Source organism: Pseudomonas sp. NPDC087803, from assembly GCF_044742995.1.
In the GTDB taxonomy this organism is placed as follows: domain Bacteria; phylum Pseudomonadota; class Gammaproteobacteria; order Pseudomonadales; family Pseudomonadaceae; genus Aquipseudomonas.
On the sequence record NZ_JBIUVO010000040.1, the window covers coordinates 1 to 45,197 of the forward strand.

Annotated in this window: 42 protein-coding genes and 1 tRNA gene; 21 read left to right on the top strand and 22 right to left on the bottom strand. The window is 62.1% G+C overall.

The annotated features are described in order from the left end of the window. Both nadD and ACIOUG_RS18480 read right to left on the bottom strand, forming a co-directional pair. The coding region (gene nadD / locus ACIOUG_RS18475) for a nicotinate-nucleotide adenylyltransferase (protein WP_401067489.1) at positions 1 to 653 on the bottom strand (653 nt) is incomplete at its 3' end. Further along, on the bottom strand, positions 622 to 1,893 hold the full coding sequence (locus ACIOUG_RS18480; RefSeq protein ID WP_401067492.1) for a glutamate-5-semialdehyde dehydrogenase: 1,272 nt from the start codon (positions 1,891 to 1,893) through the stop codon (positions 622 to 624). The genes ACIOUG_RS18480 and nadD, both read right to left, overlap by 32 nt. A 177-nt stretch (positions 1,894 to 2,070) precedes the next feature. Here ACIOUG_RS18480 and ACIOUG_RS18485 point away from each other — a divergent pair, with 177 nt between their 5' ends. Together ACIOUG_RS18485 and ACIOUG_RS18490 are read left to right on the top strand one after the other, a co-directional pair. After that, positions 2,071 to 2,766, top strand: coding sequence for a DNA-3-methyladenine glycosylase (locus tag ACIOUG_RS18485; protein WP_401067494.1), 696 nt, complete (start codon positions 2,071 to 2,073; stop codon positions 2,764 to 2,766). Positions 2,767 to 2,838: 72 nt separating this feature from the next. Further along, complete coding sequence (locus ACIOUG_RS18490; RefSeq protein ID WP_401067496.1) at positions 2,839 to 4,155, top strand: bifunctional DedA family/phosphatase PAP2 family protein; 1,317 nt, start codon at positions 2,839 to 2,841, stop codon at positions 4,153 to 4,155. Between the two features lie 123 nt (positions 4,156 to 4,278). Here the strand turns inward: ACIOUG_RS18490 and ACIOUG_RS18495 are convergent, their stop codons facing one another. The 3 genes from ACIOUG_RS18495 to ACIOUG_RS18505 are packed head-to-tail and all read right to left on the bottom strand — an operon-like array spanning position 4,279 to position 5,958. After that, a complete protein-coding gene (locus tag ACIOUG_RS18495; protein WP_401067499.1) occupies positions 4,279 to 4,869 on the bottom strand; it encodes an LON peptidase substrate-binding domain-containing protein in 591 nt (196 codons plus the stop codon). A gap of 10 nt (positions 4,870 to 4,879) precedes the next feature. After that, positions 4,880 to 5,596: an LrgB family protein gene (locus tag ACIOUG_RS18500; RefSeq protein WP_007960614.1), complete on the bottom strand. Its 717-nt coding sequence runs from the start codon at positions 5,594 to 5,596 to the stop codon at positions 4,880 to 4,882. Next, a complete protein-coding gene (locus tag ACIOUG_RS18505) occupies positions 5,596 to 5,958 on the bottom strand; it encodes a CidA/LrgA family protein (RefSeq protein ID WP_401067501.1) in 363 nt (120 codons plus the stop codon). Before ACIOUG_RS18505 ends, ACIOUG_RS18500 begins: the two co-directional genes overlap by 1 nt. A gap of 180 nt (positions 5,959 to 6,138) precedes the next feature. Here ACIOUG_RS18505 and ACIOUG_RS18510 point away from each other — a divergent pair, with 180 nt between their 5' ends. From ACIOUG_RS18510 to ACIOUG_RS18520, 3 genes are all read left to right on the top strand, one after another. After that, positions 6,139 to 6,594, top strand: coding sequence for a MaoC family dehydratase (locus ACIOUG_RS18510; RefSeq protein ID WP_003228575.1), 456 nt, complete (start codon positions 6,139 to 6,141; stop codon positions 6,592 to 6,594). Positions 6,595 to 6,696: 102 nt separating this feature from the next. Continuing rightward, a complete protein-coding gene (locus ACIOUG_RS18515; RefSeq protein WP_401067504.1) occupies positions 6,697 to 8,424 on the top strand; it encodes a C13 family peptidase in 1,728 nt (575 codons plus the stop codon). A 27-nt stretch (positions 8,425 to 8,451) separates the two neighbouring features. Then, complete coding sequence (locus ACIOUG_RS18520; RefSeq protein WP_401067507.1) at positions 8,452 to 9,093, top strand: oxidoreductase; 642 nt, start codon at positions 8,452 to 8,454, stop codon at positions 9,091 to 9,093. A gap of 162 nt (positions 9,094 to 9,255) precedes the next feature. Here ACIOUG_RS18520 and ACIOUG_RS18525 read toward each other — a convergent pair whose 3' ends face one another. From ACIOUG_RS18525 to ACIOUG_RS18540, 4 genes are all read right to left on the bottom strand, one after another. Continuing rightward, the gene (locus tag ACIOUG_RS18525; RefSeq protein ID WP_115986843.1) at positions 9,256 to 9,540 is read right to left on the bottom strand and encodes a YceK/YidQ family lipoprotein; all 285 of its coding nucleotides are present in this window, start codon (positions 9,538 to 9,540) and stop codon (positions 9,256 to 9,258) included. Next, on the bottom strand, positions 9,533 to 10,180 hold the full coding sequence (gene ubiX / locus ACIOUG_RS18530) for a flavin prenyltransferase UbiX (RefSeq protein WP_401067511.1): 648 nt from the start codon (positions 10,178 to 10,180) through the stop codon (positions 9,533 to 9,535). The genes ACIOUG_RS18525 and ubiX overlap by 8 nt, the downstream gene beginning before the upstream one ends. Beyond that, positions 10,177 to 11,526, bottom strand: coding sequence for a UDP-N-acetylmuramate:L-alanyl-gamma-D-glutamyl-meso-diaminopimelate ligase (gene mpl / locus ACIOUG_RS18535; RefSeq protein ID WP_401067513.1), 1,350 nt, complete (start codon positions 11,524 to 11,526; stop codon positions 10,177 to 10,179). Before mpl ends, ubiX begins: the two co-directional genes overlap by 4 nt. A 157-nt stretch (positions 11,527 to 11,683) precedes the next feature. Beyond that, on the bottom strand, positions 11,684 to 13,591 hold the full coding sequence (locus ACIOUG_RS18540) for a sigma-54-dependent Fis family transcriptional regulator (RefSeq protein WP_401067516.1): 1,908 nt from the start codon (positions 13,589 to 13,591) through the stop codon (positions 11,684 to 11,686). 442 nt (positions 13,592 to 14,033) lie between these two features. Here ACIOUG_RS18540 and ACIOUG_RS18545 point away from each other — a divergent pair, with 442 nt between their 5' ends. The 11 genes from ACIOUG_RS18545 (at position 14,034) to ACIOUG_RS18595 (ending at position 24,534) form a co-directional block, all read left to right on the top strand. Continuing rightward, positions 14,034 to 15,554, top strand: a complete 1,521-nt coding sequence (locus tag ACIOUG_RS18545; protein WP_401067519.1) for an aldehyde dehydrogenase family protein — start codon at positions 14,034 to 14,036, stop codon at positions 15,552 to 15,554. Between the two features lie 289 nt (positions 15,555 to 15,843). Beyond that, entirely contained in the window at positions 15,844 to 17,214 is a 1,371-nt protein-coding gene (gene eat, locus ACIOUG_RS18550; protein WP_401067522.1) for an ethanolamine permease, read from the top strand. Positions 17,215 to 17,405: 191 nt separating this feature from the next. Further along, entirely contained in the window at positions 17,406 to 18,800 is a 1,395-nt protein-coding gene (locus ACIOUG_RS18555; protein WP_401067524.1) for an ethanolamine ammonia-lyase subunit EutB, read from the top strand. 5 nt (positions 18,801 to 18,805) lie between these two features. Continuing rightward, entirely contained in the window at positions 18,806 to 19,630 is an 825-nt protein-coding gene (gene eutC, locus ACIOUG_RS18560) for an ethanolamine ammonia-lyase subunit EutC (protein ID WP_401067527.1), read from the top strand. A gap of 115 nt (positions 19,631 to 19,745) precedes the next feature. Continuing rightward, positions 19,746 to 20,207, top strand: a complete 462-nt coding sequence (locus tag ACIOUG_RS18565; protein WP_003228592.1) for an N-acetyltransferase — start codon at positions 19,746 to 19,748, stop codon at positions 20,205 to 20,207. Positions 20,208 to 20,482: 275 nt separating this feature from the next. Next, positions 20,483 to 21,139 carry a DedA family protein gene (locus ACIOUG_RS18570; protein WP_401067530.1) on the top strand — a complete coding sequence of 219 codons (657 nt, stop codon included), beginning with the start codon at positions 20,483 to 20,485 and terminating at the stop codon, positions 21,137 to 21,139. Between the two features lie 4 nt (positions 21,140 to 21,143). Continuing rightward, the gene (locus tag ACIOUG_RS18575; RefSeq protein ID WP_401067533.1) at positions 21,144 to 21,956 is read left to right on the top strand and encodes a zinc-dependent peptidase; all 813 of its coding nucleotides are present in this window, start codon (positions 21,144 to 21,146) and stop codon (positions 21,954 to 21,956) included. 112 nt (positions 21,957 to 22,068) lie between these two features. Further along, positions 22,069 to 22,596, top strand: coding sequence for an inorganic diphosphatase (ppa, locus tag ACIOUG_RS18580; RefSeq protein ID WP_008052339.1), 528 nt, complete (start codon positions 22,069 to 22,071; stop codon positions 22,594 to 22,596). Between the two features lie 223 nt (positions 22,597 to 22,819). Further along, complete coding sequence (locus tag ACIOUG_RS18585; protein WP_401067537.1) at positions 22,820 to 23,566, top strand: helix-turn-helix transcriptional regulator; 747 nt, start codon at positions 22,820 to 22,822, stop codon at positions 23,564 to 23,566. 442 nt (positions 23,567 to 24,008) lie between these two features. Then, positions 24,009 to 24,248 (top strand): type II toxin-antitoxin system RelB/DinJ family antitoxin, encoded by a 240-nt coding sequence (locus tag ACIOUG_RS18590; protein ID WP_401067540.1) that lies wholly within the window; start codon positions 24,009 to 24,011, stop codon positions 24,246 to 24,248. Continuing rightward, positions 24,238 to 24,534: a type II toxin-antitoxin system RelE/ParE family toxin gene (locus tag ACIOUG_RS18595; RefSeq protein WP_262141702.1), complete on the top strand. Its 297-nt coding sequence runs from the start codon at positions 24,238 to 24,240 to the stop codon at positions 24,532 to 24,534. The genes ACIOUG_RS18590 and ACIOUG_RS18595 overlap by 11 nt, the downstream gene beginning before the upstream one ends. Positions 24,535 to 24,571: 37 nt before the next feature. Here the strand turns inward: ACIOUG_RS18595 and ACIOUG_RS18600 are convergent, their stop codons facing one another. The 5 genes from ACIOUG_RS18600 to ACIOUG_RS18620 are packed head-to-tail and all read right to left on the bottom strand — an operon-like array spanning position 24,572 to position 33,369. Continuing rightward, complete coding sequence (locus ACIOUG_RS18600) at positions 24,572 to 25,384, bottom strand: DUF2135 domain-containing protein (protein ID WP_367085869.1); 813 nt, start codon at positions 25,382 to 25,384, stop codon at positions 24,572 to 24,574. A 3-nt stretch (positions 25,385 to 25,387) separates the two neighbouring features. Next, entirely contained in the window at positions 25,388 to 27,007 is a 1,620-nt protein-coding gene (locus tag ACIOUG_RS18605) for a DUF2300 domain-containing protein (protein WP_401067543.1), read from the bottom strand. Position 27,008: 1 nt separating this feature from the next. After that, a complete protein-coding gene (locus ACIOUG_RS18610; RefSeq protein WP_401067545.1) occupies positions 27,009 to 31,583 on the bottom strand; it encodes an alpha-2-macroglobulin family protein in 4,575 nt (1,524 codons plus the stop codon). After that, positions 31,580 to 32,230, bottom strand: coding sequence for a DUF1175 domain-containing protein (locus tag ACIOUG_RS18615; RefSeq protein WP_003228618.1), 651 nt, complete (start codon positions 32,228 to 32,230; stop codon positions 31,580 to 31,582). The genes ACIOUG_RS18610 and ACIOUG_RS18615 overlap by 4 nt, the downstream gene beginning before the upstream one ends. Then, a complete protein-coding gene (locus tag ACIOUG_RS18620; protein WP_401067548.1) occupies positions 32,215 to 33,369 on the bottom strand; it encodes a DUF2138 family protein in 1,155 nt (384 codons plus the stop codon). The genes ACIOUG_RS18615 and ACIOUG_RS18620 overlap by 16 nt, the downstream gene beginning before the upstream one ends. Between ACIOUG_RS18620 and ACIOUG_RS18625 the strand changes: the two genes are divergently transcribed. Further along, positions 33,340 to 33,446: transfer RNA gene (locus tag ACIOUG_RS18625), tRNA-OTHER, on the top strand. The two genes, ACIOUG_RS18620 and ACIOUG_RS18625, sit on opposite strands and share 30 nt — an antisense overlap. 519 nt (positions 33,447 to 33,965) lie before the next feature. Here ACIOUG_RS18625 and ACIOUG_RS18630 read toward each other — a convergent pair. Beyond that, on the bottom strand, positions 33,966 to 34,757 hold the full coding sequence (locus ACIOUG_RS18630) for a YfaP family protein (protein WP_103521354.1): 792 nt from the start codon (positions 34,755 to 34,757) through the stop codon (positions 33,966 to 33,968). A gap of 491 nt (positions 34,758 to 35,248) precedes the next feature. On the opposite strand from ACIOUG_RS18630, the gene ACIOUG_RS18635 reads away from it, so the two are divergent. From ACIOUG_RS18635 to ACIOUG_RS18650, 4 genes are all read left to right on the top strand, one after another. Continuing rightward, positions 35,249 to 35,491, top strand: a complete 243-nt coding sequence (locus tag ACIOUG_RS18635; protein ID WP_003228627.1) for an exodeoxyribonuclease VII small subunit — start codon at positions 35,249 to 35,251, stop codon at positions 35,489 to 35,491. After that, positions 35,488 to 36,375 (top strand): (2E,6E)-farnesyl diphosphate synthase, encoded by an 888-nt coding sequence (gene ispA / locus ACIOUG_RS18640; RefSeq protein WP_401067551.1) that lies wholly within the window; start codon positions 35,488 to 35,490, stop codon positions 36,373 to 36,375. Before ACIOUG_RS18635 ends, ispA begins: the two co-directional genes overlap by 4 nt. 91 nt (positions 36,376 to 36,466) lie before the next feature. Beyond that, positions 36,467 to 38,206, top strand: coding sequence for a 1-deoxy-D-xylulose-5-phosphate synthase (gene dxs / locus ACIOUG_RS18645; RefSeq protein WP_401067554.1), 1,740 nt, complete (start codon positions 36,467 to 36,469; stop codon positions 38,204 to 38,206). Between the two features lie 139 nt (positions 38,207 to 38,345). Next, positions 38,346 to 40,229: a TonB-dependent receptor domain-containing protein gene (locus tag ACIOUG_RS18650; protein WP_401067557.1), complete on the top strand. Its 1,884-nt coding sequence runs from the start codon at positions 38,346 to 38,348 to the stop codon at positions 40,227 to 40,229. Between the two features lie 111 nt (positions 40,230 to 40,340). Here ACIOUG_RS18650 and ACIOUG_RS18655 read toward each other — a convergent pair whose 3' ends face one another. From ACIOUG_RS18655 to nusB, 7 genes are all read right to left on the bottom strand, one after another. Then, the gene (locus ACIOUG_RS18655; protein WP_401067559.1) at positions 40,341 to 41,141 is read right to left on the bottom strand and encodes a cobalamin-binding protein; all 801 of its coding nucleotides are present in this window, start codon (positions 41,139 to 41,141) and stop codon (positions 40,341 to 40,343) included. Beyond that, positions 41,141 to 41,560, bottom strand: a complete 420-nt coding sequence (locus ACIOUG_RS18660) for an MFS transporter (RefSeq protein WP_401067561.1) — start codon at positions 41,558 to 41,560, stop codon at positions 41,141 to 41,143. The genes ACIOUG_RS18655 and ACIOUG_RS18660 overlap by 1 nt, the downstream gene beginning before the upstream one ends. Next, the gene (gene ribA, locus ACIOUG_RS18665) at positions 41,557 to 42,174 is read right to left on the bottom strand and encodes a GTP cyclohydrolase II (protein ID WP_003228637.1); all 618 of its coding nucleotides are present in this window, start codon (positions 42,172 to 42,174) and stop codon (positions 41,557 to 41,559) included. The genes ACIOUG_RS18660 and ribA overlap by 4 nt, the downstream gene beginning before the upstream one ends. Before the next feature lie 253 nt (positions 42,175 to 42,427). Further along, a complete protein-coding gene (locus tag ACIOUG_RS18670) occupies positions 42,428 to 43,165 on the bottom strand; it encodes a substrate-binding periplasmic protein (protein ID WP_401067564.1) in 738 nt (245 codons plus the stop codon). Positions 43,166 to 43,199: 34 nt separating this feature from the next. Next, positions 43,200 to 43,703, bottom strand: a complete 504-nt coding sequence (locus ACIOUG_RS18675; RefSeq protein ID WP_003228639.1) for a phosphatidylglycerophosphatase A — start codon at positions 43,701 to 43,703, stop codon at positions 43,200 to 43,202. Next, complete coding sequence (gene thiL / locus ACIOUG_RS18680; RefSeq protein ID WP_401067568.1) at positions 43,700 to 44,665, bottom strand: thiamine-phosphate kinase; 966 nt, start codon at positions 44,663 to 44,665, stop codon at positions 43,700 to 43,702. The genes ACIOUG_RS18675 and thiL overlap by 4 nt, the downstream gene beginning before the upstream one ends. Before the next feature lie 17 nt (positions 44,666 to 44,682). Beyond that, a complete protein-coding gene (gene nusB, locus ACIOUG_RS18685) occupies positions 44,683 to 45,183 on the bottom strand; it encodes a transcription antitermination factor NusB (RefSeq protein WP_401067571.1) in 501 nt (166 codons plus the stop codon). Between the last annotated feature and the right edge of the window lie 14 nt (positions 45,184 to 45,197).

Sequence of the window (45,197 nt, forward strand, 5' to 3'; positions counted from 1 at the left end):
ACCGACTTACCTCTGGCCAGCATTTGTCGGATCTGGGTGGCGGAAACCGCGAGCGGTGTCTGCCAGACGAATGCAATCTGTCCGCTCGGCCCTTTCAGGGCCAGCGGGTCGCTCACCGAACGCGCTGCCAGCAGGTTGCGCAAGGCATCCGGCGGTTCGCTGTCGGCGTCCGGGCGCTGTAGCACCAGGATGTGGCAATGCTGGAGCAACTCTTCCCAGCGGTGCCAAGTGGGCAGGCCGCAAAATGCGTCCCAGCCCAAAAGCAGAAAAACCTGGGTCTCGGCGGCCATTTCGGCACGCATCAACTCCAGGGTATCGATGGTCCAGGACGGTTTGTCCCGCTGCAATTCGCGGGCGTCCACCACCAGCGGCGGCACTCCGGCCACCGCGCACTCAACCATTGCCAGCCGATCCTGCGCCGACACCTGCGGCGTATCGCGGTGCGGCGGCCGGGCGCTGGGCACCAGGCGCAGTTCGTCGAGCGCCAGCGCTTCGGCGACTTCCAGTGCACCGCGCAAATGGCCGATGTGCACCGGGTCGAACGTGCCGCCCAGTACGCCGATGCGCCGGGGTCGGAGTTCGCTGTCAGGCAGCGGCGCGGTCAGGTCGAGGTCGGTCAAGTCAGACCGTCGCCTGGCCGCGCAACTGGCCATCACCGACCACGATGTACTTCTCGCAGGTCAGTCCTTCGAGGCCCACCGGGCCGCGGGCGTGCAGCTTATCAGTAGAAATGCCGATCTCGGCACCCAATCCGTATTCGAATCCATCGGCGAAGCAGGTCGGGGTGTTGATCATCACCGACGCCGAGTCGACCTCGGCCACGAAACGCCGGGTGTCGGCGAGGTTTTCGCTGACGATCGAGTCGGTGTGGTGCGAGCCGTAATGGTTGATGTGTTCAATGGCCTGATCCAGTCCCTCGACCACGCGGATCGACAGGATCGGCGCCAGATACTCGGTGCTCCAGTCGTCTTCGCTGGCCGGCACCGCGTCGATGATCGCCCGGGTGCGCTCGCAGCCACGCAGCTCGACGCCTTTTTCGCGGAACTGGGCCCCCATCGACGGCAGGAAATCCTTGGCAACACTTTGATCGACGAGCAAGGTCTCCATCGCGCCACAGATGCCATAGCGGTAAGTCTTGGCATTGAAGGCGATGCGCTGGGCTTTGGCCAGATCGGCGTGTTCGCTGACAAACACGTGGCAGATACCGTCGAGGTGCTTGATCACCGGCACGCGGGCGTCGCGGCTGATGCGCTCGATCAGCCCCCGGCCACCGCGTGGCACGATCACGTCGACGTACTCGGGCATGCTGATCATCGCGCCGACGGCGGCACGGTCGGTGGTTTCGACCACTTGCACCACAGCTGCGGGCAACTCGGCCTCGGCCAGACCGCGCTGGATGCACGCGGCAATCGCCCGGTTGGAATGAATCGCCTCGGAGCCACCGCGCAGGATGGTCGCGTTACCAGACTTCAGGCACAGGCTGGCGGCATCGATGGTCACGTTGGGCCGGGATTCGTAGATGATCCCGATCACGCCCAGCGGTACGCGCATCTTGCCGACCTGAATGCCGGATGGGCGAAAGCTCATGTCGCGGATCGCACCGACCGGATCCGGCAGTGCCGCCACCTGACGCAGACCGACGATCATCCCGTCGATGCGCGCCGGAGTCAGCTCCAGACGTTCCAGCAAGGCCGGCTCCAGCCCATTGGCGCGACCGGCGGCCAGATCCTGTTCGTTGGCTGCGGCCAGCTCGGCCCGCGCAGCGTCCAGCGCATTGGCAGCAGCCTGCAAGGCGCGGTTTTTCTGCGCGGTGCTGGCACGGCCGATGACCCGGGAAGCTTCGCGGGCGGCGCGACCCAATCGGGTCATGTAGTCAAGAACGGACTCAGTCATGGTCTGCTGGGGTCTTGGCAAAGAGGAAAGCGGCAGATTATAGCTGTCGCGTCCCGGGACTAACAGCGGTGACAGGCGGATGGTCGAAATGGACTGCAAATTGCCGACGTTCAGCCGTAATTAAGCCTCGGATTGTTATCATCACGACCTCCTTCGCCTGGATAAACACCGTTTGCCATGTCCAACCTGACCGTTCGCGCCACCGCCGAGCGCCTGCCACTGGGCCTTCCGGACGCTTTTTTCGACCGTGACGCGCAAGTGCTGGCGCGCGATCTGCTCGGCAAAGTCATCCGCCACCGGGTCGGCGATCTGTGGCTCAGCGCCCGGATCATTGAAACCGAAGCCTATTACTGCGCGGAAAAAGGCAGTCATGCCTCGCTCGGCTACACGGAAAAGCGTAAGGCTTTGTTTCTGGATGGCGGGCACATCTATATGTATTACGCCAGGGGTGGTGATTCGCTGAACTTCAGCGCCCAAGGGCCCGGCAACGCGGTGCTGATCAAATCCGCCTACCCGTGGGTCGATGAGATCAGCGGGCCGGCGAGTCTGGCACAGATGCTGTTGAACAATCCTGATGCCCAGGGTCGGCCGCGTCCTTCGCAAAAGCTTTGCGCCGGGCAGACGCTGCTGTGCAAGGCACTTGGGCTGAAGGTGCCGATGTGGGACGCCAAGCGTTTCGATCATGAGCGGATATTGGTGGAAGACACCGGACCGGCGCCGACCCAGATTATCCAGACCACCCGCCTGGGCATCCCCCATGGCCGCGACGAACACCTGCTGTACCGCTTCGTCGACGCCACGTATGCCCAGTGGTGCACGCGGAACCCGCTGCGCCGGGGTCAGGTCGAAGGTCGCGATTATTTCCTGCTGTAAACCCAAAACTGTGTAGGAGCTGCCGCTTCGGCAGCTCCTACATAGGGTGATCAATAAAATGGAGTTGTGTGTATGGGCCCATGGCTCGATAGCGTGACCGGGTGGCTCGCCGCCAATCCGCAGTGGCTGGCGGCTGCGGTATTTATCGTCGCTTGCGTGGAGTGCCTGGCGATTGCCGGGCTGATCGTGCCCGGCACGGTGCTGCTGTTTGCCGTCGCGGTACTGGCCGGCAGTGGCGCGTTGTCACTGAGCGAAACCCTGCTGCTGGGCTTTCTCGGCGGGATTCTCGGCGATGTGATTTCGTACTTCCTCGGCCGCCATTTCCACCAGAACATCCGCCGTTTGCCCGGCCTGCGCCATCACCCGGAATGGATGGCCGGGGCCGAAACCTACTTCCAGCGTTACGGCATCGCCAGCCTGTTGGTCGGTCGCTTCATCGGCCCGCTGCGGCCGATGCTGCCGATGGTCGCCGGGATGTGCGACATGCCCTTCGCGCGTTTCGCCGCCGTCAGCCTGCTGGCCGCCGCCGGCTGGAGCGTCGCCTACCTGCTGCCGGGCTGGGCCACCGGCGCCGCAATCCGTCTGCCGCTGCCGGAAGGTTTCTGGCTGCAGGCCGGCATCGTCGCCGCCAGTATTGCAGTGATGGTCGGCCTGAGTGTCAACAGCAGCTTGCGCCAGCATCGCCGCGCGACGATCTGGATCAGCAGCATGAGCCTGTTGATTCTGATCGGCCTGTTTATTGGCTATCCGTATCTGCACGCCCTCGACCAGGGCGTGATGACCCTGGTGCAGGAACATCGCCAGCCAATGCTCGATGAAATCGCGGTGACGTTCACCCTGATCGGTGAATTCCGCAACATGCTGATGTTCAGCGCCCTGCTCACCGGTCTGTTGCTGCTGTGTCGGCAGTGGCGTCAGGCGATTTTTGCCGGCGGTACGCTGCTGTGCACCGCGCTGCTGAACACCGTCACCAAACAGTTTTTTGCCCGGGTCCGCCCGGAAGTGCTGACCGATCCGCTGACCAGCTACAGCATGCCCAGCGGCCATGCCTCCGGTTCGTTCGCATTGTTTCTGGTGCTCGCGGTCCTCGCCGGTCGCGGACAACCGCCGCGCATGCGCCTGACCTGGCTGCTGCTCGGCTGTATTCCGGCGCTGTCGATTGCCTTGTCGCGGGTGTATCTGGGCGCGCACTGGCCGACAGATATTCTGGCGGGCGCGATGCTGGCGGCGTGCGTGTGCGCGTCGGGCTTGTGGCTGAGCCAGCGCAAATCGCCGCTCAACGCCATGCCATTCAAGGTCTGGTGGCTGATTCTGCCGGCGCTGCTGGTGCTGTTCAGTCTGTTTGTACTGCGGCATTTGCCGGACACGATGTTGCGTTACGCTTATTGAGAATCAAAAGATCGCAGCCTGCGGCAGCTCCTACAGGGGGTTTCATTTCACACCTGCGCCATCGTGCGCATGTGAAACAAAAACCCGTAGGAGCTGCCGCAGGCTGCGATCTTTTTCGATGGATCAGGCGAACAATTCGCCCTGAAGCTCATCGAGCAGCGCCTGGATCGCATCCAGCCGCTGCTGCGGATCGTCGAGTTGCAGCAGGTCGATCTTGTCTTCTTCGGCGAACGGCAGCAGATAGGCCAGTTGATTGGCCAGCGACTGCTGCCCCAGCGCATCGGTGCCCATGTTCAAGGCCTCGACCATCGGGTGCTCGGCCAGGGCCTTGAGCAGCGCCACCAGATCGGCGTCTTCATCCTGCAGCGGTTGCTCCGGCTCATCGTCCAGCCACTCGACGTCGGCAACGATCAACTGGTCGCGCAGCACCTCCGTGCGCAGCACCTGAAAGCGCCGCCCGCCCTGTACGCGAATCCCCAGCAGGCCGTTGTCCTGTTGCTGGAAATCGGTGATCCGCGCCTCGCAGCCGACCAAGGCAAAGCCCTCCGGCGCAACGCCGACCTCGTGGCCGTCGAGGATGCACACCACGCCGAAACCGCCGCCCTGTTTCATACAGCGGCCGATCATGTCCAGGTAGCGCGCCTCGAAGATCTGCAAGTCGAGGTTGCAGCCGGGAAACAGCACTGTGTTGAGCGGAAAAAGCGGCAGACTCATAGACATTTCCTTACACCACCATCGACACCGCCAACGGCAGGAACACCGCCGTGGCCACGCCCATCAGACTCATCGCCAGCGCCGCGAAGGCGCCGCACTCATCGCTTTCCTGCAACGCCACCGAAGTGCCGACCGCGTGTGCGGTCATGCCCAGCGCCATGCCGCGCGCCTCGGGGCTGTGCACGCCGAGCCGGGTCAGCAGCGCCGGGCCGAAGATCGCGCCGATCACCCCGGTGATCAGCACGAACACCGCCGCCAGCGCCGCGACGCCACCGATCTGCTCGGCCACCAGCATGGCAATCGGCGAGGTCACCGACTTCGGTGCCATGGTCATCAGAATCATGTGCTCGGCACCGAACCACCAGCCGAGCAATACGCCCATGCCCGTAGCGACCACGCCGCCTATCACCAGCGTAGTAAAAATCGGCCAGAACAATTGGCGGATCCGTTTGAGGTTTAGATACAGCGGCACCGCCAGCGCCACCGTCGCCGGGCCCAGCAGAATGCTGAGGATTTCGGTGCTCTTGCGGTACTCGGCGTACGTCAGCCCGCAGCCGACCAGCACGCCGATCACCAACAGCATGGAGACCAGCACCGGTTGCAGAAAGATCCAGCGGGTTTTCTCGAACGCCGCCAGCACCAGTTGATAGGCACCGAGGGTGATGCCGATGCCGAACAGCGGATGATGAATGACCGAAGCCCAGGCACCTTGCCAATCGAACAGCATCAGGTTTCCTCCGAGCGCGGTGCGTGACGCTTGACCAGGCGCTGCATCAGCACCCCGGCGAAAGCCATCGACAGGATCAACGACAGCACCAGCGCGCCGGCAATCGCCCAGAAGTCAGCAGCGATGTCGCTCGCATAAACCATCACGCCAACAGCGGGCGGCACCAGCAGCAGCGGCAGATAACGCAGCAGGCTGCTGGCCGCGAGGTTCAGCGGCTCGCCGACTTCACCGCGAATAATCAGGAACACCAGCAACAGCAGCAGGCCGATGATCGGCCCCGGCAGTACCGGCAACAGCAAATGGTTGAGCGCCGTGCCGAGCAATTGGAACAGCACCAGCATGGTCAGGCCACGTAACAACATCAGACATCTCCCCGCGCAAGTCCTCGGCATTATAAGCACGGCAGCGCTATGGATCGGCATTCGCCAAAAGCATGGTCGGTTGACCGGAGCAAATCGCCATGATGATCTACAGTGGTTCGCAGGGCGGTCAAATCCCCCACCTGAAAAACTATAAAACCGATGAACACAAGGAGAGTCTCAATGCCCTATGTTCCCGTTGCAGAGCTCAAAGATTATGTCGGCAAGGAACTCGGACGTTCCGAATGGCTCACCATCGATCAGGAGCGCATCAACCTGTTCGCCGAAGCCACCGGGGATTATCAGTTCATCCATGTCGATCCGGTCAAAGCCGCGCAAACGCCTTTTGGCAGCACCATTGCTCACGGTTTCCTGTCGCTGTCGCTGATCCCGAAACTGATGGAAGACATCCTCGTGCTGCCGCAAGGCCTGAAGATGGTGGTCAATTACGGTCTGGACAGCGTGCGCTTCATTCAACCGGTGAAAGTCAACTCGAAAGTTCGTCTGAAAGTCGATCTGGCCGAAGTGACCGAGAAAAAACCTGGTCAATGGCTGCTCAAGGCCACCGCGACGCTGGAGATAGAAGGCTCGGACAAACCGGCCTATATCGCCGAACCCCTGTCGCTCTGCTTCGTTTAAGTGCCCCGGATGCGAAGCGGCTCACGCTGTTTCGCACTCCCTCTCTATATATGCGACACATAGCTGCGGCATACTCGGTCGCCTAATTGCCCGGATCCCGCTATGCGCCCACTCGCTTCTCTTGCACCCCTTGCCCTGACCCTGATGCTCACCGCTTGCGGCGACGGCGAATCGCTGTTGCCCCCGGATGCGCGCCTGCCGGACGGCGGACGCTATCGCGGTGAACTGGTCAACGGCTTGCTGCAAGGCCAGGGCCGCGTCGACTACCCCAATGGCAGCTGGTACGCCGGGCAGTTCGACAAAGGCCAGTGGCATGGCCAGGGCGAGTGGCACGGCAGCAACGGCGAGGTCTATCGCGGCCAGTTCCAGCAGGGCCTGTTCGACGGCCAAGGCAGCCTGACCACCAACGCCAGCAGTTACACCGGCGGTTTCAAGCAGGGCCGGCGCGATGGCGAAGGCACGCTGAAAGAAAACGCCATGACATACCGAGGCGAGTTCAAGGCTGACCAGTACTCCGGGCTGGGCCGTCTGGAAATGGATGACGGCAGTTCCTATCAGGGCCAGTTCGCCCACGGCAAACCCAATGGCGAAGGCCAGCGCGGCGACTCTAGCGGCAATACCTTCAGCGGTCATTTCGTCAACGGCCAGCTCGAAGGCAATGGCACCTTCAACAGCGCCGATGGCGACATCTATGTCGGCGGTTTCAAGAACAGCCAGTTGCACGGCAAGGGCCGCTACGAGAACGCCGACGGCGACGTGTGGCTCGGCCAGTTCAAGGAAGGCGCATTGACCGGCAAGGGCGAACTGATCGGGGCCGACGGCAGCCATTATGTCGGCTACTTCAACGACTGGCGTTTCAGCGGCCAGGGCCGCTTGAATCTGTCTGACGGCAGCTTCTACATCGGCGGGTTCGACAGCGACAGCTACGCCGGGCGCGGCACCCTTGTGCTGACCGATGGCACGGTGCTCAGCGGTACCTGGATCAACGGCCAGCGCGTGCGCGACGCCGACGGCAAGCTGTTGCCCGACACCCTCGAACTCGGCCTGCTGGCCCAGGGTCGACTGCTCGATGACGCATTGGCCGCAGTGCCCGCCTCGACCCCGGCAGTCGAGTTGTACACCCTGACCCTCGGCGGCGACGGCAAGCAAAGCGTGTTCCTGCGCGAGTCCGACTACGTCGCCAACATGCTCGCTACGCGTTTCGGCGCTTACGGACAGATTCGTCTGGTCAACCACCGCGACCATCTCACCGACCGACCGATGGCCACCCGCGAAAACCTGCGCCGCGCCGCACAGACGCTGGCCGAACGCAGCGGCCCGGAAGACCTGGTGTTCATCTACCTGACCAGCCACGGCACTGCCGAACACGAACTGGTGCTCGACCAGCCGCGCATGGAGCTGGCCGACCTGCCCGCCGACGAACTCGCCACGGTGCTCGCACCGCTGAAAAATCGCGACAAGGTGATCGTGATTTCATCGTGCTATTCCGGTGGTTTCATCCCTGCGCTGAAAGATGAGCGCACCCTGATCATGACCGCCTCGCGTGCCGACCGCGTGTCGTTCGGTTGCTCGGAAGAAGCCAACTTCACCTACTTCGGCGACGCCTTGTTCGCTCAGGCCCTGAACCAGACCGACGACCTGGAGCAGGCCTTCAAACTGGCCAAGGCCACCGTCGCCGAGCGCGAACTGGCGGATAACTTCGAAGCCTCCGAGCCGCAGATCTGGGCACCGAAAACCGTGCTCGCGCACTGGCAACTGCTGCGTAAACAGCAGGCAAGAAAAGCGTTGCAGAGTGCTGCATTGAACGACGGAGCAACAAACAGCAACTAAGCTGAACAGTATCAAGGGAGAAACACTATGTACTTGACGCCTCAGCACGTATTGCTTGCCGGAGCCACCGGACTGACCGGTGAACATCTGCTCGACCGTTTGCTCAACGAGCCGACGATCACCCGCGTGCTCGCCCCATCCCGTCGGCCGCTGGCGGAACATCCGCACCTGGAAAACCCGGTGGGCGACCCGCAGGCGTTTCTGCCGCAACTGAGCGGACGCGTCGATATCGCCTACTGCTGCCTCGGCACCACGATCAAACAGGCCGGTTCCGAAGAGGCGTTCCGCGCAGTGGACCTGGACATGGTCGTGGCGTTCGCCAAACGCGCACGGGAGATGGGCGCGCGGCACCTGATCGTGATCAGTGCGCTGGGCGCCGATCCAAAATCGTCGATTTTCTACAACCGGGTCAAAGGCGAAATGGAGCAGGCATTGCGCGCGCAGGACTGGCCGCAACTGACCATCTGCCGGCCATCGCTGTTGCTGGGAGATCGCACCGAGCCGCGTCTGGGCGAACAGCTGGCCGCGCCGTTTTCCAAGCTGATTCCCGGCAAGTACCGCGGCATCGAAGCCTGCCAACTGGCCCGGGCGATGTGGCGCCTGGCGCTGGAAGAACAGGATGGGGTGCGGGTGGTTGAGTCGGATGAGCTGCGCAAGCTCGGCAAATAACAGCGGGACTTTGTGGCGAGGGAGCTTGCTCCCGCTCGACTGCGCAGCAGTCGCCAACCCTGAAAGATGCGATGTATCTGAAGGATTTAGTCGCGGGGTTTGGGGCCGCTTCGCAGCCCAGCGGGAGCAAGCTCCCTCGCCACAGGAGTGCGCCACACTCCCCTACAACCCGCCAGTCGCCTGAAATCCCACGCCAATCACGGTCAGCAACGACAACGGCAACAACAGCGTATCGAGCAACGCACTCGCCGGCAGATCCACCCCCGGGTAGCTTGGCGCCTCAGCGCCGAACCGGTCCATCGCACAGCACCCGCCATTCATCGCGTACAAATCCAGGCGCGTCCCGGAATACACCACCGGCGCCCCCGGTTTGGCCGCATCCAGCGTACGAGCGGTGGCGCAGCCGGCCAGTTGCAGCGCCAGCACAATCGTCAGCAGCTTATTCATCGCTGCTCAGATGATGCTCGCCCCAACGCGGCAGCATGTCCTGCGGAATGCCCAACAGATTGAGAATCCGCGCGACGACGAAATCGATCAGGTCGTCGATGGTCTGCGGCTGGTGATAGAAGCCCGGCGAGGCTGGCAGGATGGTCACGCCCATGTTCGACAGTTTGAGCATGTGCTCCAGATGAATGCTCGAATACGGCGCCTCGCGCGGTACCAGAATCAACTGGCGACGCTCCTTCAAGGTGACGTCCGCTGCGCGCTCTATCAGGTTGTTGCAGGCACCGGTGGCAATCGCCGACAAAGTGCCCGTGGAACACGGCACCACGACCATCGCCGCCGGCGCGCCGGAGCCCGAGGCTACCGGCGACATCCAGTCTTCCTTGCCGTACACACGGATCTGCCCGGCGGCGGCTCCGGTGTATTCGGTGAGGAACGCCTGCATCATCTGTGGCTTGGGCGGCAGCGTGACATCGGTTTCGGTGGCCATCACCAGTTGTGCGGCCTTGGAGATCAGGAAGTGCACTTCGCGATCTTCACGCACCAGACAGTCGAGCAGGCGCAAACCGTACTGCGCGCCGGACGCGCCGGTCATCGCCAGCGTGATGCGTTCCGGGCCGCCGTCCTGGAACCGAGTGTTCATTGCAGCGCCTCGGCGAGTTTGCCGTGCAGGCCGCCGAAGCCGCCGTTGCTCATGATCACCACGTGGGTGCCGGGCTGGGCCTGGCTCTTCACGCGTTCGATGATGCCTTCGAGCGAATCGCTGACAATCGACGGCACCGTGCACAGCGCGGCAGTGGCTGCCAGATCCCAGCCGAGGTTGGCCGGGGCGTACCAGATCACCTGATCGGCATCGACCACGCTGTCCGGCAAGCCGTCACGGTGCGCGCCGAGCTTCATCGAGTTGGAGCGCGGCTCGATGATCGCGATCAGCGGAGCATCGCCGATGCGCTTGCGCAGGCCATCAAGGGTGGTGGCAATCGCAGTCGGGTGGTGGGCGAAATCATCGTAGATGGTGATGCCGCGCACTTCGGCGACTTTCTCCATACGGCGTTTGACGTTCTTGAATGCGCTCAACCCGGCGATGCCCATCGACGGCACCACACCGACATGGCGCGCCGCTGCCAGCGCAGCCAAGGCGTTGGCGACGTTGTGCTGACCGGTCAGCTCCCATTCGACAGTGCCCTGGGACACGCCCTCGAACATCACTTCGAACGCCGAGCCATCGTCCTTGAGCAACTCGACCTGCCACTGACCGCCGACGCCGGTGGTCTGCACCGGGGTCCAGCAGCCCATTTCGATCACGCGCTGCAACGCAGGTTCGGTGGTCGGGTGGATCACCAGACCTTCACTCGGAATGGTCCGCACCAAGTGATGGAACTGCCGCTCGATCGCCGGCAGATCGGGGAAGATGTCGGCGTGATCGAACTCAAGGTTGTTGAGGATCGCCGTGCGCGGACGGTAGTGGACAAACTTCGAACGCTTGTCGAAGAACGCGCTGTCGTACTCGTCGGCTTCGATCACGAAAAACGGCGTACCGCCCAACCGCGCCGACACCGAGAAGTTCTGCGGCACGCCGCCGATCAGGAACCCCGGGCTCATGCCGGCATGTTCCAAAACCCAGGCGAGCATGCTGCTGGTGGTGGTCTTACCGTGCGTACCGGCAACCGCCAGCACCCAGCGCCCTTGCAGCACGTGATCGGCCAGCCACTGCGGGCCGGAGACGTACGGCAGGCCTTTGTTCAGCACATATTCCACCGCCGGGTTGCCACGGGACATGGCGTTGCCGATCACCACCAGATCCGGCGCCGGATCAAGCTGGGCCGGGTCATAGCCCTGGGTCAGTTGAATGCCCTGGGCCTCAAGCTGCGTGCTCATCGGCGGATAGACGTTGGCGTCGGAGCCGGTCACGTGATGGCCCAACTCTTTGGCCAGAACCGCCATCGAGCCCATGAAAGTCCCGCAGATACCCAGAATATGAATGTGCATAGTCGACCTCGTAAAACATGGCCGCAGGTTAGCGCAGGGAGGGGGAAATCGCACCTGGTGTTTCGCCTGCGCCGACGCCTTCGCGAGCAAGCCCGCACACACAAGGATGACGCTAATCCTGTGGGAGCGGGCTTGCTCGCGAATGGCGCGACGCGGTTTAACGGGATATCGCGTGCTTACGCAGCTTTCTGTAGAGGGTGTTGCGGCTGACCCCGAGCTGTTGCGCGGTCTGGGTCATGTGCCAACGTGTCTGTTCCAGGGCATTGAGTAGCGCCACACGTTCGGCGTCTTCCAGAGGATGCTCGGACTCAACCGACTTCAGCTCCGGCGTCGGCCGCGCCTGCCGAATCATCGCCGGCAAATCCTCCAGCCCTATCCGCCCTTCATCGCACAATGCCGCCAATGTGCGCAGGACATTGCGCAACTGCCGCACGTTGCCCGGCCAGTTGAACGCCAGCAACGCCTGCCGCGCCGGTTCGTCGATCACAATCACCTCGCCGCCCGCCTCCTCGGCCAGCAGGAAATCCAGCAACTGCGATTTGTCACTGCGCTCACGCAGCGCCGGCAGCGCGACCTCCAGGCCGTTGAGCCGGTAATACAAATCTTCGCGGAAACTGCCGTCCGCCACCCGCTCCAGCAGATTACGGTGGGTGGCGCTGATGATCCGCACGTTGACCGTTTCCGGCTCGCCACCGATCGGCACCACTTGGCGGTCTTCGAGCACCCGCAACAAACGGGTTTGCAGCGCCAGCGGCATGTCACCGATTTCATCGAGAAACAGCGTGCCGCCATCGGCCTGCTGCAGCTTGCCGCGCATGCCGTCCTTGCGCGCACCGGTGAAACTGCCGCCGCGATAACCGAACAGCTCGCTCTCGATCAGGCTTTCGGGAATCGCCGCGCAGTTGAGGGCGACGAAGGCATGATTGGCGCGTTGGCTGGCGTGATGCACAGCCTTGGCAAAGGCTTCTTTGCCGGAGCCGGTTTCGCCGTTGATCAGCAGCGGCACGTCGCGCTCGAACACCCGCAGCGCCTTGCGGAAATCCGCTTGCAGCGCCGCGTCGCCGAGGCAAATGTTCGCCTGCGCTTGAGCCTTGAGCACGACCGGGGCCGGCAGGATCGGCGCCGGTTTGCGCGATTCGCCGCGCAGCAAGGCAAAGAGATGCCGCCCGTCACGGGTGCGCAGCGGCCAACTGGCGCTGGCATTGGCGCTGGCACGACCGAGCAGTTCGTCGAGCGAACAATCGAAAAACGCTTCCACCGGTTTGCCGAGCAAACCACCGCGAATATGCCCGAGCAGGTTCAGCGCGCTCTGGTTCACCGCACTGATCCGCCCTTCCCCGTCAAACGCCAGCAGCCCTTCGCTGAACAAGCCGACGGATTCGGCCTGCAGATGGAAACGCAGCAGCCATTGGTTATCGAAGCAGCGCAGGAAATAACAGCTCTCGATCATTTTCGCCGACAGATTGACCAGTGCCATGGTGTGGAACTGGCTCTGCCGCGAAACGTCGTGGCGCGCCGAGGACACGTCGAGCACCGCCAGCAGTTCGCCGTGCGGGTCGAACACCGGGCTCGCCGAGCAGGTCAGGCCGGTGTGGCGGCCGCGAAAGTGTTCGTCCTGATGGATGGTCAGTGCCTGGCGTTCGACCAGACAGGTGCCGATACCGTTGGTGCCTTCACAGGCTTCGCTCCAGTCGGCACCGAGCCAGAGGCCGGCACGCTCGAAAATCTTGCGCTCGGCAGGGGCGGTGACGCAGTTGAGGATCACCCCGCGCGCATCGGTCAACAGCACCGCATGACCAGCGCCGGACAGTTGTTGATGCAGGCTGCTCATTTCATTGCCGGCGATCTGCAACACCTGTTGCAGGCGTTCGCGGCTTTCAAGCACGCGCCCGTGCTCAAGCACAGTGGGCGCCATGGTCAGGGCCGGGTCGAGGTGATAGTCCTCAAGACAGCGCAGCCACGAACGGGCAATCGACGGATCGGCACCGGGCCCGTGCAGGTGCGGCTTGCCCTGGGTGACGGTGAGCACCTGCTGGGCATGGCGACTCAAATGGTTGTCGTGCATTTCTTATTATTCTCCCCGAAAGGTCGACCCTTCCAGACTACCAACACTGACCTGTGGCGAGGGAGCTTGCTCCCGCTCGAGTGCGAAGCGCTCGCCAAAGTATATGAGCGGTAAACATTTCAGGACTGCTGCGCAGCCCAGCGGGAGCAAGCTCCCTCGCCACAAAAATCAACCGCTGGGCGATTGGCAGTCAGCATCCTCCAGCCATCGGCGCATTGCAATGCTGGCAAGACCGGCCGGTCACAGGCTGTGCCAAAAGCGGTACAAACTGTCACCCGCTCTGTACCGAAACCATCACAGGCGCCGCCCGCCCGTCCGAGAAAAAATACGCAAGGCCTTGATTTGCCTGCCCTGCACGGCAGTGGCCCGACCTTTGCTCTACGCTTATAGCAAGCGCACTTGCGCGTTTCTCTAATAAGTACAAAGCCAAGGAGAACACATCATGCGTTACGCTCACCCCGGTACTGAAGGCGCCAAAGTCTCGTTCAAGAACAAGTACGGTAACTACATCGGCGGCGAGTTCGTCGCGCCTGTCAAAGGTCAGTACTTCACCAATACCTCGCCAGTGAATGGCCAACCGATTGCCGAATTCCCCCGCTCCACTGCCGAAGACATCGACAAGGCACTGGACGCCGCCCACGCCGCTGCCGATGCGTGGGGCGCGACCTCCGTGCAGGCGCGCTCGCTGATCCTGCTGAAAATTGCCGACCGCATCGAACAGAACCTCGAACTGCTGGCGATCACCGAAACCTGGGACAACGGCAAAGCCATCCGCGAAACCCTCAACGCCGACATCCCGCTGGCGGCCGACCATTTCCGCTATTTCGCCGGTTGCCTGCGCGCCCAGGAAGGCAGCGCTGCCGAAATCGACGGCAACACCGTGGCCTATCACATCCATGAACCGCTGGGCGTGGTCGGCCAGATTATCCCGTGGAACTTCCCGCTGCTGATGGCCGCGTGGAAGCTCGCCCCGGCCCTGGCCGCCGGTAACTGCGTGGTGCTCAAGCCTGCCGAGCAGACTCCGCTGGGCATCTGCGTGCTGATGGAGCTGATCGGTGATCTGCTGCCACCGGGCGTGCTCAATGTGGTGCAAGGTTTCGGCAAAGAAGCCGGCGAAGCCCTGGCCACCAGCAAACGCATCGCCAAGATCGCCTTTACCGGCTCGACCCCGGTCGGCTCGCACATCATGAAATGCGCCGCCGAAAACATCATTCCATCGACTGTGGAATTGGGCGGCAAATCGCCGAACATTTTCTTCGAAGACATCATGCAGGCCGAGCCGACTTTCATCGAGAAAGCCGCAGAAGGTCTGGTGCTGGCGTTCTTCAACCAGGGCGAAGTCTGCACCTGCCCTTCCCGCGCATTGGTACAGGAATCGATCTACGACGAATTCATGCAGGTGGTGATGAAGAAAGTCCTGCAGATCAAACGTGGCGACCCGCTGGACACCGACACCATGGTTGGCGCGCAGGCGTCCGAGCAGCAATTTGACAAGATCCTGTCGTACCTGGAAATCGCCAAGGGTGAAGGCGCCGAGCTGCTGACCGGCGGCAAGGTGGAAAAACTCGAGGGCAATCTGGCGACCGGCTATTACATCCAGCCAACCCTGCTCAAGGGCACCAACAAAATGCGCGTGTTCCAGGAAGAAATCTTCGGCCCGGTGGTGAGCATCACCACCTTCAAGGACGAAGCCGAAGCCCTGGCGATCGCCAACGACACCGAGTTCGGCCTCGGTGCCGGCCTGTGGACCCGCGACATCAACCGCGCCTACCGCATGGGCCGCGCGATCAAGGCCGGTCGGGTGTGGACCAACTGCTACCACCTGTACCCGGCGCACGCCGCGTTCGGCGGGTACAAGAAGTCCGGCGTCGGCCGTGAAACCCACAAGATGATGCTCGATCACTATCAGCAGACGAAAAACCTGCTGGTGAGCTACGACATCAATCCGTTGGGCTTCTTCTAAAACCCTGGGCAACACAGATGATTCTGTGTTGCCTGTTCAATCGTCTTCGCGAGCAAGCCCGCTCCCACAGGGGATGTTGGGTTCGGCACAAATCCCTTGTGGGAGCGGGCTTGCTCGCGAAGGCGCCCTCAATGACACAACAATAGGTCTGGCCGCTCTGGCACGGCCCTTGCGTACCCGTCATTCAGGAATTGTCGTGAAAACTGCCGCTGCGTGAACAGCTTCCATCCACCGCAACCACTGCACCCGAAAGTCCAACAGATCGAACAATAAAAAACAGAGAGGACTTATGACTTCCACCACACAGCTCAAACCCACACTCGGCACCCTGCACCTCTGGGGCATTGCCGTCGGCCTGGTGATTTCCGGCGAATACTTCGGCTGGAGTTACGGCTGGGGCACTGCGGGCACCCTCGGATTTCTGGTTACGGCGCTGATGGTCGCGACCATGTACACCTGCTTCATCTTCAGCTTCACCGAACTGACCACCGCGATTCCCCACGCAGGCGGGCCGTTTGCCTACAGCCGCCGGGCGTTCGGCGAAAAAGGCGGACTGATCGCCGGGATCGCCACGCTGATCGAGTTCGTCTTCGCCCCACCGGCCATCGCCATGGCCATCGGCGCCTACCTCAATGTGCAATATCCGGGACTCGATCCGAAAATCGCCGCGGTCGGCGCGTATTTCGTGTTCATGACCCTGAACATCCTCGGCGTCAGCATCGCCGCAACCTTCGAACTGGTGGTCACCGTGCTCGCGGTCGCCGAACTGCTGGTGTTCATGGGTGTGGTCGCGCCGGGCTTCAGCTTCAGCAACTTCGTGCTCAATGGCTGGTCGGGCTCCAACGAGTTCAGCATGGGCTCGATCCCCGGAATCTTTGCGGCGATCCCGTTTGCCATCTGGTTCTTCCTCGCCATCGAAGGCGCGGCCATGGCCGCCGAAGAAGCCAAGGATCCGAAACGCACGATTCCCAAGGCTTACGTCAGCGGCATCCTGACCCTGGTGTTCCTCGCCATCGGCGTGATGGTGATGGCCGGCGGCGTCGGCGACTGGCGCCAGCTGTCGAACATCAACGATCCGCTGCCGCAGGCGATGAAAGCGGTGGTCGGCAACAATTCCTCGTGGATGCACATGCTGGTGTGGATCGGCCTGTTCGGCCTGGTGGCAAGTTTCCACGGGATCATTCTCGGCTACTCGCGACAGTTCTTCGCCCTCGCCCGCGCCGGCTATCTGCCGAAAAGCCTGGCCAAACTGTCGCGCTTCCAGACCCCGCACCGGGCAATTCTGGCCGGCGGCGTGATCGGTATCGCAGCGATCTACAGCGACGGTCTGGTCAATCTGCAAGGCATGACCCTGACCGCGGCGATGATCACCATGTCGGTGTTCGGCGCGATCGTGATGTACATCATCAGCATGCTCAGCCTGTTCAGACTGCGCAAAACCGAACCGAACCTGGAACGCACCTTCCGCGCCCCGGGCTATCCACTGGTGCCGGCCATTGCGCTGTTCCTGGCGGTGGTGTGCCTGGTGGCGATGGCGTGGTTCAACACGCTGATCGGCTGTGTGTTCCTTGGATTCATGGCCGCCGGTTATCTGTACTTCCAGCTGACCGCCAGGCAACGCGCCGAAGCCCCGGCAGACGCTATGCTCGAAAGTATCTAGTTGCACCGGCACCGGGCTCATCGCCCGATGCCCGCTATATAAAAGTGCATGAAGATCCAATGTGGGAGCGGGCTTGCTCGCGAAGGCGTCGTGTCATCCAACAACGATGTCGCCTGACACGACGCCTTCGCGAGCAAGCCCGCTCCCACAGGGAGACCGAGTTATCCACAGAACCAGGAGGACACCGCCCCATGGCCGCATTTGCCCATTCCGTCGGCGCCCAGACCTACCGTTTCGACAGCCTCAAGGACGTCATGGCCAAGGCCAGCCCGGCGCGCTCCGGGGACTTTCTGGCTGGCGTTGCCGCGCTCAACGACGGCGAACGCGTGGCCGCACAAATGGCGCTGGCCGACATCCCGCTCACGCATTTCCTGCAAGAAGCGCTGATTCCCTACGAAAGCGATGAAGTCACCCGACTGATCATCGACACCCACGACAAACAGGCCTTCGCCGTGGTCAGCCACCTCACCGTCGGCGGTTTCCGCGACTGGCTGCTCAGCGACGCCGCTGACGAAACCAGCCTGCGCGCCCTCGCCCCCGGCCTGACGCCAGAAATGGTCGCCGCCGTGTCGAAAATCATGCGCGTGCAGGATCTGGTGCTGGTGGCGCAGAAAATCCGCGTGGTCACCCAATTCCGCGGCACCCTCGGCCTGCGCGGGCGCCTGTCGACCCGTCTGCAACCCAACCATCCGACCGACGAGCCGTCCGGCATCGCTGCGAGCATTCTCGACGGCCTGCTGTACGGCAACGGCGACGCGATGATCGGGATCAACCCGGCCACCGACAGCATCGCCTCGATCTGCGCGATGCTGGAGATGCTCGACGCGATCATCCAGCGCTACGACATCCCGACCCAGGCCTGTGTGCTGACCCACGTCACCACTTCGATCGAGGCGATCAACCGTGGTGTGCCGCTGGATCTGGTGTTCCAGTCGATTGCCGGCACCGAAGCGGCCAACGCCAGTTTCGGCATCAACCTGAATGTATTGCAGGAAGGCTATGACGCCGGGCTGAGCCTGAAACGCGGCACCCTCGGGCAGAACCTGATGTATTTCGAGACCGGTCAGGGCAGCGCGCTGTCGGCCAACGCCCACCACGGTGTCGACCAGCAGACCTGCGAAACCAGGGCCTACGCCGTGGCGCGGCACTTCAAACCGTTTCTGGTGAACACCGTCGTCGGCTTCATCGGCCCGGAATACCTCTATAACGGCAAACAGATCATCCGCGCCGGCCTTGAAGATCACTTCTGCGGCAAGTTGCTCGGCGTGCCGATGGGCTGCGACATCTGCTACACCAACCATGCCGAAGCCGACCAGGACGACATGGACACCCTCCTGACCCTGCTCGGAGTGGCCGGGATCAACTTCATCATGGGCATCCCCGGCTCCGACGACATCATGCTCAACTACCAGACCACTTCGTTTCACGACGCGCTCTACGCGCGCCAGACCCTGGGCCTGAAACCGGCGCCGGAGTTCGAGCAATGGCTGGCGAACATGGGCATTTTCACCCAGGCGGACGGCAAGGTTCGCTTTGGCAACAACCTGCCGCCGGCCTTCCGCCAGGCGCTGGCGCAACTGGGATGAGTGTTATGCAAAAACCGCCTGTCGACCCGCAAAACCCATGGCTGGAGCTGCGCCGCCTGACCCCGGCGCGCATCGCTCTGGGCCGCACTGGCACCAGCCTGCCAACCCGCGCTCAGTTGGACTTCCAGTTCGCCCATGCTCAAGCAAGGGATGCGGTGCATCTGCCGTTCGATCATGCCGGGCTCAGCGCGCAGCTGAGTGAACGCGGGCGCGACAGCTTGTTGCTGCACAGCGCGGCGACCGATCGCAACAGCTACCTGCAACGGCCGGATCTGGGGCGCAAGCTCAGCGACGCCTCGGCGCAGGCCCTTCGTGATTACGCTGCGGCGCACCCCGGCGGCGTCGATCTGGCGATTGTGGTGGCGGACGGTCTGTCGGCGCTGGCGGTGCATCGGCATACCCTGCCGTTTATTGGCCGTCTGGAGGAACAAATGGTCGCCGACGCTTGGTCGGTTGCCCCGGTGGTGTTGGTGGAACAGGGCCGCGTTGCCGTGGGTGACGAGATCGGTCAACTGCTCGGCGCGAAAATGCTGGTGATGCTGATCGGCGAGCGCCCGGGCCTCAGCTCGCCCGACAGCCTGGGGTTATATTTCACCTACAATCCTAAGATCGGGCTGACCGATGCCTTCCGCAATTGCATCTCCAACGTGCGGCTTGAAGGCTTGAGCTACGGCATGGCGGCGCATCGCTTGCTGTATCTGATGCGCGAAGCCTGCCGGCGCCAGCTGTCGGGGGTCAATCTGAAGGACGAAGCACAGGTTCAGACGCTGGAGTCGGAAGCGGGTGCGGACATGAAGGGAAACTTCCTACTCGGGCCGCCCACAACCTGAACCGTTTCCGCATTGCGTTTCTGCGCTGCTTTCAGGCAGGATCGACGCACGGCCGCCAGGGTTTCCCATCGCCGTCAGAGCAGTTGAAGACAGCCACTTGAAGACGAGACCTATCATGCGGATTATTCAAGCGACCCTCGAACATCTGGATTTGCTGACTCCGTTGTTCGTCAAATATCGCGAGTTCTACGGTTCACTGCCTTACCCGGATTCCTCCCGCGCGTTTCTTGAAAAACGCCTGCGCCGCAAGGAATCGGTGATCTACCTGGCCCTGGCCGATGATGACGACAAGAAGCTGATGGGTTTTTGCCAGCTGTATCCAAGCTTTTCCTCGCTGTCGCTCAAGCGTGTGTGGATCCTCAACGACATCTATGTCGCCGAAGACGCCCGCCGCCAGTTGGTGGCCGATAACCTGATCCGTACCGCAAAGAAAATGGCCAAGGAAACCCAGGCCGTGCGCATGCGCGTTTCCACCAGCAGCAACAACGAAGTGGCGCAGAAGACTTACGAGTCGATCGGCTTCAAGGAAGACACCGAGTTCAAGAACTACGTGCTGCCGATCAGCGACGAGCTCTGAAATCAAAAGATCGCAGCCTGCGGCAGCTCCTACAGGGGTAACGCATTCCAAAGGTAGGAGCTGCCGAAGGCTGCGATCTTTTTAGCCCCTCCTGTTATTCCTGACAATTCATCACGCCCCGACATCCCTCGCTACAAAAGCAACGCGCTTTTCACCTCTCAGACCGTATAATCCCGAGCTTTCCGGCTTGTAAGAAAAACTACACCCCGCTGTAGGCTTACACCCGAATCATCCGCACAGGCTTGCCGAGTCAGGCCATCACCACAGGTGCCCCCATGGATTTCAACCCGCTCGACCTTATCCTGCATCTCGACGTCTACCTCGATTTGCTGGTGACTAACTACGGGCCGTGGATCTACGCGATTCTGTTCGCTGTCATCTTCTGCGAAACCGGTCTGGTGGTGATGCCGTTCCTGCCGGGTGATTCGCTGTTGTTCATCGCCGGTGCCGTGGCAGCAGGCGGTGGCATGGACCCGGTGCTGTTGGGCGGTCTGCTGATGCTGGCGGCGATCCTCGGCGACAGCACCAACTATGTGATTGGCCGAACGGCCGGCGAAAAGCTGTTCAGCAATCCGAATTCGAAAATCTTCCGCCGCGACTACCTGCAAAAAACCCACGATTTCTACGACAAGCACGGCGGCAAAACCGTGACCTTGGCGCGCTTCCTGCCAATCATCCGTACGTTTGCCCCGTTCGTCGCTGGCGTCGGGAAAATGCCCTACCCGCGCTTTTTCGCGTTCAGCGTGTTCGGCACCATCCTCTGGGTAGGCGGCCTGGTGACCTTGGGTTACTTCTTCGGCAATGTGCCGTTCATCAAGAAGAACCTGTCGCTGCTGGTGGTAGGCATCATCCTGCTGTCGCTGATTCCGATGATCATCGGTGTGGTGCGCAGCCGTTTCGGCGGTTCCAGCTCCAAAGCCGAAACCCGCTGAGCCGATGTGGTCACTGAGCGCCTGGCGTCGCCGGCGCATTCTGGCCAGACACCCGATTGCCGACGACCTGTGGCAACGGGTGCGCCATCACCTGAGCTTTCTCGACGGCATCAGCGCCGCTGAAGATCAGTGGCTGCGTGAAGCCAGCGTCCTGTTCCTTGAAGAAAAACACCTGACCGCCCTGCCCGGGGTCGAACTGCATCAGGAACAACGCCTGCTGCTCGCCGCCCAGGCCCAGTTGCCGTTGCTCAATCTGGGCGACTTGAACTGGTATCAGGGCTTCCACGAAATCGTCCTCTACCCTGACGACTTCCTCAGCCCGCAACGGCATCGCGATGCCAGCGGTGTCGAGCACGAATGGGACGGCGAGCACAGCGGCGAAGCCTGGCAACAGGGGCCGATCATCCTCGCCTGGCCGGGCGTGATGGCCAGTGGTGGCTGGGAAGGCTACAACCTGGTGATCCACGAACTGGCGCACAAACTCGACATGCTCAACGGCGACGCCAACGGCCTGCCACCGCTGCATGCCGACATGCGCGTCAGCGATTGGGCCGAGGTCATGCAACACGCCTACGACGACCTCAACCGCCAGCTCGACCGCAACCCCGACGCCGAAACCGCCATCGACCCCTACGCAGCGGAAAACCCGGCGGAATTCTTTGCGGTCACCAGCGAATACTTCTTCAGCGCCCCGGATCTGCTGCACGAGGCTTATCCACAGGTCTACTTGCAACTGCAGCTTTTCTATCGGCAGGATCCGTTGAGCCGACTGCGGCAACTTCAGGCCACAGACCCGGTCTATCAGGCGCACGACTAAGCGCTGCACGACTTCTGGTACGTGGCGTCGGCGTAGGAATATGCCTATAATCGCCGCCACTTTTTGGTCAATCCGGCCAAGTGTTTTTGGTCAACTACGGGGGCAACGCCCAATGAGCTACAGCAAGATTCCGGCTGGCAAAGACCTGCCGAACGACATCTACGTCGCGATCGAGATCCCGGCCAACCACGCGCCGATCAAATACGAAATCGACAAAGACAGCGATTGCCTGTTCGTTGACCGTTTCATGGCCACCCCAATGTTCTACCCGGCCAACTACGGTTACATCCCGAACACCCTGGCTGACGACGGTGATCCCCTCGACGTGCTGGTCGTGACCCCTTACCCGGTTGCTCCAGGCTCGGTGATTCGCGCGCGTCCGGTCGGCATCCTGAACATGACCGACGACGGCGGTGGCGATGCTAAAGTCATCGCAGTCCCACACGACAAGCTGTCCCAGCTGTACGTCGATGTGAAGGAATACACCGACCTGCCACCGCTGCTGATCCAGCAGATCGAGCACTTCTTCGCGAACTACAAAGATCTCGAAAAAGGCAAATGGGTCAAGATCGAAGGCTGGGCTGGCGCTGACGCCGCTCGCGACGCGATCACCAAGTCGGTTGCTGCCTACAAGGGCTAAGCACTTGCTTGCTGCATGACGCTTGAAGAAAACCCCGGTTGATCCGGGGTTTTTTTTGCCTGGGTAAAGCCGCCTTAAACAACCTGTTTATGACGGACTACAGAAAAGTTTTAAGACGTGTAATTTCCCACAAGCACGTCTTACATCCAGTCGCAAAATACAGCTGTCTTTTGAACGCCCAGTTTATTCAAACCGCTCTAGCACGGCCGTAGACTCCGTGTTTATGAGAAAGAACACTAGCGGTCCAAGATTCAAGGCACTCCTGGAAGCAGCGAACATCACCACCACGGGATTCGCAAAGTTCTGGGGCACGGAAGCCCAAAATATTCATAACTGGTACACCCGGGGCGTCCCGGCGTATCGCATGGAGGAAGTCTCACGCCTGTTGTCGGTCAACAGCGACTGGCTGAAAACCGGCGAAGGCAGCAAAGAGTCGCCGCGCCTGCATCCGCCTGCCAGCAATGGCGACACCTTTGACGCCCAGTCGGTCAACGGCGTCTACTCCGTCATCGCCCCCAACGACATCGAACTGCCGTTTTTCAAGGAAACGCCGCTCACCACTGGCGCCGACAAGACCCACGTCATCCTCGACCCCGAGCAAACCATCCGCCTGCCCCGCGCGCACCTCGAACAACTGGAAATCCGCCCCACCGACGCCATCTGCGCGCACATGATCGGCAACAGCATGGCCGAGCGCATCGAAGACGGTTCCATCGTCGGCATCGACCGCGGCCTGACCCAGGTGGTCGACGGTGAAATCTACGCCATCGAACACGATGGCATGCTGCGCATCAAATACCTGCACCGCATGCCCGGCAACGCCCTGCGCCTGCGCAGCCACAACAGCGCCGAGTACCCCGACGAAATCTTCCGCGCCGCACAGATTGACGAGCAGCGGATCCATATTCTCGGCTGGGTATTCTGGTGGTCGACCCTGGGCAAACGCCGGCCGGTGGTGCCGTTTCTCTGATCGGATACAGATCTTCAACGCTGCACCAAATCCTGTGGGAGCGAGCCTGCTCGCGAAGAGGCCCTGAAAATCAGTACAAATTACAAATATCGACCACCGCAACGGCTCTATTCCGCAGTTGAGACTGGGAATCCCCACCAAAACTCAGTATCCTGCGCCCCACATTTGCGCATCGCCCCGCTCCCGCGGCTCAGATGACGCCTGACGCGGCAGACCAACGTCTGACCAAGTCCCACAGCCGGACGCAGATCCGGGTGTACGTTTTGAAGGCTGGCGCGGTTTACCAAAAATAAACCAAGCCAGTCCCCGAGAAGCCGGCCACAAGCCGGCTTTTTAATGCCTGAAAGAAAGCCAAGCCTACCGTCTGAAACCTGAAATCCCATTTGCCTGGTTCGGTGCCCCTTGCTACCGTAACGACAAACGTCATTACAGGTATCGCATCATGGCCTCTATCAACATCCGCATTGATGATGAGCTGAAACAGCGCTCCTTTGCCGAACTGGAGAAACTCGGCATCACACCTTCGGAGCTTCTGCGCCAAACACTTCAATACGTTGCTGAGTGGGGCAAACTGCCGTTCAAGACCGCACTGATCAGCGAAGAAGATGAAGCGCTCATTGCCGTAGTCAGCGAACGTCTCGCCTCACCTCAACGTGTCAAGGTAAGTCTGGATGACCTATAGCCTTGAATTCGATCGTCGTGCATTAAAAGAGTGGAACAAACTGGGCGATACGATTCGCCAGCAGTTCAAAAAGAAGCTCTCTGAGGTGTTAGAGAATCCTCGAGTAGAAGCCAATCGACTTCGCGAACTGCCGGATTGCTACAAAGTGAAGCTGAAAAGCGCTGGATATCGCTTGATCTACCAGGTGCTTGATCAGGAGATCGTGGTGTTTGTAGTCGCTATAGGTAAGCGTGAGCGAGAGGCTGCTTACGAGGTCGCACAAGATCGGCTGTCGCCCCAGCCCTGAGCTTCTTTGAAATGGGCAGCAACCTGCTGCCCAATCCTCACGGATAACTGAACGACTTCACCAACGTCAACTCCCCCACCGCCCGCATCGGCACCACAAACGTCTCCATCTTCTCGCTCGGTGTACCTTCCTCGGTAATCACCGTCACCTGCGCCGTCGTCAGCGGCTGCACCGCCTCTTCCCCGCCTTCATCATCCCCGCGATAGCCGCCACCAAAATAATTCACGTACACCAGATACTGGCCCTTGATCGGCGCTGGCATGGCGAAGATTTCCGGGCCGTAGCCGGTAGTGACGTCGACGTCGAGCGCGGCGCCGTTGGGTGCGACGCGATCGCCGTACCAGATGTGCGCGCCGTCGGGGGTGATCAGGTGCAGGTCGAGGTCGGTGCCGTCGCTGTCCCACGACAGCAGCACGCGCAGTTTCGCCGGGGTCGCGCCGCCGCTGGCGTTGAGGAACTGGGTGCGGTGGCGTTGTTGGCCGTCGGGGCTGCGCACTTCGACGCTGTTGCTGCCGTTGGGGAAGGAGAACGGCCGATCGAAGCGGCCGCTGTCGTCGATTTTCAGCGGCATGCTGACGCCGTTGACGATCAGTCGGCCGGGCTCCTTGCTTTTCGGTGTGGCTTTGATTTCACCGCTGATGCGTGCGGTGTTGGCTTGGCCGACCGGGGTATTGACCGAGGAGGCCGGGTAGTTGACGGTCTGGCGGAAGTTCTCGCCTTCGCCCTCGGGCGCGCCGGTGCGCCAGCCGCCGACCGGGGTGTCGAGTTTGACGCTGTCGGCGGCCATTGCCATCGGCAATGCATGGAACGCGCAGAGCAACAGCAAGACCTGTGGATAACGGAGTGTCATGGTCTATTCCAGCAAGAGGTGACGGGCGAGCCCTTCGATGTAGGTTTCATCCTGGCCATTGGGATGTGCTTCAAAGGCCAGGTGCAGGTATTCGTGAGTCAGGTCGAGGCGGTCCTGCAGCGTCAGCACGCCACGCACGTAAATACGTTGGCGTTCGCGATCGACAAAGGGGCGACCGAAAGCCAGTTTGCACACGGCGAAGGTGCTGACTTCGTTGTAGCCGGTTTCGCTTTCCAGCATCGGACGCCAGCCGCGACGCTGCTTTTGCAGCCAGTCTTGCGCGGCGGGCAGTGCTTCGCAGGAGGCGACCGGGTTGTCCCAGCGACTGAGGCTGGCGCGCGGGTAGGCGTGCAGCAGGATCGCGTCATAGCGCTGGCCGGCATTGGCTTGTTCGACGGCTTGTTGCCAAGCGAGTTTGTCCGGCCCGGGTTGCTCGGAATGATAGGTGACGGTGCTGCCGGCCAGCACCAGATCCGCGGTCCACGCCGCAATGTTGCGCGACTCGGCGGAGGCTGGACGCGGAGCGACGCGCTGACGGTTGCTGCTGTCGTCGATGCTCAGGCAATCGCCGTTGCGCATGGCGTTTTGCAGCAGATAAGTGCGGATCGCCACGGCCAAGGCTTTGGCGGCTTCGGCCGGTTCAGGTTTGGCTTCGCGCTCAAGGACGCGGGCGACGTATTCTTCGCGATCAAGTCTGGCGACCAGTTTGTCGTTGAGTAGAAACAGTTCGCCGGCGCTGTGGATATCCAGCGCATTGCCGTTGGCGAACTCCACGCGGTAGTCGCCCAGCAAAGGCCCGGAGCCAGCAACGCGCTCACCCGACATGACTCGCAATACCGGATACCGCGAGAACAGTCCGACCTCGACACAACGCCCCGCCTCGGCCGGCCATGACGCTGGCAACACCGTCGCCAACGCCTGCCCGTAATGGCGCAAAACCATCTGACTGGTGCCACGCCCACCGGCCCAGATCGGCGAGCCGTCCGCCGTCCAACCGGCGAAACCACCCTGCCGCGACTGCGGATCCTGGTCGCCGAGCCAGCTCCAGGTTTTCACCCGCAGGCGACCACCCAGCTCACCGACCACATTGCCGTCCGCCGCATTCAGTACGACGTCGAGCAACACGCGGCGCATCTGCTCCTGCGCCGGCAGCAAAGACAACACCTTCAGCAAGTCAGCCACGGAAACCCGGGTAGCCGGTTGCACGGTGGGCAAATCCTGCAACCACACCGGTGCCTGCCGCGCCTGCCAATACGTGCGCCAATCGGCAGCAGTTATGCCCAGCCGCGCCGGCTCGAAGTACAAGCCGCAGGATTTGACCAACGCCTGATCGCGTTCGATCTTGCCGCCCGCCGAGCAGCAATAAACCTCTTCCTTGGACTGCCCGCGACATTCATACGCCGGCTCGCGGGCACCGGTATCCACCAGCCACGCGTAGACGAATAACTTCCAAAGACTGCCCAGCGGCGTATCCAGCGTCGGCGGCAAGGGCTCGCGAGCGATCAGCTGCGAGTGATTCAACGACAGCAACTCGCCCTTGTACGCCAGCCGCAACGGCTCATCCTGCGCCATCACCAGCGCAGGCATCAGACACATCAGCAGCCACAGCAGCGGCCGGTTCATGTCAGTTGACCGTAACCTGCCCGAGGGCGGCTTTCGCTTCCTGGGCCTGATGCTGCGGGGCGTAGACCTGAGTGAAACGCACCGGCGGCAGATTGAACTGACCCTTCTGCGAGAAACGCACCAGATGGCGCAGACGCAATTCGCCGCTCAGCGCATCCACCGGCACCGCGTACGCCAGTTGTCCCGGCTCGAAGCGTGCTTTCTCCAGCGCGGTCGGTTCGGTGCCGTCCTTGCCCTGCAATTTGATGCCCCAAGTGGTGCGCTCGACGTCGGCGCCCGGCGGCAGCGGCACTTCGAGCATCCCGTAGCGCAGCGGTTTCGGCGCTTTGCTGGTGAGGATCACTTCGTCCAGGTACAGGCTGTCGCTGGACAGCGGTTTGCTGCCGACCGGCTCCAGTTTGAAGGTGAACGCTTCGTCGCCCGGCACCAGTCGCGACAGGCGCCGGGTGATGGTCACGGCCATTGGATCGACGGCCGGTTGCTGGGTCTGGAAGCTCAGTGCCGCCCGCAGCGGGCGCTCCTGAGTGCCGGACACCGACAACACGCTCGGCACCGGCGTCGCCCCCTGCCAGGTCCAGAACATCTCGCCGGTCGCGCCGTAGTTTTTCTTCCAGCCTTCCCCCGGCACCAGCGCGATGGTCGGCGAGGCCTGAGCGATGCTGCGCTGCAACCAGCTCAACGCCAGCGCACGTTCGAGGGTCGATTGCTGCGGCAACAGGCGTTGCAGCAACGCCGTCGCGCGGGTCTGATCGAACGCTTGCAGCGACAGGTTCAGCGCTTCGGCAAACGGCTGCGAACTGACCGCCAGACGCTGTTGCGCAGCGCCAAGCTGACGATTGAGCGCCTCCGGCAACGCGACTTTCGACTGCGTGGCCAGCGCCGCGGTCATTACCCGCGCCGCCGCCAGACCGAGCGCCGAATCCGGGTCGCTCATCACCAGGCTGTCTTCGCCGTCGTCCATCAGGGTTTCGGCATTGCCCTCACCGGCCTTGGCCAGATCGTCCATCAAACCGCTAAGCAAGGTGTTCACCGGCAGATGCATCTGCTTGGCGAACGACAGGATCAGCGCCCGTTGCAGCAACGGCGTGTTCGGCGCTTGCTTGGCGTAAACCTCCAGCACGCGCTGCCAGTGCTCCGGCGGCAAGGTCAGTTCCAGCACTTGGCTGGCGTTCCAGTCGGCGTAGTAGGCGTAAGCGGTGAGGAACGCGTCCGGCTCACCGTCGAAGCCCCACCAGGTGAAACTCGCCGACGGCCCGGCCATTTGCACCAGACGCAGACGGCTGTTCTGCATGATCAGGCGCAGGCGATCACGGATCTGCGGGCTCGACGCCAGCGACGGATAGGCGATGCTCAGCGGCAGCAAACGGCTGGCGGTCTGCTCGACGCCGCCGTAGGGGTAGCTCAGCAGATCATCCAGCGCGGAACGGAACAGCGCTTGCGGACTGTCATCCAGACGCAGGCGAATGTCAGTGGCGTCCGCCGGCAGGCTCAACGGAGTATCGCCGCTGGCCACGTCGAGGCTCTGGGTTTGCGTGACTTGCCAGCCGTCACCGGTCGCGCTCAGGCGCACGGCCAGCGAGTCCGCGGTTTTGCCATCCTGCACCAGCTCGGCAGTCCACTCACCGGTCGCCAGCGCAAACGCTGGAAGCGGCACGTAGTTGATGCCGTTATTCAGGGTCACCGGCAGGCGTTGTTCGGCGCCAGCGTAATGGGTGACCAGCTCAGCCTTGACCGGTTTTTCCGCCTGGCTGAAGGCGAACACACCGAGTTGCGGCTGATCGCCCTTGCGGAATTTGCTCGGCCCGCTCCATTTCAGATACAGCGGTTTTTCCGAACGGACGAACTGCTTCTTTTGCCCGACCTGACCGTCATCGGCGATGGCCCGGGCGGTGATACGCCAGCGAGTCAGCGAGTCCGGCATCTTGAAGGTAAAACGGGTTTTGCCGTCGGCACCTGTAAGCAATTCCGGCTGCCACGCGGCAGTGTCGACGTCTTCGCGACGCGGACGCTCCAGCACTTTCACCCCACGCTCGCTGCGGTTGGCCTTGCCCGGCGCGCCAGGGCTGCCCGGCAACGCCACGTCGTAACTGATGAACGACAGACTGGCGCTGGTGCGCACGTTATTGCGCCGTGGGTGGTAGAAGAACTGGTCGATGGTCGGCGCAACTTCCGGTTGCAGCGCATAGACCATTTCATCGACGACACTGACGGTCAGGTGCGCCGGTACCGCTTTGCCGGCGAACTGCGTGGTCAGGTCAACGGTAACGGTATCGCCCGGTTGATAGACCGCTTTGTCGGTGCTGATGGCCACGTCGATTTGCGGTGCGATCACCTTGATCCCGGCGTTCTGGAAGCTGTACTGCCCGCCCTTGGTGTAGAGCACCGAGAAGGTCAGGTTCGGCGCGAAGTTGTCCTTTACCGGGATGCGCGCGCGGTATTGGGTGTCGCTGAGCTTTTCCAGCTTCAGCCAGTCGCCGCCCTTGACCAGCAGCGCGGTGGCTTCGACCTTGTCGCGCTCCAGCGACAGCAGGGCATCGCTGACCGGCTCCGGGAACGTGATCAGCGCCAGCGCTTCATCGCCAGCCTTGTACTCGGGCTTGTCGAGGACGATTTCCACAGTGCCCGGCACCGCTTTGACGCCGTCACCAGTGACCGAATGGCCGGTGGCGCCGAGGACGCGACCGTGTTGATCTTTCAGCGTCAGGTTGTAAGTACCCGGACGTTCGAAAGCAATGCTGAAGCCCTTGTCCGTCGCCGCAAGCTTGCCTTCAGCGGTGCTCTGGTCTTCCAGGCGCACCCAGCTGTAGCTGCTTGGGGTCACGGCTTTGCTCTGCTCGCTGCCGCCCTCATTGGCGTAGCTGAACGCGACCTTGTCGTTGACCGCGCTGAAGCGTTGCGGCGCGCTCAAGCGGAAACTTGCGGCGCCACGGTCGATGAGGATTTCCTTGGTGGTCTTGACCCGATACGCCGCGCCGTCACTGGCAAACACGGTGAGCATGTAGCGGCTCGGTTTGTCGGCGGCCGGCAGGTCGAGGGTCGCGTTGCCCTTGCTGTCGGTGGTCAGTTCGGTGCTGGTCAGTTCCACCGGGAATTGCCCGAGGTATTGCAGCTCGTTGTCGACCATCGACAGTTGCTGCGCGCGCAGGCTCAAGGTCAGTTTGGCGTTGGCCACCGGTTTGCCGTCCGGATAGAGCAGCACCAGACTGCCCTTCACCGGCTCGCCGGTGCGGTAATCCTGCTTGGCCAGGTTCAGCGAAATCTCGAAGTGCGGCTTGATGTATTCAGCCACGCGGAAGGCGCTGCTGTAGGCCTGATCCTTGTAGTTGAAACGGATTTCGTAGCCACCGGCCACGGCGTTATCCGGCAACTGGAAGCGGCCTTGCGTACCGGCCTTGGAATCGAGTTTCAGGTCGAGGTGTTGCAGCTCGGTGCCAGTGGCGTCGAGCACGCTGACCGTGACGTCCGCCGCACCCGGCAATACCGAATCCCGCGCATTCTTGAACTCGCGACCGACGATTTTCAGCGACACCCAATCCCCCGGGCGATAGAGCGGTCGATCAGTGAACGCGTAGAGTTTGGTGTCGTAGATTTCGCTGTCGTAATAGAAGTTCTCGGAGACGAACACCCCGCCCTCTTCGTCTTCGCCAATCACGAACGAACGCTCGGGGCTGATGTGTTTCAGACGCAGCAAACCATCGGCATCCGTGGCGCCGCTGCTCATCACGCCGAGCCCGTCAGTCCACAGCACATTGACCTTCGGCACCGAACTGCCTTCGTGTTTGCGTGCGGCCCAGACCAGCAATTCATCACCGGCAATCTTGCTCACCGCGACGGTGTTGGAGACGAAGACCATGGTGGTCGCGCGGTACTTGCCGATCAACGCTTCGACCAGGTACAGACCCGGTTTCAGCTTGCCCAACGGGATGTACACGTTACCCGGTGCAACACTGACGAACTCGCTGGAAGACCCGGCCAGATTAACCCCGGCCGGCGGCTGGATCGGTTGGGCCTGCCACAGTGGATAACGGAACTGGCTGACCACCGGCAGACCCGGAATCAGCGCGAATTGCGGCTGTGCGTCGTACGGCGTCGGCGCGGCGATGGCGGTGCCCATCTTCAGTTCCGGCACTTCCTCGGTGACCTGCTTGCGCGACTCGTAGGAGAACGCGCGCTGCATCACCCGCCGCGATTTGCGGTACCAGTTGTCCCACAGGTACGCGAGGGTATTGGACAGGCCTTCGCCCTTGAACTGACCGTCGCTGACCACGCGATGCAGGTTCTTCTGGCGCTTGAGGAAGTCCAGCGGTTTGTCGATGCGGTACACGCGGATGTCGGCGCCGCCGTACGGTTCCATGCGGAAGCGGCGGTAGTCGCGACCGGGTGCTTCGAGACGGACCATCGCCTGTTCGTCGGCGGCGAAACTGCTGTCGGCCAGCAGGAAGAAGCTTTCACCGGAGACCGGCGTGTAGCCGCTTGGCTCCACCGAATCTTCGGCGTTGACGGTCGCCAATGGCAGCAACAGCGCCAGCAGCAGAGGAATTCGAGCGCAGAGTCGCAGCATGCGGGCACCGGTCATTGGGAGAGAAAGTTCAGTCGATAGACGCCGATGAAGTTGGGGTTGGCTGCGTCGGGTATCCATCGGGTGTCCTTCCATGTCATGAGTTGCTGCAGGCTTGCCGAACGCATGCCGTTGTCAGTGGGGGTGGTCGTGCCGGTGTGATAGGCGATGTAGCGGCCCATCCAGATCATCAGGTGCTGGTCGTCGCCCTGATCGAAAAACATCAGGTCGCCGGGACGTGCCTGGGACACGTCGCGGCTGACCAGATGGCTGTTGAACTGAATCAGTTTGATCGCGTTGACGTACGGCCCGACCTTGCCGCCGCCCTGCTGCCATTGCTGGGCGAGCTTGCGCTGCTCGTCGCTGAGCGTCAGCTCCGGCGGCAGATAGCGATTGGACAGGCCATTGCTGCGCAGCCATTTGTCGTCGTGGACTTTCAGCGCTTCGTTGGCGGCGAAACGCACAAGGCCTGCGCAGTCCTGCTGATACCAGCGCGGGCTCGGACCCTGGCTCAATTGCTCCTGAGCGATGCGCACGAACCAGGCGCGGAACACCTGGGACTGCGCCGGATCCAGCGCCGGCGCTTCGACGGCTCGGGCGCCGGCGCTGAGCAGCAGCGCGAGCAGGCCAAGGCTGCGGATCAGTGTCGTCACAGCGCTTTCCATTCCAGCGGCAGCCATTGCCAGTGCCCGTCAGGCTCACTGCCTTCAGGCAGGGTCAGAGCATATTTGCCGTAGCCGCCGAGGGTGCGCAGTTTCGGCATCAGGTAGGTTTGTGCGGCGTTGTAGAACACCGGTTCCATGTCCTGCGGCAGGCTGTCGAGGGTTTCCTGCTGCATCAGCTGCGCCATCGAATCCGGGCCGAAGTAGATCGGCATCAGCACATCTTTCGGCAGCACGTCGGCCATCGGCGGGAAGCGCTTGTCGAGGGTGCCGAGGGCCTTGTCGACCAGTTTGTCGTCGAGGGAAAACAGCAGCGTCGAACCGTGACGGGCGAGGCTGACTTTCATGAACGCCTTGCCGCTGATCGCGTCCGGGTTCTCGGCAGTCTTCGCCGCGTACGGGCCGAAGTTTGAGCTGACCTGACGCTGCCACACATGGCTCTGGCCTTCCTGCTTCTCGACCACCGGGAACGCGTGCTCGTCGACATTCGACTCGTAGGCGCCAACCATCGAACCGAACAACGTGCCGAGGTCGCCATCGAGCTTGCTGCTGTCTTCATCTTTCAGGCTGGCGACCAGTAACGGCGTGTACAACCGCGAGTCGGCGTACCAGCACAGGCCCGCCGCGCCGGCCACGTGCTCGGTGAGTTTCTGCGCCACCGCTTCGTCGGCGCCGAGTTTCACCAGCAGCGGTTTCTGCGGTTCGGCCGCCACCGGCAAGGTCACGCAGGCACTGGCGCCCAGCGGCATGGCTTGCCAAACCGGTTTGAAATCGAAGTCCGGCTGATTATCCAGCTCATCCATGGCGAGGTAGCTGTGCCAGCCCTTGTCGTCCATGTCGAAACGCAGCCCGGCGAAGTTCGGGATGAAGCGCTGATAGCCCATGGCAAGGACGCTGGAGTTGACCGACAGACGCTGTTTGATCTCCGGCGCCTTGGCCGGCAGACCGAAGGCCTCGGGGAACAGTTTGTCGCCATTGAGCAGGGCCGCCAGCGCTTGCGGCGAAACGTGCCCGGACTCTTCGGACTCGCCGTTGGCCGGGTCGTAGTACTTGTTCGGGTTGGACAGCACCACCAGTTTGTCGCCGCGCGAAGCGAACAGCAGCGATTTGCTGGCGTTGTAGCTGAGCTGGTACAGCGGCACTTCGTCGCTGCCAACCTTGAGGCTGCCGAAGACGCTGAGCTGCGAATCATCCAGCGCGACTTTCGCCAATGGCTCCAGAAGCTTCGCCAATCCACCGCGGTCCATCACCAGCAGGAAATCCTTGAGCCGGCCGTCGGCGCCACGCCACAGCGCGACGTCCGCCGGTTGATCGAAAAGCTGCTCGATCAGGCTGTCCTGCAGCTTCAGGTCGTGTTCGTAGATGATCCGGCGCAGGCTGCCGATCAGCCCCAGGCGGTCGGCATGAGTTTCGTAATAGAAAACGAAATCCTCGGTGAGCGTGGCCTTGAGGAACGGCACCGTCAGCAGGTCCTTGGGCAACTGGCTCAGGGAGCGGGTTTCCAGCAGCGCATCCGGTCTGCTCAGACCGAGCTTGTCGCTGGCCAATGCCGCCGCCGGCACCTTGGGCTTGTGCAGCAGCCAGCCGAGCCCACCGGCCACCCCGCCCACCAGGACCAGGCCGATCAGCAGCGCCGGCCAGCGCCGGGAAGGTTGGCCGGCAGCTGTCGGGACGGCCGGAGAAGCAGCGTTATCACTCATGTTCACAAAACCCGAAGTTCATCCGTGGTGCGGGATGCTTAATAGTTGAAAGTCTTGACCAGCAGCAGATCACCGATTGCCCGCAGAGGCACGATGAAGGTTTCACGTTTTTCGTCGACCGTGTTTTCGTTGAGCACCAGCGTGATTTGCGAGGTGATGACCTCGTTCTGATTGCTGGCCTCCTCGAAGTTATAGCCGCCGTCGCCGAAGTTGCCCCAATAGTTGACGTAAACCAGATAGGTGCCATGCAGCGGCGCGGTCATGGTGAACATTTCCGGGCCGGGACCATCGACGCCGTCCGGGTCCAGACCACCGCCATTGGTCAGCGCCGTATGGGCGAAGAACGCGTGCTGGCCGTCCGGGGTAATGATGTGCAGGTCGAGTTCGGCCTTGGGGTCGTCCCAGCCGAGCACCACACGGATCTTCGCCGGGGTGCGCAGGTTGTTCGCTTCATAAAACTGCACGCGCTTGAGCGACTGCCCCTCAGCGCTGCGCACTTCGACACTGTTGGAACCCGCGCCGAACGCATACGGCCGGGCGAACCGCCCGTCATCGTCGGTGTACAAATTCAGTGGATTGCCGTTGACCGCCAGCGTGTGCGGCCCGCGCTGATTGCCGATGGCCTTGAGCTGGCCCTGGATCATCGTGCGATTGCGCTGGATGCCCCGGTCGATCGGCGGCGTCGGATAAGCAACTTGCGGGTTTTCACTGCGATCGAGCAGACCGTTATAACGCCAGCCACCGGACGGTTCCGACAGCTCGGCAGTCGGCGCCGCCAGCAGCGCAGGCGCGCCAGCCAAGCCGATCAGCAGCAAAAGAAATGAACGCATGTAGTGCCTCCTGCCATGCCTGAACGAAACCTTGCACCCGATCCTCGGTACTTCACAGCGGTGGAAACTGCGTTTCGTCTGAAAGACCCCGTGACTACTGGGTCGTAGAAGGCGCGAAGAGTAGCGATTCGGCAGTTTTTTAACAATCGGATACATCTGGATTTGCGGTGGAATTCATGCCCTCTTGGTGGACGGTGAGCCGAATAGCGGTGTTATTCGGCTCACAAAATGAGCCGAATAACGTCTTCACTTCAGAATTCAACACAGATTTGTGGGGAGGGGATTTATCCCCGATCGGCTGCGCAGCAGTCGCAAACCGGTGAATGCGGTTTTCCTGACAGACCCGGTCGCTTATTGGGGCTGCTTCGCAGCCCATCGGGGATGAATCCCCTCGCCACAGTAAAATGGGGTCGTCCGGGGAGGCTCATTTGCCCATAAACCCCCTATCTGCTAGTGTCGCGCCGGTTTAACGTCAACCGGAAATCGCCGCCATGGCCCGCAAAAAAGCTGCACTGGATTTCGAACAGTCCCTCGCCGACCTGCAAACACTGGTCGAGCGTCTGGAGAACGGTGAATTGTCGCTGGAAGACTCGCTGACCGCTTTCGAGCAGGGCATCGGTCTGACCCGTGACTGCCAGGCAGCGCTGGCCCAGGCCGAGCAGAAGGTGCAAGTGCTGCTGGAGCGCGATGGCGAACTCGCCGAGGAACCCTTCGACGCGGAACAGCCAGAATGATTGCAGCGTATTCGGCGACCAGTCAGGCGCGGGTCAATGCGGCACTGGAAATCCTCTTCAAGGCACCGCTGCCGGAGCTGTCGCGCCTGTACGAGGCCATGCACTACAGCGTGATGATCGGCGGCAAACGCGTGCGTCCGCTGCTGGCTTACGCCGCGTGCGAAGCACTGGGCGGCAAGGCTGAGCAGGCCAACGGCGCGGCTTGCGCGGTGGAGCTGATCCACGCCTATTCGCTGGTGCACGACGATTTGCCGGCAATGGACGACGACGATCTGCGTCGCGGCCAGCCCACCACCCACAAGAAATTCGACGAAGCCTGCGCGATTCTCGCCGGTGACGGCTTGCAGAGCCTGGCGTTCAGCGCCCTGCTCGACCCGCGCCTGAGCAATCTCGACGCTGAGATCCGTCTGCAACAGGTCACGGCACTGGCACACGCAGCAGGCCCGGCGGGCATGGTCGGCGGTCAGGCCATCGACCTCGGTTCGGTCGGCCTGAAGCTGGATCAGCAAGCGCTGGAGCAAATGCACCGGCACAAGACCGGCGCGCTGATTGAAGTCAGCGTCAAACTCGGCGCCCTGGCCAGCGGCCGTGCCGAGCAGGATCAACTCAAAGCCCTGCAGACTTATGCACAGGCCATCGGTCTGGCCTTTCAGGTGCAGGACGACATTCTCGACGTCGAAAGCGATACCGAAACCCTCGGCAAACGCCAGGGCGCCGACATCGCCCGCGACAAACCGACCTACCCGGCCCTGCTGGGGCTGGACGCGGCCAAGATTTATGCCCTGGAACTGCGCGATCAGGCGCTGCACGCGCTGCGACCGTTTGACGCGGCAGCCGAGCCTTTGCGCGACCTGGCCCGGTATATCGTCGAGCGGCGTAACTGAACGCCAACCTGCCAAAAAAGACCAACGCGTGGGCAGGGGGCGATGCATCAGGTAAACTGCCGCATCTTTTATACCTATAACGATTCGCCTGATGCCCACGACGTTTCATGAGATTCCCCGCAAGCGCCCGACCACCGCGTTGCATTACGTCTTCGACACCCCGGATGACCGGCTGGTGTGGGACGTCGGTCATCAGGCGTATCCGCACAAGATCCTCACCGGTCGTCGCCAGCGCATGGAAACCCTGCGCCAGAAGGACGGCATCGCCGCCTTCCCGCGTCGCGCCGAGAGCGAGTACGACACCTTTGGCGTCGGCCACTCCAGCACCTCGATCAGCGCCGCGCTGGGCATGGCAATTGCCGCCCGCCTGCAAGACAGCGATCGCAAGGCGATTGCGGTGATCGGTGACGGCGCGCTGACTGCCGGCATGGCCTTCGAGGCGCTGAACCACGCGCCGGAAGTCAACGCCAACATGCTGGTGATTCTCAACGACAACGACATGTCGATCTCGCGCAACGTCGGTGGTCTGTCGAATTATCTGGCGAAGATCCTGTCCAGCCGCACCTACGCGAGCATGCGCGAGGGCAGCAAGAAAGTCCTGTCGCGCCTGCCCGGCGCCTGGGAAATCGCCCGTCGCACCGAAGAATACGCCAAAGGCATGCTGGTGCCCGGCACCCTGTTCGAAGAGCTGGGCTGGAACTACATCGGCCCGATCGACGGCCACGACCTGCCGACCCTGATCGCCACCCTGCGCAACATGCGCGATCTGAAAGGCCCGCAGTTCCTGCATATCGTCACCAAAAAAGGCAAAGGCTTCGCCCCGGCAGAAGTCGACCCGATCGGTTACCACGCGATCACCAAGCTCGAACCGGTCGACGCTCCGGCCGCTGCGCCGAAAAAGGCCGGCGGGCCGAAATACTCGGCGGTGTTCGGCGAATGGCTGTGCGACATGGCCGCAGCTGACCCGCGTCTGGTCGGGATCACCCCGGCGATGAAGGAAGGCTCGGACCTGGTGGCGTTCAGCGAACGCTTCCCGCTGCGCTACTTCGACGTGGCGATTGCCGAACAGCACGCGGTGACGTTCGCCGCCGGCATGGCCTGCGAAGGCGCGAAACCGGTGGTGGCGATCTACTCGACGTTCCTGCAACGCGGCTACGACCAGTTGGTGCACGACGTCGCGGTGCAAAACCTCGACGTGCTGTTCGCCATCGACCGCGCCGGTCTGGTGGGCGAAGACGGCCCGACCCACGCCGGCAGCTTCGACCTGTCGTACCTGCGCTGCATCCCGGGCATGGTCATCATGACCCCGAGCGATGAAAACGAATTGCGCAAGATGCTCACCACCGGCCACCTGTACAACGGCCCGGCGGCGGTGCGTTACCCGCGCGGCACCGGCCCGAACGCGAGCATCGACAAGGATCTGGAGCCAATCGAGATCGGCAAGGGCATCGTCCGTCGTCAGGGCAGCAAAGTCGCCCTGCTGGTGTTCGGCGTGCAACTGACCGAAGCCCTGAAAGTCGCCGAGAAGCTGGATGCGACCGTGGTCGACATGCGCTTCGTCAAACCGTTGGATGAAGCGCTGGTCCGCAAGATCGCCGGCAGCCACGAGCTGCTGGTGACGATCGAAGAGAACGCGATCATGGGCGGTGCCGGTGGCGCAGTCAGCGAATTCCTGGCGCGCGAGAACATCCTCAAGTCGATGCTGCACCTGGGCTTGCCGGACATCTACGTCGAGCACGCGAAGCCTGCGCAGATGCTGGCCGAATGCGGGCTGGACGAAGCGGGAATCGAAGCGTCGATTCGTGAGCGTCTGGAACTGCTCAACCGCTAACACTGGCCTCTGTAGGAGCTGCCGAAGGCTGCGATCTTTTGATCTTGATCTTCGGTGGCTTCAAAACCTTTCAAAGCAAAATCAAAAGATCGCAGCCTTCGGCAGCTCCTACAGGGTTTTGCATAAACCATGGATTGCCATGAACCTCTCGCGCCTCGCCCTGCCCTTCTTCCTGCTTCCCACCGCCAATGTCCTCGCCGACAGCTTCGAACGTGATCAGGCCCTGAAACTGCCGGACACGCTGATCAGCGCCAACCGTCAGGTCGAAGCGCGCAACGACAGCAGCGCCGCCAACACCGTGTTCACCCGCGAAGACATCGACCGCCTGCAACCGAGCAGCGTCACCGACCTGCTGCAACGGGTGCCGGGCGTGCAGGTGGCGCAGGCCGGTGGGCGCGGCAGTCTGCCGGGGATTTACATTCGTGGCACGCAGTCGGCACAAAGTCTGGTATTGGTCGACGGCCAGCGTATCGGTAGCTCGACCTCCGGCGACAGCAACCTGCAGCACCTGAACATCGACCAGATCGAACGCGTGGAAGTGTTGCGCGGTTCGCGTTCGGTGATTTACGGCAGCGATGCGATTGGCGGGGTGATCCAGATCTTCACCCGGCGCGGCAACGAGCAGGGCCTGCAACCACGGATGCACGTCGGCTTCGGCAGCAACCAGACCTGGGAACGCAGCCTCGGCCTGTCCGGTGGCGACGAGAAGACCCGCTTCAACCTTGGCGCCAGCCTCGATGACACCGCCGGCCTCGACCGTACTCACGAGTCATACCCCAGCGACAGCGATCACGATGCCTATCGCAATCAATCCGTCAGCCTGAGTCTCAGTCATACGCTGACCGATGACATCGAGGTCGGCGCCAACCTGCTGGATAACCGCGGCAAAAGCGAGTTCGACAACCCGTTCGGCCGCTTCGACACGACCACCTTCGAGTCGGTGCAACAGCAGCCCTACAGCGACTTCAACGTCAGCAGTATCAGCAGCTACGTCGATGCGCGGGTCAACGAAACCTGGAAAACCCGCGTCGAATTCGGTCATACCGAGAACCGCGAGAAGACCCTCGACAAGCTCAGCGACGAGCGCACGGTGTTCAACACCTATCGCGACTCGGTGAACTGGCAGAACGACCTGACCCTGGATGCGCGCAACAGCCTGATTCTCGGCGGCGACTGGTACGAAGATCGGGTCAACAGCAGCACCGCATTCAACGAGGACAGCCGCTGGAACCGCGCCGCGTTCATCCAGCATCGTTATCAGGCCGACAGCTTCTCCACGGAACTGGGCCTGCGCCACGACGACAACCAGCAGTTCGGCAGCCAGAACACCTGGAGCGGCACCTTTACCCTGCCGCTGAACCCGGACAACGATCTGTTGCTGAGCTACAGCGAAGGCTTCCGCGCGCCGACCTTCAACGACCTGTACTACCCGGACTTCAGCAACCCGAACCTGAAGCCGGAAACCTCGAAAAGCTACGAGCTGCAATGGCGCAGCCAGTTGAGCGATTCCAGCCGCCTCGAAGCTTCGATTTACCGCACGGACCTGGAAGACGCGATCATCTTCGGCAGCAATTCACGCCCGGAAAACGTGGCCTCGGCGCGGATCAATGGCTTTGAAGCGGCCCTGAAACAGGAATTGTTCGGCTGGCAGAGCAATCTCGGTGTGGCGATTATCGACCCGCGTGATCGCGACACCGGGCACACCCTGGCCCGTCGTGCGCGGCGTACGGCCAGCTGGGATCTGGATCGACAGTTTGATCGACTGGGCGTCGGCGCGAGCTGGCAGTTGGTCAGCGGCAGCTATGACGATCTGAACAATACCCAGCCGCTGGGTGGCTATGGCACCGTCGGATTACGCAGCAGTTGGGCGCTGAATCGTGAGATCAAACTGGATATGAAGGTCGAGAACCTGTTCGACAAAAGCTATAGCCGCGCGCTGTACAGCTATGATGGCAGCCAGTACGGCTATCGCGAGGAAGGTCGGGCCTGGGTGTTTGGGGTGACCTGGACGCCGGAGCTCTGATCCAGAATTTGCGCTGCTTCGACTGGCCTCTTCGCGAGCAAGCCCGCTCCCACTGGGGGAACGCATTCCAAATGTGGGAGCGGGCTTGCTCGCGAAGAATTCACCTCGGTCTCAGCGGTCAGGCGCAATCAAATGGCAGAGTTTGGCGGTGGCATCGATCATTTGGCCGCTTGGGCGCTCAAGGCCTTTATCGGTAATCAACAGTAGTTTCCCCTGCTTCACTGCTGCTACCTGCGGCCAGGCTTTCCACGCATCCAGCTGGGCCTGATCCCCGGCCAGAATCACCTGCGGATCACGCTGCAAAACCGCTTCGATACTCACCTGCGGCGCCGGCAGACTTAAGTCGGCAAACACATTACGCGCGCCGCACACCTCTAGCGCATCGCTGATGATCTGCCCGCCACCGACGGTGTACAGCGGCTTGTCCCAGACTTGATAGAACACGGTCAGCGGCGTGTCCCGGCGATAGCGTTGGCGCAGGTCATCGAGTTTCTGGCGCAGATCCGCCGCCAGTTTCCCCCCACGCTCAGGCCGGCCGAGTTGCGCGGCAATGGCTTCGATCTGTGCAGAAAGCTGTTCGAGATTGTGCGGTTCGGCGACGTAGGTCGGGATGCTCAGGCGTTTGAGTTGATCGCGTTGCGCCGGGCCGACACTGCCGGGCCACAGCAACAACAAATCGGGCTTCAAACTGAGCAGACGCTCCATGTCCAACTGACCGTAGCGGCCCACTGACGGGACATCCTTGAGCGCGGCAGGACGCTCGCCGGCATCGAGCACGCCGACCAGCAGATCGGCCGAGTCCAGCTCAACAACGATTTCCGACAGCGAAGGCGCGAGGCTGACGACTCGCAGCCCCGCCAGCACCGGGCCGGCGCAGGCCAGCAGCAGAAGCGCCAGCCACAGACGGCGCATCAACCGAGTTGACGCGGAATACGGTAGAGGTAGAACAGCACGGCCGTGGACAGCGCCAGCAGCATCAGCGGTACGGCTTCGAGGCCGACGAACACCGCCAGCGCAGCGATCCACGCCGGAAGCGAGGCAGCGAGGAACGCACTGCGACGTCGGGCCGCCAAGGTAATCCAGGCCGCGGGTTCATCAGGGGTATCGAGGGCTTTTTGCGTAGCGATCAGCGCGTGCTTGTAGCGGCCGAAAAACTTCAGGCTGACAAACATCGAGGCCACGCCGGCGATGAACAACGGCATGGCCAACACCGGCAGAATGCCTTCCCCCTGGCCGAACAGGCCATTGAGGACAAACAGCGGTACCAGCGCCAATGCCAGATACTTCCACCAGTCGACCGCCAGGCGGCGGCGCACCTGACCGCGGGTCACGCGCGGTCGACCTCGCCCTGATGCTCGTTGCCCATCATGTGGTCGAGCTTGCTGGCCTTGGTCGCCAGGTACAGTTTGTTGTGCGGGTTGTGGCCGGTGTGCAGCGGCACGCGCTCGGCGACGACGATGCCCATGTCGGTCAGGGCTTTGACCTTGCGCGGGTTGTTGGTCATCAGACGCAGCGACTTCACGCCCAGATGCTCGAGCATCGGCAGGCACATCGCGTAGTCACGCTGATCGGCGGCAAAGCCCAGACGCTCGTTGGCTTCCACGGTGTCGGCGCCGCCGTCCTGCAATTCATAGGCGCGGATCTTGTTCAGCAGACCGATGCCGCGACCTTCCTGACGCAGGTACAACAGCACGCCACGGCCTTCTCGGGCGATGGCCTTGAGCGCCGCTTCGAGTTGCGAGCCGCAGTCGCAGCGCTGGCTGAACAGGGCGTCACCGGTCAGGCACTCGGAATGCAACCGGCCAAGGACCGGGGCACCGTCGTCAATTTCACCCAGGCTCAGCACAACGTGCTCGCGGCCGGTAGCTTCATCGAGAAAACCGTGCATGGTGAATTGCGCAAAAGGCGTTGGCAGCTTGCAAGCGGCGACAAAAACGACAGGCACCTGTGTGCTCCTGATCTAAAAAAGTCTGAAGATTCGCAGGCCGGCATTGTAACAGCAGGTTCCTGCAGACGCTTAGGCTGAATTATCGGGCATAACGATCAAAAAGTTTGATAACACCCGGCTTGCTTGCCCCCCTGTGGGAGCGGGCTTGCTCGCGAAGGCGTCGTGTCAGTCGGCAATAGGCTGGCTGAACTACCGCATTCGCGAGCAAGCCCGCTCCCACAAGGGGACAGTGTTGGGCACAAGATTCGCATCAGGGCGTATCAAACGGATACGGCTGCTTCCACTGCTCGAAAATCGGCTTCAGCTCGCCGTTCTTGACCAACTGCTCCATGCGCCTGTCGAACAGCGCCATCAGCGTGCGCGCCTGCGGCGTATCGGCGAAGCACAGGTACAGCGGCAATTCGGCGATATGGGTCTTGCGAAACTGCGTCGGGTCCTTGGCGCGGCCGACCACGTAATCAATCTCGGTCTGCGCGTCGATGTAATAGTCGGCGCGGTTGTGGGTGAGCATCGACAGGATCCCGGTCCGCCGCATGACCTCGTTGAAGTTGTGCACGCCGGGCAGATAATCCTGATAGTCGTAACCGCGCACCCAGGCCAGCCGATATTGGCCGAGGGTGTCCGGGGTCGGCGCCGGATTGCTCGCCAGGCCCAGGGCGTAGATGTGGTCGGTGTCGAAATTCCAGCGCGGATAGAGCAGGTCGCTGGCCTCGTTTTTATACGAACCGACGCAGGCGTCGACTTCGCCGCGCTGGGCCAGGCCCACGGAACGCGTGTAAGGCTCGGTGCGGATGTCGAGTTGCACCCCGGCCGGCTCGAAGACCTTGCGCAGCACATCCCAGCCCAGGCCATGGCCGTCAGCGGCGGTGTAGTCTTCCCAATCTTCGCTGGCGAGATGGATGACCGCAGGCGTCGGCGCAGCTTCCTGCGCACTGGCGACCGTGCCCAGCAAGGTAAAAAACACAAGCGCCAGCCAGCGTCGAGCCATCCCTAGTTTCCTCACTTAACCCTGACGATCCGGATCAGGCGAAAATCCACACCAGTCCTTGCATCGCCAGCCAGGCAAACACGCCGGCCAGCACGTCGTCGAGCATGATGCCGACGCCGCCGTGGACATGCCGGTCGATCCAGCGGATCGGCCACGGCTTGAGAATGTCGAAGAAGCGGAACATCAGGAACCCCGCGAGCAACCAGTACCAGCCTTCCGGCACCAGCCACAGGGTGATCCACATCCCGACCATTTCGTCCCAGACGATGCCTTCGTGGTCGTGTACCCGCAGATCGTCGGCGACCTTGCCGCACAGCCAGAAGCCGAACAGCATGGTGATCCCGAGCATCAGCCAGTAACCCCAGTCGGGCAACATCTGCCACAACGGGATAAAGGGTAGCGCAACTAACGAACCCCACGTGCCCGGCGCTTTCGGCAAGGTGCCGGAGCCGAAGCCGAACGCAAGGAAATGCCAGGGATTGCGCCAGACCGACGGCGGAACGAATTCGGCCGGAACCTGTTTCGGGTGATCTGTCACGGTGTCTCCTGAAAATGTTGATAACCCCGGATTTGCGGGGTGATGTCGTGTCCTTCGCGATCCAGCAGGACCACACCCTGGCCCTGCGCCACACGCCCGATCACATGGATCGGCCAACCATCGGCCAGCAGCGCCGGCAACTCGACGGACGGTAGCGTGAACGCCAGCACATAGTCATCGCCGCCGCTCAACGCTGCTCGCTCGGCACCACGCTGGCCGAGAAACGCCACTAAAGCATCGGACAACGGTACGCGCTCACGTTCAACTTCGAGGCGAACCTGCGAGGCCAGGGCGATATGCCCGCAGTCGGCAAGCAGGCCGTCGGAGATGTCGAGGGCCGCAGTGGCCTTGCCACGCAACGCCTGACCGAGGGCGAGTTGCGGCTGCGGCGACCAGTAATGATCGAGCAACGGCTGGGCGATATCCGCTGCGGCTTCGCGCTGGCCAAGCACCAGCGGCAAGGCCCCGGCGGCATTGCCCAGTTCACCGCCGACACAGAGCAGATCGCCCGGTTGCGCGCCGCTACGGGTCAAGGCCTGCCCGGCCGGGACGCGACCGAACACGGTGACCGTCAGGCTCAATGGCCCACTGGTGGTATCGCCGCCGACCAGCGCGACGCCGCAGCTCTGCGCCATGCGGTTCAAACCACGGGCATAGGCTTGCAGCCAATCGTCGGTCACCGTCGGCACAGTCAGGGCAAGGGTAAAGGCAACGGGCGTGGCGCCCATGGCGGCCAGGTCGCTGACCGCGACGGCCAGCGAGCGCTGACCGAGCAGAAACGGATCGCAGGGATCGGCGAAATGCACGCCGGCCACCAGCGTATCGGTGGAGATCGCCAACTGTTCCCCGGAAGGAACCGCGAGCAAGGCGCAGTCGTCGCCGATCCCCAGCGCAACGCCCTCGCCGCCCTGCGCACAAGGCGCGGCGGCGAAGAAATTGCGGATCAGCTCAAACTCGCCCATGAGGTCTCAAGCGCGTATCAGCGCTTGAACGCCTTGACTTCAGCTTCACGCAGGCGCGGAGCCAGCTTGTCGAGTACGCCGTTGACAAACTTGTGGCCGTCGGTCGAACCGAAGACTTTCGCCAGCTCGATACCTTCGTTGATCACAACGCGGTACGGCACGTCGACGCGTTTGAGCAGTTCCCAGGTGGACAGGCGCAGAACCGCCAGTTCAACCGGGTCCAGCTCTTCGATTTCGATGTCCAGGCACGGCTTGAGCGCGGTGTCGATTTCGCTGCGGCTCGCCGGAACCCCGTGGAGGATTTCGCGGAAATACGCGCCGTCGACATCGGTGAAATCGTTATCAACGCGGAACTGCGCTTCGATCTCGTTCAGCGAAGCCTTGGCCATGTGCCACTGATACAGAGCCTGGGTCGCGAGCTGACGGGCTTCGCGGCGCTTGACGCTTTTCGATGGCTTGCCGGCATCCGCAGGTTTCGGATCGCGCGGGTTGAAACGATCGCTATCGTCGCTAATCACTTGGCCTCCAACTG

Coding starts and splice junctions, on each gene's coding strand:
- ACIOUG_RS18555 (WP_401067524.1), top strand. CDS start 17,406: ATGGCCGCATTTGCCCATTCCGTCGGCGCCCAGACCTACCGTTTCGAC.
- thiL (WP_401067568.1), bottom strand. CDS start 44,665: ATGGGCGAGTTTGAGCTGATCCGCAATTTCTTCGCCGCCGCGCCTTGT.
- ACIOUG_RS18650 (WP_401067557.1), top strand. CDS start 38,346: ATGAACCTCTCGCGCCTCGCCCTGCCCTTCTTCCTGCTTCCCACCGCC.
- eat (WP_401067522.1), top strand. CDS start 15,844: ATGACTTCCACCACACAGCTCAAACCCACACTCGGCACCCTGCACCTC.
- dxs (WP_401067554.1), top strand. CDS start 36,467: ATGCCCACGACGTTTCATGAGATTCCCCGCAAGCGCCCGACCACCGCG.
- ACIOUG_RS18630 (WP_103521354.1), bottom strand. CDS start 34,757: ATGCGTTCATTTCTTTTGCTGCTGATCGGCTTGGCTGGCGCGCCTGCG.
- ACIOUG_RS18525 (WP_115986843.1), bottom strand. CDS start 9,540: ATGAATAAGCTGCTGACGATTGTGCTGGCGCTGCAACTGGCCGGCTGC.
- ACIOUG_RS18510 (WP_003228575.1), top strand. CDS start 6,139: ATGCCCTATGTTCCCGTTGCAGAGCTCAAAGATTATGTCGGCAAGGAA.
- ACIOUG_RS18670 (WP_401067564.1), bottom strand. CDS start 43,165: ATGGCTCGACGCTGGCTGGCGCTTGTGTTTTTTACCTTGCTGGGCACG.
- ACIOUG_RS18545 (WP_401067519.1), top strand. CDS start 14,034: ATGCGTTACGCTCACCCCGGTACTGAAGGCGCCAAAGTCTCGTTCAAG.
- ACIOUG_RS18565 (WP_003228592.1), top strand. CDS start 19,746: ATGCGGATTATTCAAGCGACCCTCGAACATCTGGATTTGCTGACTCCG.
- ACIOUG_RS18515 (WP_401067504.1), top strand. CDS start 6,697: ATGCGCCCACTCGCTTCTCTTGCACCCCTTGCCCTGACCCTGATGCTC.
- ACIOUG_RS18570 (WP_401067530.1), top strand. CDS start 20,483: ATGGATTTCAACCCGCTCGACCTTATCCTGCATCTCGACGTCTACCTC.
- ACIOUG_RS18635 (WP_003228627.1), top strand. CDS start 35,249: ATGGCCCGCAAAAAAGCTGCACTGGATTTCGAACAGTCCCTCGCCGAC.
- ispA (WP_401067551.1), top strand. CDS start 35,488: ATGATTGCAGCGTATTCGGCGACCAGTCAGGCGCGGGTCAATGCGGCA.
- ACIOUG_RS18480 (WP_401067492.1), bottom strand. CDS start 1,893: ATGACTGAGTCCGTTCTTGACTACATGACCCGATTGGGTCGCGCCGCC.
- ACIOUG_RS18615 (WP_003228618.1), bottom strand. CDS start 32,230: ATGGAAAGCGCTGTGACGACACTGATCCGCAGCCTTGGCCTGCTCGCG.
- ACIOUG_RS18490 (WP_401067496.1), top strand. CDS start 2,839: ATGGGCCCATGGCTCGATAGCGTGACCGGGTGGCTCGCCGCCAATCCG.
- ACIOUG_RS18590 (WP_401067540.1), top strand. CDS start 24,009: ATGGCCTCTATCAACATCCGCATTGATGATGAGCTGAAACAGCGCTCC.
- ACIOUG_RS18610 (WP_401067545.1), bottom strand. CDS start 31,583: ATGACCGGTGCCCGCATGCTGCGACTCTGCGCTCGAATTCCTCTGCTG.
- ACIOUG_RS18605 (WP_401067543.1), bottom strand. CDS start 27,007: ATGAACCGGCCGCTGCTGTGGCTGCTGATGTGTCTGATGCCTGCGCTG.
- ACIOUG_RS18520 (WP_401067507.1), top strand. CDS start 8,452: ATGTACTTGACGCCTCAGCACGTATTGCTTGCCGGAGCCACCGGACTG.
- ACIOUG_RS18575 (WP_401067533.1), top strand. CDS start 21,144: ATGTGGTCACTGAGCGCCTGGCGTCGCCGGCGCATTCTGGCCAGACAC.
- mpl (WP_401067513.1), bottom strand. CDS start 11,526: ATGCACATTCATATTCTGGGTATCTGCGGGACTTTCATGGGCTCGATG.
- eutC (WP_401067527.1), top strand. CDS start 18,806: ATGCAAAAACCGCCTGTCGACCCGCAAAACCCATGGCTGGAGCTGCGC.
- ACIOUG_RS18540 (WP_401067516.1), bottom strand. CDS start 13,591: ATGCACGACAACCATTTGAGTCGCCATGCCCAGCAGGTGCTCACCGTC.
- ppa (WP_008052339.1), top strand. CDS start 22,069: ATGAGCTACAGCAAGATTCCGGCTGGCAAAGACCTGCCGAACGACATC.
- ACIOUG_RS18585 (WP_401067537.1), top strand. CDS start 22,820: ATGAGAAAGAACACTAGCGGTCCAAGATTCAAGGCACTCCTGGAAGCA.
- ACIOUG_RS18505 (WP_401067501.1), bottom strand. CDS start 5,958: ATGTTGTTACGTGGCCTGACCATGCTGGTGCTGTTCCAATTGCTCGGC.
- ACIOUG_RS18655 (WP_401067559.1), bottom strand. CDS start 41,141: ATGCGCCGTCTGTGGCTGGCGCTTCTGCTGCTGGCCTGCGCCGGCCCG.
- ACIOUG_RS18495 (WP_401067499.1), bottom strand. CDS start 4,869: ATGAGTCTGCCGCTTTTTCCGCTCAACACAGTGCTGTTTCCCGGCTGC.
- ACIOUG_RS18500 (WP_007960614.1), bottom strand. CDS start 5,596: ATGCTGTTCGATTGGCAAGGTGCCTGGGCTTCGGTCATTCATCATCCG.
- ubiX (WP_401067511.1), bottom strand. CDS start 10,180: ATGAACACTCGGTTCCAGGACGGCGGCCCGGAACGCATCACGCTGGCG.
- ACIOUG_RS18600 (WP_367085869.1), bottom strand. CDS start 25,384: ATGACACTCCGTTATCCACAGGTCTTGCTGTTGCTCTGCGCGTTCCAT.
- ACIOUG_RS18485 (WP_401067494.1), top strand. CDS start 2,071: ATGTCCAACCTGACCGTTCGCGCCACCGCCGAGCGCCTGCCACTGGGC.
- ACIOUG_RS18595 (WP_262141702.1), top strand. CDS start 24,238: ATGACCTATAGCCTTGAATTCGATCGTCGTGCATTAAAAGAGTGGAAC.